At 63.4% G+C, this 57,671-nt stretch carries 48 protein-coding genes and 1 pseudogene (1 of these 49 cut by a window edge); 14 read left to right on the top strand and 35 right to left on the bottom strand.

Translation table 11 applies throughout. The features are described from left to right. The first annotated feature begins 96 nt into the window (after positions 1–96). The 5 genes from AABE10_RS03705 to AABE10_RS03685 all read left to right on the top strand — a co-directional run bounded on the left by AABE10_RS03705 (position 97) and on the right by AABE10_RS03685 (position 7,197). On the top strand, positions 97–2,883 hold the full coding sequence (locus AABE10_RS03705; protein WP_342931913.1) for a bifunctional YncE family protein/alkaline phosphatase family protein: 2,787 nt from the start codon (positions 97–99) through the stop codon (positions 2,881–2,883). A gap of 211 nt (positions 2,884–3,094) precedes the next feature. After that, the gene (locus AABE10_RS03700) at positions 3,095–5,275 is read left to right on the top strand and encodes a TonB-dependent receptor (RefSeq protein ID WP_342931912.1); all 2,181 of its coding nucleotides are present in this window, start codon (positions 3,095–3,097) and stop codon (positions 5,273–5,275) included. A gap of 12 nt (positions 5,276–5,287) precedes the next feature. Further along, a complete protein-coding gene (locus AABE10_RS03695) occupies positions 5,288–5,986 on the top strand; it encodes a MotA/TolQ/ExbB proton channel family protein (protein ID WP_342931911.1) in 699 nt (232 codons plus the stop codon). A gap of 1 nt (position 5,987) precedes the next feature. Next, the gene (locus AABE10_RS03690; RefSeq protein WP_342931910.1) at positions 5,988–6,389 is read left to right on the top strand and encodes a biopolymer transporter ExbD; all 402 of its coding nucleotides are present in this window, start codon (positions 5,988–5,990) and stop codon (positions 6,387–6,389) included. Between the two features lies 1 nt (position 6,390). Further along, complete coding sequence (locus AABE10_RS03685; RefSeq protein WP_342931909.1) at positions 6,391–7,197, top strand: TonB family protein; 807 nt, start codon at positions 6,391–6,393, stop codon at positions 7,195–7,197. Positions 7,198–7,543: 346 nt separating this feature from the next. Here AABE10_RS03685 and AABE10_RS03680 read toward each other — a convergent pair whose 3' ends face one another. Beyond that, positions 7,544–7,954 carry a type II secretion system protein N gene (locus tag AABE10_RS03680; protein ID WP_342931908.1) on the bottom strand — a complete coding sequence of 137 codons (411 nt, stop codon included), beginning with the start codon at positions 7,952–7,954 and terminating at the stop codon, positions 7,544–7,546. A 379-nt stretch (positions 7,955–8,333) separates the two neighbouring features. Here AABE10_RS03680 and AABE10_RS03675 point away from each other — a divergent pair, with 379 nt between their 5' ends. After that, positions 8,334–8,627: a muconolactone Delta-isomerase family protein gene (locus tag AABE10_RS03675; protein ID WP_342931907.1), complete on the top strand. Its 294-nt coding sequence runs from the start codon at positions 8,334–8,336 to the stop codon at positions 8,625–8,627. A 109-nt stretch (positions 8,628–8,736) separates the two neighbouring features. Further along, positions 8,737–9,453: a GNAT family N-acetyltransferase gene (locus tag AABE10_RS03670; RefSeq protein ID WP_342931906.1), complete on the top strand. Its 717-nt coding sequence runs from the start codon at positions 8,737–8,739 to the stop codon at positions 9,451–9,453. Positions 9,454–9,476: 23 nt separating this feature from the next. Here the strand turns inward: AABE10_RS03670 and AABE10_RS03665 are convergent, their stop codons facing one another. Next, positions 9,477–10,322: a helix-turn-helix transcriptional regulator gene (locus AABE10_RS03665; RefSeq protein ID WP_342931905.1), complete on the bottom strand. Its 846-nt coding sequence runs from the start codon at positions 10,320–10,322 to the stop codon at positions 9,477–9,479. A gap of 37 nt (positions 10,323–10,359) precedes the next feature. After that, positions 10,360–10,920 carry a carboxymuconolactone decarboxylase family protein gene (locus AABE10_RS03660; RefSeq protein ID WP_342931904.1) on the bottom strand — a complete coding sequence of 187 codons (561 nt, stop codon included), beginning with the start codon at positions 10,918–10,920 and terminating at the stop codon, positions 10,360–10,362. 263 nt (positions 10,921–11,183) lie between these two features. Between AABE10_RS03660 and tauA the strand changes: the two genes are divergently transcribed. The 3 genes from tauA to AABE10_RS03645 are packed head-to-tail and all read left to right on the top strand — an operon-like array spanning position 11,184 to position 13,901. Continuing rightward, positions 11,184–12,194, top strand: coding sequence for a taurine ABC transporter substrate-binding protein (gene tauA, locus AABE10_RS03655; protein WP_342931903.1), 1,011 nt, complete (start codon positions 11,184–11,186; stop codon positions 12,192–12,194). A 50-nt stretch (positions 12,195–12,244) separates the two neighbouring features. Then, positions 12,245–13,039, top strand: coding sequence for a taurine ABC transporter ATP-binding protein (locus AABE10_RS03650; RefSeq protein WP_342931902.1), 795 nt, complete (start codon positions 12,245–12,247; stop codon positions 13,037–13,039). A gap of 1 nt (position 13,040) precedes the next feature. Then, a complete protein-coding gene (locus AABE10_RS03645; protein WP_342931901.1) occupies positions 13,041–13,901 on the top strand; it encodes an ABC transporter permease subunit in 861 nt (286 codons plus the stop codon). Between the two features lie 32 nt (positions 13,902–13,933). Here AABE10_RS03645 and AABE10_RS03640 read toward each other — a convergent pair whose 3' ends face one another. Continuing rightward, positions 13,934–14,962, bottom strand: coding sequence for a Gfo/Idh/MocA family oxidoreductase (locus tag AABE10_RS03640; RefSeq protein ID WP_342931900.1), 1,029 nt, complete (start codon positions 14,960–14,962; stop codon positions 13,934–13,936). Between the two features lie 88 nt (positions 14,963–15,050). On the opposite strand from AABE10_RS03640, the gene AABE10_RS03635 reads away from it, so the two are divergent. Next, positions 15,051–15,566, top strand: coding sequence for a hypothetical protein (locus AABE10_RS03635; RefSeq protein ID WP_342931899.1), 516 nt, complete (start codon positions 15,051–15,053; stop codon positions 15,564–15,566). A 27-nt stretch (positions 15,567–15,593) separates the two neighbouring features. Here AABE10_RS03635 and AABE10_RS03630 read toward each other — a convergent pair whose 3' ends face one another. The 15 genes from AABE10_RS03630 to AABE10_RS03560 all read right to left on the bottom strand — a co-directional run bounded on the left by AABE10_RS03630 (position 15,594) and on the right by AABE10_RS03560 (position 30,709). Continuing rightward, on the bottom strand, positions 15,594–16,637 hold the full coding sequence (locus AABE10_RS03630) for a glycosyltransferase family 2 protein (protein WP_342931898.1): 1,044 nt from the start codon (positions 16,635–16,637) through the stop codon (positions 15,594–15,596). Positions 16,638–17,560: 923 nt separating this feature from the next. Further along, a complete protein-coding gene (locus tag AABE10_RS03625) occupies positions 17,561–18,946 on the bottom strand; it encodes a sigma-54 dependent transcriptional regulator (protein WP_342931897.1) in 1,386 nt (461 codons plus the stop codon). A gap of 280 nt (positions 18,947–19,226) precedes the next feature. Beyond that, a complete protein-coding gene (locus AABE10_RS03620; RefSeq protein ID WP_342931896.1) occupies positions 19,227–19,850 on the bottom strand; it encodes a type II secretion system protein in 624 nt (207 codons plus the stop codon). Continuing rightward, positions 19,847–20,239, bottom strand: a complete 393-nt coding sequence (locus AABE10_RS03615) for a type II secretion system protein (RefSeq protein WP_342931895.1) — start codon at positions 20,237–20,239, stop codon at positions 19,847–19,849. Before AABE10_RS03615 ends, AABE10_RS03620 begins: the two co-directional genes overlap by 4 nt. Before the next feature lie 22 nt (positions 20,240–20,261). Further along, positions 20,262–20,807: a type II secretion system protein gene (locus AABE10_RS03610; protein ID WP_342931894.1), complete on the bottom strand. Its 546-nt coding sequence runs from the start codon at positions 20,805–20,807 to the stop codon at positions 20,262–20,264. A 3-nt stretch (positions 20,808–20,810) separates the two neighbouring features. Then, positions 20,811–23,042, bottom strand: a complete 2,232-nt coding sequence (locus tag AABE10_RS03605) for a type IV pilus secretin PilQ (protein ID WP_342932253.1) — start codon at positions 23,040–23,042, stop codon at positions 20,811–20,813. Positions 23,043–23,140: 98 nt separating this feature from the next. Beyond that, positions 23,141–23,743, bottom strand: coding sequence for a hypothetical protein (locus tag AABE10_RS03600; protein WP_342931893.1), 603 nt, complete (start codon positions 23,741–23,743; stop codon positions 23,141–23,143). Then, a complete protein-coding gene (locus tag AABE10_RS03595) occupies positions 23,740–24,306 on the bottom strand; it encodes a hypothetical protein (protein ID WP_342932252.1) in 567 nt (188 codons plus the stop codon). The genes AABE10_RS03600 and AABE10_RS03595 overlap by 4 nt, the downstream gene beginning before the upstream one ends. 11 nt (positions 24,307–24,317) lie before the next feature. Further along, positions 24,318–24,848, bottom strand: coding sequence for a hypothetical protein (locus AABE10_RS03590; protein WP_342931892.1), 531 nt, complete (start codon positions 24,846–24,848; stop codon positions 24,318–24,320). Then, positions 24,845–25,798: a hypothetical protein gene (locus AABE10_RS03585; RefSeq protein ID WP_342931891.1), complete on the bottom strand. Its 954-nt coding sequence runs from the start codon at positions 25,796–25,798 to the stop codon at positions 24,845–24,847. The genes AABE10_RS03590 and AABE10_RS03585 overlap by 4 nt, the downstream gene beginning before the upstream one ends. After that, the gene (locus AABE10_RS03580; RefSeq protein ID WP_342931890.1) at positions 25,779–27,515 is read right to left on the bottom strand and encodes a GspE/PulE family protein; all 1,737 of its coding nucleotides are present in this window, start codon (positions 27,513–27,515) and stop codon (positions 25,779–25,781) included. Before AABE10_RS03580 ends, AABE10_RS03585 begins: the two co-directional genes overlap by 20 nt. A 14-nt stretch (positions 27,516–27,529) precedes the next feature. Continuing rightward, positions 27,530–28,732: a type II secretion system F family protein gene (locus tag AABE10_RS03575; RefSeq protein ID WP_342931889.1), complete on the bottom strand. Its 1,203-nt coding sequence runs from the start codon at positions 28,730–28,732 to the stop codon at positions 27,530–27,532. A 50-nt stretch (positions 28,733–28,782) separates the two neighbouring features. Beyond that, complete coding sequence (gene gspG / locus AABE10_RS03570; protein WP_342931888.1) at positions 28,783–29,268, bottom strand: type II secretion system major pseudopilin GspG; 486 nt, start codon at positions 29,266–29,268, stop codon at positions 28,783–28,785. Between the two features lie 135 nt (positions 29,269–29,403). Beyond that, positions 29,404–30,096 carry a response regulator transcription factor gene (locus AABE10_RS03565; protein WP_342931887.1) on the bottom strand — a complete coding sequence of 231 codons (693 nt, stop codon included), beginning with the start codon at positions 30,094–30,096 and terminating at the stop codon, positions 29,404–29,406. Positions 30,097–30,118: 22 nt separating this feature from the next. Continuing rightward, positions 30,119–30,709, bottom strand: coding sequence for an SCO family protein (locus tag AABE10_RS03560; protein WP_428983263.1), 591 nt, complete (start codon positions 30,707–30,709; stop codon positions 30,119–30,121). 690 nt (positions 30,710–31,399) lie between these two features. Between AABE10_RS03560 and AABE10_RS03555 the strand changes: the two genes are divergently transcribed. Further along, the gene (locus AABE10_RS03555; protein ID WP_342931886.1) at positions 31,400–32,542 is read left to right on the top strand and encodes an ATP-binding protein; all 1,143 of its coding nucleotides are present in this window, start codon (positions 31,400–31,402) and stop codon (positions 32,540–32,542) included. Positions 32,543–32,600: 58 nt separating this feature from the next. Here the strand turns inward: AABE10_RS03555 and AABE10_RS03550 are convergent, their stop codons facing one another. Beyond that, complete coding sequence (locus tag AABE10_RS03550; protein WP_342931885.1) at positions 32,601–33,392, bottom strand: response regulator transcription factor; 792 nt, start codon at positions 33,390–33,392, stop codon at positions 32,601–32,603. 556 nt (positions 33,393–33,948) lie between these two features. Between AABE10_RS03550 and AABE10_RS03545 the strand changes: the two genes are divergently transcribed. Continuing rightward, positions 33,949–34,590 carry a lytic transglycosylase domain-containing protein gene (locus AABE10_RS03545; protein WP_342931884.1) on the top strand — a complete coding sequence of 214 codons (642 nt, stop codon included), beginning with the start codon at positions 33,949–33,951 and terminating at the stop codon, positions 34,588–34,590. A gap of 34 nt (positions 34,591–34,624) precedes the next feature. Here AABE10_RS03545 and AABE10_RS03540 read toward each other — a convergent pair whose 3' ends face one another. The 7 genes from AABE10_RS03540 to AABE10_RS03510 form a co-directional block, all read right to left on the bottom strand. Next, positions 34,625–36,295, bottom strand: coding sequence for a c-type cytochrome (locus tag AABE10_RS03540; protein WP_428983255.1), 1,671 nt, complete (start codon positions 36,293–36,295; stop codon positions 34,625–34,627). 2 nt (positions 36,296–36,297) lie between these two features. Continuing rightward, positions 36,298–37,119, bottom strand: a complete 822-nt coding sequence (locus AABE10_RS03535) for a hypothetical protein (protein WP_342931883.1) — start codon at positions 37,117–37,119, stop codon at positions 36,298–36,300. 26 nt (positions 37,120–37,145) lie between these two features. Further along, a complete protein-coding gene (locus AABE10_RS03530) occupies positions 37,146–37,955 on the bottom strand; it encodes an outer membrane lipoprotein-sorting protein (protein ID WP_342931882.1) in 810 nt (269 codons plus the stop codon). Between the two features lie 38 nt (positions 37,956–37,993). Beyond that, positions 37,994–38,548, bottom strand: coding sequence for a hypothetical protein (locus tag AABE10_RS03525; RefSeq protein ID WP_342931881.1), 555 nt, complete (start codon positions 38,546–38,548; stop codon positions 37,994–37,996). After that, positions 38,545–46,728 carry an Ig-like domain-containing protein gene (locus tag AABE10_RS03520; RefSeq protein ID WP_342931880.1) on the bottom strand — a complete coding sequence of 2,728 codons (8,184 nt, stop codon included), beginning with the start codon at positions 46,726–46,728 and terminating at the stop codon, positions 38,545–38,547. The genes AABE10_RS03525 and AABE10_RS03520 overlap by 4 nt, the downstream gene beginning before the upstream one ends. Positions 46,729–46,747: 19 nt before the next feature. Beyond that, complete coding sequence (locus AABE10_RS03515; protein WP_342932250.1) at positions 46,748–48,292, bottom strand: multicopper oxidase family protein; 1,545 nt, start codon at positions 48,290–48,292, stop codon at positions 46,748–46,750. A 112-nt stretch (positions 48,293–48,404) separates the two neighbouring features. Further along, a complete protein-coding gene (locus AABE10_RS03510; protein WP_342931879.1) occupies positions 48,405–49,967 on the bottom strand; it encodes a multicopper oxidase family protein in 1,563 nt (520 codons plus the stop codon). 271 nt (positions 49,968–50,238) lie between these two features. On the opposite strand from AABE10_RS03510, the pseudogene AABE10_RS03505 reads away from it, so the two are divergent. Then, positions 50,239–50,925: pseudogene (locus AABE10_RS03505) on the top strand (DNA alkylation repair protein). 123 nt (positions 50,926–51,048) lie between these two features. Here the strand turns inward: AABE10_RS03505 and AABE10_RS03500 are convergent. From AABE10_RS03500 to AABE10_RS03465, 8 genes are all read right to left on the bottom strand, one after another. Next, on the bottom strand, positions 51,049–51,534 hold the full coding sequence (locus AABE10_RS03500; protein ID WP_342931878.1) for a MarR family winged helix-turn-helix transcriptional regulator: 486 nt from the start codon (positions 51,532–51,534) through the stop codon (positions 51,049–51,051). A gap of 14 nt (positions 51,535–51,548) precedes the next feature. After that, positions 51,549–52,532, bottom strand: a complete 984-nt coding sequence (locus AABE10_RS03495; protein ID WP_342932249.1) for a type II secretion system F family protein — start codon at positions 52,530–52,532, stop codon at positions 51,549–51,551. Between the two features lie 43 nt (positions 52,533–52,575). Further along, the gene (locus tag AABE10_RS03490; RefSeq protein WP_342931877.1) at positions 52,576–53,553 is read right to left on the bottom strand and encodes a type II secretion system F family protein; all 978 of its coding nucleotides are present in this window, start codon (positions 53,551–53,553) and stop codon (positions 52,576–52,578) included. A gap of 75 nt (positions 53,554–53,628) precedes the next feature. Then, positions 53,629–54,996, bottom strand: coding sequence for a CpaF family protein (locus AABE10_RS03485; RefSeq protein ID WP_428983254.1), 1,368 nt, complete (start codon positions 54,994–54,996; stop codon positions 53,629–53,631). A gap of 17 nt (positions 54,997–55,013) precedes the next feature. Beyond that, entirely contained in the window at positions 55,014–56,087 is a 1,074-nt protein-coding gene (locus AABE10_RS03480) for an AAA family ATPase (protein WP_342931876.1), read from the bottom strand. Positions 56,088–56,222: 135 nt separating this feature from the next. Further along, positions 56,223–56,687 carry a TadE/TadG family type IV pilus assembly protein gene (locus AABE10_RS03475; RefSeq protein ID WP_342931875.1) on the bottom strand — a complete coding sequence of 155 codons (465 nt, stop codon included), beginning with the start codon at positions 56,685–56,687 and terminating at the stop codon, positions 56,223–56,225. Continuing rightward, positions 56,684–57,151 carry a TadE/TadG family type IV pilus assembly protein gene (locus AABE10_RS03470; protein ID WP_342931874.1) on the bottom strand — a complete coding sequence of 156 codons (468 nt, stop codon included), beginning with the start codon at positions 57,149–57,151 and terminating at the stop codon, positions 56,684–56,686. Before AABE10_RS03470 ends, AABE10_RS03475 begins: the two co-directional genes overlap by 4 nt. Before the next feature lie 31 nt (positions 57,152–57,182). Beyond that, positions 57,183–57,671: the 3' portion of a pilus assembly protein TadG-related protein gene (locus AABE10_RS03465; protein WP_342931873.1), read on the bottom strand. Its footprint extends 768 nt past the window's final position; only the last 489 of its 1,257 coding nucleotides appear in the window; its start codon lies beyond the right edge, outside the window; it ends in the stop codon at positions 57,183–57,185.

Raw genomic sequence — 57,671 nt, 5'->3', positions numbered from 1 at the left:
AAACGTAGCCTGATTCAGTCTGGCATTACATTAGGATTACTGACTGGCTCAATACTCTTCCCCACCCTTCATGCAGTAGCAGCACCTCAAAGCAACATGGAACTGCTGCCGACCGGGCAGTTCATCTCCCCGAAAGCAATTCCGGGCGCAGTCCAGCAGTTGTTGAACCCGCAACTTTCGGCCAAGCCGAGCCAGGTGGTCAGCGGCGCCATCAAGTCGCAACTCAGCCCGGACGGCAACACGCTGGCAGTGATCACCGCCGGCTACAACACGGTCTACACGGGCGCTAACAACAGCACGTTGGACAAGCCTGACTCCACGCAGTACATCTTCATCTACGACGTGTCGGGCGCGAACAAGGCGACCCCGAAGCTGGTGCAAGCAATTCACCAGAACAACGCGTTCGATGGTCTCGCGTGGAACGGCAACCAGACCCTGTACGGCACGGGTGGTGCTGACGACAAGGTCTACGTGTACAGCCGCGCTTCCGCTGCGCCTTCGGCTCAATGGGCTCAGTCCGCGGCCATCGCGCTGAACCACTCGAAGGGTATCGGTTCGGGCGTGAAGCCGAACGCCGGCGGCCTCGCAGTTTCCGCCGACGGCCGGACGCTCGTCGTAGCCAACAACTACAACGATTCGATCTCCATCATCGACACGGCCTCGAACACGCTCACGTCGGAATACGACCTGCGTCCATTCAACACGTCAGGCCAGCAGGGCGCCGCCGGTGGCGAATATCCATGGGCAGTTTCGCTGAAGGCAGACGGCACCGCGTTCATCTCGTCGGTGCGTGACCGTGAAGTCGTGGTGCTGAACCTGTCGAACCCGGCCTCGCCGCAATTCGTCACGCGCATCCCGGTCAAGGGCAACGCTTACGGCATGACGCTCTCGCCCGATCAGTCGAAGCTCTATGTCGCCGTGTCGAACGCCGACCAGGTCGCCGTCATCGATACCGCCAGCCACCGGGTGGAGAAGACGATCGATATCGCCAGCCAGAACGGCGACGGCAACGACCAGGGCAGCGGCAACAACAAGAAGTACAGCGGCCGCGACACCGTCAACGTGACCGTTTCGAAGGACGGCAAGACGCTGTATGCCGTCAACAACGGCGACAACTCGATTGCCGTGATCTCGCTCGATGGCAACAACGGCTATCACGTCAGCGGCCTGATCCCGACCGCCTATGCGCCGAAGGACATCACGCTGAGCGCCGATGGTTCGCAGATGTACATCATCAACGGCAAGTCGAACACAGGCCCGAACCCGCTCTATACGTCCGGCACGACGGCCCAGTACCAGTTCGGCCTCGAGCAGAGCAGCCTCGTCAGCGCGCCGGTTCCGTCGGGTGATTCGCTCGACCGTCTGACCAGCCAGGTCAACGAAAACAATCACTATTCGGTGAAGATGTCGAATAGCGATCGTGAGACGATGAACTTCCTGCGCTCGCACATCAGGCACGTGATCTACGTCGTGAAGGAAAACCGCACGTTCGACCAGATTCTCGGCGATATCGGCAACGGCGCGAACGGCGATCCGTCGCTGACGATGTACGGCAAGGCCACGACGCCGAACTTCCACAACCTCTCGAACAACTTCGTCACGATCGACAACTTCACCGATCCGGGCGACGGTTCGATGGACGGCTGGTCGTGGGTGCAGCACGCGCACGTCACGCCGACCGAGGAAGTCTCGCAGCAGGAGAACTACGCAGGCGTCAGCCGTGGCATGTCGTATGAATCCGAAGGCAGCAACCGTGGCGTGCCCGTCGGTCTCGCGACGACCGCGATGCGCGATGCGGCGGTGAACGGTGGCTTCACCAGCGCGACGTCGTCGCTGCCGGGCGGCACGGCCAACGCGCTGCCGGGCATCGCCGATGTGACCGTGCCGGACGCGCCGTTCGGCTATCAGAAGGCGAGCATCTACGACGCGGTGCTGCAAGCAGGTGGCTCGGTCCGCAACTACGGCGGCATGGTCAACAACGTCGGCACGATCGGCACGATCGCCAACCCGCTGCTCAACCCGGCCGGTGCCAACAACGTCCAGGCTCACCCGCTCAAGCCGTCGCTCGTGAACCTGACGGACCAGTACTACCGCGGCTTCGATCAGGCCTATCCGGACACGTTCCGCGAGCTCGAATGGAACCGCGAGTTCCAGCAGTACGTCGCGAACGGCCAGCTCCCGTCGTTCGAGTTCGTGCGCATGGGCTCCGACCATACGGGCAGCTTTGCGCAGAACGTCGGCCAGATGGGTTCGGCCGAGCAGCAGGAAGCGGATAACGACTTCGCAGTCGGCAAGCTGGTCGAGACGGTCGCGCACAGCCCGTACGCGAAGGACACGGTGATCGTCGTGGTCGAGGACGACTCGCAAGCCGGTTCCGATCACGTCGACTCGCACCGCTCGACGGCTTACGTCGTCGGCGCGTACGTGAAGAAGCACGCCATCGTCAGCACCGCCTACAGCCAGGTCAACGCGCTTCGTACCATGGAAGATCTGCTCGGTACGCAGCACATGGACCTGAATACGGCGTACGCCAGGCCGATGGCCGACCTCTTCGACACGAAGTCGGACGGTTCGTGGACGTACACGGCCGTTGCTTCGACGATCCTGAAGGGCACGAACGTGGGCAACGTGGCCAGCAGCAACGGCAGCCAGTTTGCTCAGGGCGAGGACATTCATCCGCTGCATGACGCAACGTACTGGGCGAACGCGACGAAGGACTTCGACTTCTCCAAGGAAGATCGTATTGATCCGATGCTGTTCAACCACGTGCAGTGGAAGGGTGTGATGGGTGACAAGCCCTATCCCGTGCCGCACTCGATCTACTCGAAGGTCGCGGCCGACGGCACGAAGACCGTCGCCGCTGCCGACGACGACGACGATTGAGCAACTAGTCGCGTCGTTCCGTTCGGGCGCATTGGGTAGGCCATTGCCTGATGCGCGCGATCCGCAGTAGCCAGTCCCGGCGGGTCGCTGTTCCTCAGAGGACGGCTGCCCGCCGGGATTATCCGCACACGACAATAACCAGCACAGCGTGATGCCAATAAACGTCCCCCGATCGAGAACCGCAATTGCCGTATCGGCGCTATTTGCCGCCTTGTCGTTCGCCCATCTGGCGAAAGCTCAACAAGGGCAGCTTCCGCAAACACAAGCTCAACAGACACAGACTCAACAGACACAGCCTGCGGGCACGCTCGGCGAGATCTCCGTCAACGCCGCGACGACCGCGAGCGCGCCAGACCACAACGTCAACAACCCGTATCAGGTCCCGGGGATCAGCAAGACGGGCACTGCGCTCGGCGACCTGCCGATGAGCGTGGAGGTGATTCCGCGCGGCATTCTCGACGAACAAGGCGTCACGTCGTTGCAGGAAGCGATCCGCAAAGGCAACGTGTCCGGTGTGAACTATGGCGGCACCGATTCGAAAGGCTTCACCGACCACTTCATGATCCGGGGCCTTCAGGCGCAGACCTATGACGACGGCTTCTCGGACGGCGATCAGGTCAACGGCCCGACGCATTCGTTGCTGGGCGTCGAGCGCATCGAAGTGCTCAAGGGACCGGGGTCGGCGCTGCTCGGCAGCGGCCCTCCGGGTGGCTCGATCAACCTGATCCACTACACGCCGTCGGCGCAATTTCACTGGGGCGGCGATATCCAGGCCGGCTCGTTCGGCACCGTCAACGCCAGTGGCTACGTCACCGGTCCTACCGGTATCGACGGACTGAACTATCGCGTGGACGCAGCCGCCGGCCGCTCCGACGGCTATCGCGACCTGGCATCGTGGAACAAGGAAATCCGTCCCGATCTGCAGTGGAAGATCGGCGACCACAAGATCGAATTTTCGATCGACGCGCAAGACTACATGGCGACGCCCGACTCATACGGGATCATCTATCGCAATGGCGCGCCGATCCACAATGTTCCGTTCGACGCCAAATATTCGACGCCATTCGCGAACGCGCACGGCAACTACGTGCGCGCGACGCTCTCGGACGAATGGCGCATCAGCGATTACCTGACGATCAACAATCGTCTGTCGTACATGCATCACACGCTGGACTTCTACAGCAACGGCGACAGCACGCACGCGAAGATCAAGGGCAACACGTTTACCGGCCGCCAGTTGCGCGATGAAAACGACTCGCTCAACACGCTCGACTATCAGCTGGAGCCAGTCTGGAAATTCTCGACAGGCAGCGTCCACCATACGCTGCTGACGGGCTTCGAATACCTGCATCAGGATCTCAACACCGACAAGACGACGGCGGACCTTCCGGATATCGCTAACATCTTCGCGCCCGTGCCGCTGGAAACCTCCATCGCGAGTCTCCACTTTCAGTGCGCGCCCTCTCACTCGTGCCAGAACGATCATGTGACCGCGAACTTCTACAGCCTTTACGCGACCGATCAGGTGGACGTGACGGACAGGTTCAAGATTCGCGCCGGCGTGCGCAAGGACTGGTTCGGTACGTCACTGGCCCTGAACCCGCGGCCCGGCGAGCCGAACCGTACCGCCAACGACGGCATCACGCTGGTTCAGGGCAACACGTATACGCGCAACGACGCGCCGACCAGCTGGAACGCCGGCGTGCTGTACAAGGTCACGCCCTGGATGACGCCGTATTTCGGCGTATCGCGCAGCTACCTCGCGAATTTCAACTCCGAGAACGACGCGTTCTCCATCGGCCCGCCGGAATCGGCGCTGCAATACGAGGCAGGCGTCAAATGGTCGCTCGACGACGGGCGCTACGTGCTCAACACCGCGCTGTTCGACGTGAAGCGGGAACACGTGGCGACCCCGTTCGGCGACGACCAGATCGCATTCGATTCGCAACGCACGCGCGGCGCCGAGGCCTCGCTCGACGCGGATCTCATGCCGAACTGGCACGTGTACGCAAACTTCACCGCGCAGCACGCGCGTGTCACGGATAGCCGGGACACGCCTGGCGCAGTCGGCACGGCCCCGCAGGGCGTGCCCGCTTATATGGCGAACCTGTGGACGACGTATCGCTTCAGGCTCTTCGGAAAGGCGGGCTTTCATGCGGGCGCGGGCATTAACTACATGAGCCGGATGTCGAACGGCTTCGCCAACGGCTACGACTGGGCGCCTGCCTCCCTGATCGAGAACCTGCAGTTCGGTTATGCCGAGCGTCACTGGGGCATCGATCTGAACATCGACAACGTCACGAACCAGCGCTACTACGTCGCGAGCAACGTGGTCGGCGCGTATCTCGGCGCGCCCGTGGCCGCCTACGTCACCCTTCGTGCGGATTTTTGAGGAGGATCGATCATGTCGACGGACATCCTGTTACGCGTCGCCCATCATTCGGGCGGCGTGCTGTATGTGATCGCCGCGCTGCTGTTCGTCTCGCTGACGGTCGTCATCGAACGGCTCTGGTTCCTGCATCGGGTCGCGCGCGACGCGCATGCGGCGCTGGCCGAACTCGACCATCACAAGGCGCTGAACGCGAGCGCGCTCGCGGCTTGGGCCGAACGGCACGACGGCCTGCCGACGGGCAGCGTGATCGCAGCCGCAAGCCGGCTCGCCGGACGCGCCGATCGCGACACGCTCGCTGCGAGCATGGAGGAAGCCGTGATGCGCGAAGCTCCGCGCATCGACCGCTTTCTGTGGGTGCTCGATACCGCCGTCACACTGGCGCCGCTGCTCGGGCTGTTCGGGACGATCATCGGCATGTTCGACGCGTTTCAGGTGCTGTCGAATCCGGGCAACGCGTCAACCCAGGTGACGGGCGGAGTCGCCGAGGCGCTGATCGCCACAGCGTCGGGCCTCTTCGTCGCGATGATCGGGCTCGTGTTCTTCAACGGCCTGCACAACCGCGTGCGAGTCGTCGTTCATCAACTCGATACGCTGAAGACCGCGCTCGTCAATCGGCTGACGAGCGATGTCGCCGAAACCCACATCGCGCGGGAAACAGAAACCGAAATCCGGCGCGGAGTGGTCGGCGCGCTCGCGCGGCAGGGAGCGTGACGTGAAGTACTTTGAGGCGCGCAAGGCGCGCATCGAGATCATTCCGATGATCGACATCATGTTCTTCATGCTGGTGTTTTTCATCATGATCACGCTGCACATGATTCCGAACGCGGGCCTGCGCACGCAGTTGCCGTCGAGCGCGAGCGCGCAGAGCCTGCCGCCGCCGAAGGTCACGGTGACGCTCGCCGCCGACGGCAGCGTGTCGGTCGACGGCCGCACGCTCAGCGCAGCGGATCTGACCGCGCTGCTCGCAAAGCGCCCCGAGCCGACGCATACGGTCGTGACCATTGCGGGCGCGAAGGACGTGCAGTTGCAGAAGCTCATGCGCGTGATGGACGCGTGCCGCGCAGCAGGCGTTACGCAAGTGTCGCTCGCCGCACAGCCGGAAACGGCGGACTGACATGTCGTCGACGCCGACCACCGCGCAGCGCGTGTTGCATGCCGGCTCGCGCAAGCCGCTCTATACGTCGGCTGCGCTCGCGCTCGCCGTCGAGACGCTGCTGCTCGCGGGCGTCGGCGTGTGGCTGATTCGTCCGCACGTCGCCGAGCCGAAACGGCCTGAGCCGATGACGATTACATTGGCACCGCCTGCCGTCGCGGCGCCGAAGCCAGCGCCCATTCCTGCGCCTGTCCCGGCGCCTGTCGCGGCGCCCGTCCCGGTGCCCATCGCCGCGCGAGAAGCGTCCAAGCCGATGCAGAAACCGGCCGTGCAGCCGCCTCGCGTCCCAGTGGCGCATCAGGCGCACGTCGCGCAAGCGACGCCTCCTAAGCTGCAACCGCAGCCGCAGCCAGTTGCGCCACCGCCCGCGCCCACGCCCGTGCCTGTTCCCGCGCCGAACACCGGGCCCGCGCAAAGCGCTGCGCCAACGGAACCCGCGCCCGCGCCGCGTCCAGCGCCCGCCCCCGCTCCCGCCCGCCCCGATGCGAGCTTCGAGGCCGCGCTGCGCGCAGCGATCCAGGCGGCGCTGCGCTATCCGGAATCGGCGCGCATGGAAGGCACAACGGGGCGCACGCTCGTCGCGTTCGTCTATCGCGACGGTGCGGTGTCCGACCTACACGTCGTCACATCCAGCGGCATGGGATTGCTCGACCATGCCGCGCTCGCGGCTGTGCGCGACGCGGCGTGCCCGCCTCCGCCACATGGGCTCGAAGGCAAGAGCCTGCGCGAACAGCTATGGGTCGACTTCACGCTCGACGGCAACGGATAGCGCGTTTCCAGCCGATTGAACCGATAACGCTGCAGCCTTCGTGGAGTCGGTGGATCACACCGTCGGCTTCGAAAGCCTGTCCATGAGAAGAAATCGTATGGCAGTGCGTCGCTTGGCGACACGCTGACGAACCTTATCGAGCCAGTGCCGATTTTGCTGGCGATGCGTGGCCGTGGTGCCGGTGATCGTGCTACCCATGATGCCGCGATGATCGAGCTGAACAACCCGGTGCAGCGACAGCGTGTGTCATGCGGCCATTGCATCGAAGAGATCGCGCCATCGCGTTGATGACCGCACGACGCGGTGTATCGGAGCGAGCGTCACGCCATCACGGCAATGGATGAAATCAGCGCACGTAAATCGTCGGACCGGGCGCGTTCGCGGGCAGGAACACTTCAGTGCGCGCGCCGTTGCGATCGATGACGATCGAGCGCGCACGCACTTCGGCGAGCTTCGCGCCCTGCATGATCGTGCTGCCGAGCGAGACGGCATGCGGCGGCTCGCCGCCCGTGGTGATGATCGCCGCGGCGCCCTCGCCCAGCGCGAGAATGCCGGACAGGTGGATGTCCTGATTCGCGGTGCGCGTAAGCTGGCCGCCGAACAGCGTCGCCGCCTGCTCCGTCGAAACGGGCGCGCGCACGGCGGCCGCGGGCACGGGCGGCGCATGCGACGTGAGCGTGACGACCCAGTAAGTGAGCGTCGCGCAGAACACCGCGAACAGCGCGAGCGATATGAGGCGGATCTGGAGTGCGTTCATGCGTGTCATTGTACGGACTCTCGCGAATGTTGCGGCGTGTCGAAGGCGTTCAGCAGCGTGACATTAAAATGACCGGCCGGACGTGCACGCCCGGCACCTACTACCTGGCATGCGCGCTCGTCAGTTCCAGGTCGCCGCAACTGATGGCGTTCGAAGCATGGCTGATGGAGGAAGCGGAGGCGTATGAGCGAAGCCTGGCTGTGGCGATCGCGGTCAGTGAATCATCTATCGATCGTCTTTTCCGTGCGCGTCTTTTCCGTCAGCCCAGCATGGCGCGAATGCCCCCAAAGTTGTCATTTACGACGATATTGTTTTCCACGCGCGAAAGCTACAGTGATCACCGTTGCATATCGCAACGGAACATTGTAAGGAGATCACCGTGAAGGTTTTTGCTGTCGGAACGATCACGACCCCGCCCACTCCCGAACAACAGCCGCAGCTCATGGCGAAGGAAGTCCCGCATACGCTCCAGCTCTATCTCGACGGAAAGATCGAGCAGTTCTGGTTTCGTCAGGACCGTCCCGGCGTGTTCTTTCTGATGAACGTCGAGTCGATCGATGAAGCAAAGGCGACAGTGAGCGAACTGCCGCTGACGGAAGCCGGCTTCATGACGTTCGAACTGACGCCCGTCGGACCGCTCGCGCCGCTGGGCCGCCTGATTCAGAAGCATTGAGTGCTCGGGGCAGCGTCGACGTCATCAAACGCCAGGCGATCAGCGCCGCGACGATCGAACGCCTGAAAGAGCAACGAAAGCGCTGCCCCACATCTCGATGGAGAAAACGATGCCTGAAACCGAAGCAAAAAGGAACGCGAACGGAATGCATCGTCTCGACGATGTGGTGCGAAACGCGCTCGTCTCGACGCATCAACGCTTCGCACTCGGCGATGGCCCGGCGATCCGTTATCCCGCCGACGTCGCGCCGTTTGCTGCGATCGCCGACTCCGGCACGGATTCGTTCGCGGCATTGCGTACGCTCATCGAGCCGCAGCGGCCCGTTGCGTTGGTCACGACAGACGAGCTCGCTCCTCCGCCCGGCTTTTCCGTCACAAGGCGTGCCGTCGTGCTGCAAATGATCTGGCAAGGCACGCGCGATCGACACGACGAATTGCAGCACGTGAGGCTCACTGAAGCCGATGTTGCCGAGATGCTCGCGCTGACGGCCGCGACGGAGCCGGGCCCGTTTGGTCCGCGCACCATCGAACTCGGTTCGTATTTTGGCGTTCGCAGTCAGGCCAAGCTGGTCGCGATGGCGGGCGAACGCATGAGGCTCGACGGGTTCACGGAGATCAGCGCTGTCTGTGTGGATGCGGCGTTTCGTGGGCGCGGCCATGCTGCCGGTTTGATGAGGCTGTTGATCTCAACCATCACCGCGCGCGGCGAGACGCCTTTTCTGCACGTCTTCACATCGAACCGCACCGCGATTTCGCTCTACCGCACGCTGGGCTTTATCGACAGGCGTGAGATGCATCTCACTGTGCTGGATCGCGCGCAAAGCTAGCAGAGCGGGCCTCTGCAATGCGCTCAGCGTTTCCATGAATGCGCCGCGAGCATCGCATGATGGCGTGCTTCCGTTGCATCGTCGACAGGGAACATGCATTCGAGGCGTAGTTCCTGCGCGGCAACGTTTTGCGGCGCGCCGACGCTCGTGACCATCGAGAAATAGCGAAGCACGGCTCCGTCCTTGACGAAACCGAGCGGGATCATCGGCATCGCGGACGCGGCGGCAGGCGCATGCCAGTTCTTCCAGTCGCGCGGCACATCGGGATACGCGAGCAGTTCGTCGAGCAGATGCGCGGTATCGCCGTCGATCACGCGTCCCACCGATTCCCTATATACCCGCTGCAACAGGCTGCGCGAAACGGTGTCCCAATCGGCGAGGAACGGACGCATCCCCTGCGGATCGAACATCAGATGCAACATGTTGCGCGGGCCTTCGCGCGACGCCATGTCGATGAAGCAGTTGAAAAAGCGTGGCGCTGCGTCGTTGGTCATCAGGACGTTCCAGTGCCGGTCCATCACGATCGCGGGAAACGGTTCGTGCTGGCGAACGACCCGTTCGAGCGCGCGGACGACGCTGTGCATCTCCTGCGCGTTCCACGGCGCCTCCGAATACATGGGCGCATAGCCAGCCGCGAGCAGTAGTGCATTGCGCTCGCGCAGCGGCACGTCGAGCGTTTGCGCGAGCGTCAGCAAGGTCTCCCGGCCCGGCATGCTGCGCCCGCTTTCAATGAAGCTGATCTGCCGCTGCGAGACACCTGCATCGAGCGACAGATCGAGCTGACTCACGCCACGCACGTCGCGCCAATAGCGCAACAAGCTGCCGAGTTCGCCCGGCGGCGCTTTACGATCGCGACTGGTGACGTTCATTGGATTTCCCCGATCAACGCGAACGACTATAACGGACTCACGCGATGGGCGCACGCCAGATGAACTCTTCGAACGGTGCTTCGAGTGCCGGCCGTGTCACGCTGGCAACATAGTTCGTGATAGTCGATGCCGCAACCACCGCAATCACTTCGAGCAGTTGCTCGGCGCTGAACCCGGCTTCGAAGAAACGCCGCTGATCCGCATCGGCGAGGCGGCCACGTTTTTCGATCAGCGTGCGCGCCAGCATCGACAGCGCGGCGAGTTTGGCGTCATCGGGCAACTCGCGATGCCGGATGGCATCGACATCGGCGCGGCGTACGCCTTGCTTCAATGCGAGTGCGGTGTGAAATGCGGCGGGCCACTCGCTGGCGTTCGTTACAGCGTTGGTCAGCAGCAATGTCTGGATTTGCGGCTCGGTCAAACTGCTCGCGTGCACGCGCTCGAACACGCCGATAAAGCCATTGATCAAGACCGGCGATGTGGCCATTGCGGCCGCGATGTTCGGAATCACACCAAAAGCTTCTTGCAATTGCCGGAGCACCGGCTTCGATTGCGCAGGGGCCGATTCGATCGTGTGAACGGGATAGCTGGTGGACATGGTCTCTCCTTGACGGTGAGCGTCACCGGATCGGTGACGCGACAGCCAAAGAGTAGAGAACGCCGTGCTGCATGCCAATTACATCGGATGTAATCGCCGCGCGTCGTTTGCAAAGAAGTGATCGCGGAATACAGCCTCCGCACGCGTCGGACGTCTACGCGCGGCAATGCTTCAGGCCGCATATGCAAACGATGATTCATTGGTTAGCAGCCGGCTCTCCACGCGCTAATCTGCTTGCGTCTCCAACTGAGCAGAAATCTTCCATGAACATTAAACGTTTCGTCCAGGCTATCGCTGCGAATGCAGTGCTGGCAACGCTGCTCATTCACGGCTCCGCGGCGCGCGCGGACACCGTCAATATCGCCTACCAGTACGGCGCCGATCCTGCGAAGCTCGCCCAGGCCAGCGCAGCGTATGAGAAAGCAACGGGCTGGACGATCAACTGGCGGCGCTTCGATACGGGCGCGGACATCGTCGCCGCGCTCGCATCCGGCGATATCCAGATCGGTGATGTCGGCTCAAGTCCCTTCTCCGCCGCCGTGAGCCGTGGCGTGCCGATTGAAGCGGTCGTGCTGAACGCGTTGACAGGCGGCTCGGAAGCACTCGTCGTGCGCAATGGCGCGCATATCGACAAGCCGAGGGATCTCGTCGGCAAGACGATTGCAACGCCCTTTGTATCGACCAGCCATTACAGCCTGCTCGCGGCGTTGAAGCACTGGGGCATCAAGCCCGATCAGGTGCGCATCGTCAATCTCGGGCCCACTGAAATCATCGCGGCGTGGGCGCGTGGCGACATCGACGCCGCCTATACGTGGGACCCCGCGCTCGGCAAGGCCAAGGAATCGGGCCACGTCCTCGTCGATTCGACTCAAGTCGGAAAGTGGGGCGCGCCGACGTTCGATCTTTGGGCCGTGCGCAGGGATTTCGCGCAGGCACATCCCGATTTCGTCGCGAAGTTTGTGTCCGTGACGTTGAACGCCATTTCGGACTATCGGGAAAACGGCAAGACATGGACTTCGGACTCGAAGCAGATCGCAGCCATTTCAAAGCTTAGCGGCGCAAATGCATCGGATGTACCGCAACTGCTCGCGGGCAACGTCTATCCGACGGCATCCGAACAGGCGGCGCCGACGCTGCTTGGCGGAGGCACCGCAACAGCCGTGGCAGCGACAGCGCGCTTTCTCCAGGAGCAAAAGAAAATCGACCAGATACTGCCTGACTACAACGCAGCCGTCACGACGCGCTTCGTGACGACGGCTGCTGCGTCGAAGTAACGGTATCGAAATGCCCAGGCTCTTTGACACGATAGGACAGCACGCAAATCATGGCTGAACTGAGCGCACATCACGCCACCGTTGTCTATGAAACGGCGCGCGGTCCGCTGACCGCGTTGCAGGATGCATCCGTATCGGTGCGCAGCGGAGAAATCGTCGTCGCGCTCGGCGCATCCGGTTGCGGCAAGAGCACGCTGCTGTCGTTGCTCGCCGGCTTCCAGGCGCCGACGTCCGGCCGCGTCACGAGTGACGGCAAACCGGTGTGCGGGCCCGACGCGAATCGCGGCGTCGTGTTCCAGGACGACGCATTGATGCCATGGCTGAATGTGCTCGACAACGTCGGCTTCGGATTGCGCATGCGCGGCGTCGGTCGCACAGCGCGTAATGCGCGCGCGGCGGAAGTGTTGCGGCTCGTGAAGCTCGACGGGTTCGAGCATCACAGGATCAGCGAGATTTCGGGCGGCATGCGTCAACGCGTGGGACTGGCGCGCGCGCTCGCCGCCGATCCGTCGTTCCTGCTCATGGACGAGCCTCTCGGCGCACTCGACGCGTTGACGCGCGAACACATGCAGACACTGCTGCTCGACGTATGGCAGGCGACCGGCAAGGGCGTGTTTCTGATCACTCACAGCATCGAGGAGGCCGTATTGCTCGCCACCGAGCTGCTGATTCTCTCGCCGCGTCCGGGACGCGTCGTGCAGCGGCATCGGCTTGATTTCGCGCGGCGTTACGCGGCCGGCGAGTCGATCCGTTCCATCCGCATGGACCCGCAGTTCACGGCGATCCATATGCAATTGCTCGATCAGCTCGTGCGCGAGACACAAGAGGAAACGCAGGATGCCTGAGATGTCATCGCTCAAGAACACTCACGCAGGCTCACCGTCGAACATTGCCGGCGACTCCGCACTCACGTCCACACATGCGCGAACCCGCATCGTTCAAATCGATCGCGGGCATACTGCAACCTTGATTACCGTGCTGGCGCTTCTCTCGGCATGGTGGCTTGCGAGTCACCTCCAATGGTTTCCTCCTGTGCTGCTGCCGACGCCCGAGGCAATCATCCGCAAGCTTGGCCAGTTGTGGACCGACGGCTTCGATGACGCGACACTCACGCAGCATCTGGCGGCCAGCCTGTCGCGCATCGCGCTGGCGTTCGTACTCGCGCTGGTTACGGCCATCCCCGCAGGACTTGCAATCGCGACCAGCAAGGTAGCGCGCGGCGCGCTCGACCCGGTGATCGAGTTCTATCGCCCGGTTCCGCCGCTCGCGTATCTGCCGTTGATGGTAATCTGGTTTGGCATCGGCGAGTTATCGAAGGTACTGCTCATCTATCTGACCATCTTCGCACCGCTGACGATCGCGACCGCGTCGGGCGCCACCCGCGTCGCAAAGAGCCGGTTGCTCGCCGCCGCATCGCTCGGTGCTACACGGTTCAAGCTGCTCGTCCACGTAGTGTTGCCAAGCGCGTTGCCCGAAATACTGACGGGCTTGCGAATCGCGCTAGGCGCCGGATGGTCGACGCTCGTGGCCGCTGAACTGATTGCCGCAACGCGCGGACTCGGCTTCATGGTCTATTCTGCTTCCCGCTTTCTCGTCACCGATGTCGTGATTGCCGGGATTCTCGTGATCGGCGCCATTGCTTTGGTCCTGGAACTAGGATTGCGATGGCTGCAACGCAAGCTCACTCCGTGGCATACGGAGAACTGAGAAGCACAAAGCAGCATTGTCGGGGACCGCGTTTATTCAAGCGAGCGTTGACTGTCCTCGATGCTCACCCAACCGCCCGACTGGGCGGAGCGGAAAACGGCATCGATCACTCGCATATTGGAGCGTGCGTCTTCAAGCGGAATAGCCTGTGGACCTCCGCTCAATATCGCTTCTGCGAACGCGGCAGCTGCCACGCCATATTGATCGCACACCGGCAGCTCCAGCCAGCGCTCCGTATTGACTCCTGCGTCTGATCGTTCGCTCAGTAACAGACGCGTCGGCCGGTCGTTCGGTGCGTTGAACGGAATCTCGACCTCAATCCGGCCCGTCGTGCCGTGAAACTGCATGCGCTGGTAATTGTGGATCTGCGTCGCGTAAAAGAAGCTTGCCTGCACGCCGTCGAAATCCATCAACACAGAGCCAAGCCGGTCCACCTTGAACATCGGATCTCGCTCCATCAGCGCAACCACCTGCTTTGGCTCACGCCCAATGACGAAGCGTGAAGTCGTGATGGGATAACACCCGATATCCAGAAGACCGCCGCCGCCAAGTTGACTTTGATTGCGAATATTGTTCGGGTCGGCGTTGTAATAGGTAAAGCCTCCTGTCACCGCCCGCAATTCGCCTATGGCGCCCTCTTCGATCAAGGTTCGCACTTTTAGCCATTGCGGATGCGTGCGAACCATGAACGCTTCCTGTACGTATCGGCCGCTCTTGTCGCGCGCAGCGATAAGCCGCTCGGCTTGGCGAACGTCCAGCCCGATCGGCTTCTCACACAGAACGTGCTTGCCTGCCTCGACGGCCCTGATCGTCCATTCCATGTGAATGTGATTAGGCAATGGGATATATACCGCGTCGATTTCCGGGTCTTCCAGCAGTGCCTCGTAACTGTCATATGCGACAGCAAGCCCATATTTCGCCGCCGCTTCCCGGGCTTTCTGCGGATCTCTCGACGCAATGCCCTTTACACGACACTTCGGCGCCTTATGCATCGGCACAACGACCTTGTCGTTGATCTTTGCCGTACCCAGGATTCCCCAAACAACCGCATCGTTTGCCATGACATGTCCTTTCGAATTCGGTATGTGAGAATTGGACTAACGAACGCACCTACACGTCCATTTGCGTCAGTGTACGCTCAGCACTTATATGGGCGGCACTGTTGGCGAACGCCACGCCACCCGCGCCGCGCCTGTCCGTAATACACAGCTTACGAACACGATCGCGCTGTTAACTTCTACGCCCTCGTTGTCTAAACTTTTGCCCGGCAACGACAAATCTGTCGACTGCTCGGGACGGATGCTCAATGTCGAACACCGTCCCGGCAGTCAGATCGACACCTTCTGGGAGAGGACGAAAATGGATGTCTGCCACGCATGTCACGTCCTGAACGGAAGGCCGTCTAGCACACCGCCTCATCCGCTTTTGCGGCTTGCGGGCTCCGGCGTTTTCGGCTCACCGGCGCAACCCGTTACACGCTACCTGCAATACCGGTGCGATGATTGCGGCGCGTGGCTTCATCAGAACACGGATGCGGGCACGCCGGCTGAAAGATGGTCGGTACGGGACGCAGATGCGGGTCTTCGCAACGCTGATCGCATGGCCGCTCACAAGTCGGAATGGCCGTTTGCGGCGCGCATCTTCGCCTTCAACGAAAGCACGTGACGAGCATCGGGGGCGCGGACTCTCTACTCACAGCCCTAAAGTCTTAACACGGCGATTGCTTCTGAGTATCAGAGGATAGACGCGCTTCTTGACGAATTGCACCGCGCAACTCAAAACCCGGGGATGATCCATCGTGTGCCTAAGCGCTGTCGCGAAGCGCCTTTGACGAATCGCCTCGGTGACATCGAGCCAGCGGAGCGAGGTTTCGAGCGATCGATGCCGACGCGCACACGCGTCGGCTAATCTTCCGGACAGAGCGTGCGATGCGCGAAAGCGTGCATTCGCTTCGAGCATGCCCATGAGCGCCGGCCGGTCCGCGGACTTGTCAGTGGAGAGCGAGCCGTCACGTCGCCGATAGTGATAACCCATCGCCTGATAGACAACCATACGTGCATCGTGCTTCACCAGTACGCGCAATAGAAGATCGAAGTCCTCCGCGGAGCGAACCCGCGCGTCATAACGAAGATCGCCCAAAAGCTCGGCCTTGATCATCGGCTGGAGATAGCCGAGGTGCGGCGCGTTGACAAGCGCGACTGCATCGAAAGTCGTAGTGGTTTCAAGGCCGAGCAGCGAATGTCCAGTGAGCGAGCCGCTCTCGTCCATGATGAGCAAGTCGTCGGCTGCGATCCCCTCGCCATCCGCCTCCACCTTTGCAAGCAGCGACTCGAGCCGCCCTTCCGCGAAAACGTCGTCACTGTCGAGAATGGTGATCCAGCGTCCTCGCGCGCACGTCAGCGCACGATTGCGCGCGGCCGACGGCCCCGCATTGGACGACGAGGTCAGCAGAACAATACGTGGGTCGCGATCGGCAGCGGCGCGGACGATCTCCACGCTTGCGTCAGTCGATGCATCGTCCACGACGATGAGTTCCCAGTCCGCCAGACTCTGTCTCTGGACCGACTCAATGGCTTCTCCGATCCAGTTCTCTCCATTGAAGTTGGCCATGACGACCGTGACAGAAGGAAGAGGCACCGGCGCGGGAATGAATGCGCGCTTCGTGCCGCGTTCTTCGATGCGGTCGGATTCGCGCGGAGGGCTCCTTGAAGTCGTGTGTTCACCCGTTAAGCTCATGGTCTCGGTCCTGAAGCAAGGTTCAAAGATGTGGCGGTAGCGTAAAGCGGCGCAACGTTAGCGGCCGCCTTGCGGGAACAAGCCCGCTGCGAATGCCAGATGCGTAAAGGAACGTTCATCGAGCGAAACGGCAATTGAGAGCCATATATGTCCGCTCGAGTGCCTCCGATGTGGCGCGTCTACCGGACCGAGGTAGCACGGGACATCTCATATGTCCCCCTTGCGCGCGGGCAGGGAGCAGCCGCCAACGACCCGCAAGCCGATCGGAAGCGCGTGAGTCATAGCCTCTGAAGATTAGCATCTGGCCTTACGGCAAGCTATCGAGAACCTCAACGTTTTGCGACTTCGTGTCAGACATTTGCGCCTGTCCTGGTGCATCGCTGAAAATGAGCGCCCTATACGGGGATGACATTGCACATATATTGGGGAAATAGACAAAGTGCGCGCGGCGCATAGCGCCTTGCGGTGCAATTTGCGTCGAAACGCATTGCGCTACCTGGCACCTTTTTCGTGCAGGAGTGTTGCTTGCTATGTTGCGGTGGCGTCCTTTTCGCGTTGCGTCGAGAACCTGAATGGCATTTTCCGTCTCTCGGCAGTGAATTCGTTATCCCGCTACCGTTGCTTGATGCGCGAACGTCTAGCGTTTCCACATTGCAGCACTTGAACGAGAATGTTCATGTCACGGTTACGCGCGCAGAAATGCGGGCTCAATCTGTTCGGGCGGAGAAAGACGGCATACTCCCGTCCAGCAAGCTCGACTATCCGCCATCCGATGAAACCATCGCGCGCAACAAGGAGCTTTGCGATATCCGTCATGAGCGCGTCGATAGCGACGCGACCAGCGGTCACGCGACAGGACGCGAGCGGAGTCAGCAGGACCTTCGACGAGCGAGAGGGAATACGCGGTCCGCTTGCAATTGCGCCTACCGCACCGTTGTCAGCGGAACATCGGCGCGTATGACGCTCAGAAAGGCCGCAATATCGAACCCGTACGACTCCAGCAGCCGGTACAGCGTGACGCGCGAAATATCGAGTTCGCGCGCTGCGTCCGCGACTCTTCCGCGATGGCGCATCAGAGCCCTTTCGACCGCGTGCTGTTCGGCGCGGCGCCGCACCTGATCGAGCGATACCGTGCGCGTGCCGACATGATGCGCAAGGCCGAGGTCGCTCGCCGTAATCACTGCATTGTCGAACAGCACGACAGCGCGCCACACGCGATTGCGCAGTTCACGGACATTGCCAGGCCAATCGTGCGCGCGCATCGCGCGGATCGCATCGTCGGAGAAGCCGCGAATCCGGCGACACGAATCTGAGCGCAACTGATCGAGCAGATGCCGCGCCAATAGCTCGACGTCGGCGCCCCGCGCGCGCAGCGGCGGCTCGTCGATTTGCAGCACGCTCAGCCGGTGATAAAGATCTTCGCGGAAGCGGCCTTCCAACGTCGCCTGCTTCAGGTCCACATGCGTCGCGCAGACGATTCTCACGTCGACATCGATCGAGCCGTTACAGCCCAACCGCTCGATGCTGTGTTCCTGCAAAAAGCGCAGCAGGCTCGCCTGGCTTTTCATCGGCAGATCGGCGATCTCGTCGAGAAGGACGGTACCGCCGCTCGCCGCCTCGATGCGTCCCGTCTTACGCTCGTTCGCGCCAGTGAACGCACCGCGCTCGTAGCCGAACAGTTCGGACATGACGAGATGCTCAGGTATTGCGCCGCAATTGATCGCGACAAACGGCGCATGCCGCCGCGCCGAATAGCGGTGAATGGATAGTGCCGTCAGTTCCTTGCCTGTCCCCGACTCGCCCTGGATGAGCACCGGCGCGTTGCATATCGCGACCTTGCGGATCGTGCGAAAGAGCTGGAGCATCGCCTCGGACGCACCGACCATCTCGCCGTCCATCACCGTCCATGGATGCGCGGCGACGGGTTCCGCAAGAGAGCACATGCCGCGCGCGTGCCCTACCGCATGTCCGAGTTCGTCGGCTGTCGTGGGTAACGTGATGTAGCTCATGCATCGGCCGCGCACGAGCGAGCGGATCGCCTTGTCTTCGAGCTGTTCGGGGCGCAACGCCGCAACCCAGCCCACATCGCGTGCGGCGGTCACGTCGATCAGCACTTCCATGTCACGCGGAAACTTCATCGACGCGAGATCGATCAGTCCTCCCGCTCCTGCTGCCAGCCGCGTCCGATGCTTCGTTCGCGCGCCGACGTCGATCCTGTCGATGTTCCATCCGCTGTGCGGCAATACCGCGTCCGGCAGCGCGCGGTTGCCACGGCAAACGTGATAGAGCTTTCTCGTCACCGCGTCCATATGATGCCTCTCCGGCCAGCCTGAACTAGAAAGGAAAACTGATCGCTTCGATAAGAAAGAGAAAATGCGCTGTAAAGGAAGTGTCGGCTAACGAAGCTGAAGAACGCCTTAAGATCTATTTCTTATTCCGTGAGAGAAGGTGTTTTCGCGTCTAAATCGCTAGCGAAGTGTGCGGTAGAGCACATAACAACGCGCGCGAAGCGAGTGAGGAATGAAACGTGGACGTCCATTCTAAAACGTTCGAATGCTTAAGGCCGCATTTCAATGAGCTTGATGCCGATCACCAGTTCGACGCGCCCATGCTACGCGGCGTGAAACGCGTCAGGCCATCGTTCATCGGATCGAATGGCGCGTCCAGCGAGCCCGGTCTCGGCTTCTTTGGATGCGTATCGAGGTTGGAGTTGGAGCGAGCCATCGGCGGCATATAGAAGAATTGCCAGCCCGCATAGGTCTGCTGTCCTTCGAAGTCTTCGAACTGGCGGGGAAAACGCGAGCGCTTGATCGGCGCGTCCGTCGAACTGCTGCGCAGGCCCGCTATCCGGCCGGCCTCGTACAGGTAGACCCAGTCGTTCTGCCCGCTGACAGGATCGGCGTATGCGCGCCGCAGATGATGCAGCGGCTCGGGAAAGCGCGTGTCGTTGAGCAGATCGTCGACGGATGCGGGCAGCGCGCGTCCCGCGCGGTAGTAGCGCAGTATCGCGATGCGGTACTGATTGCCGACGAACAGCAACTGCTGTTCTGTTTCCCGCTTGCGTTGAAGCGACCATACGTCGAGCGCGCCCATCAGCGCGATCGAAAGCAGCATCAACGCGATCAGCAGTGTCAGCATCACGAGGCCGCGTTCGCGTGCGACGCGCGCGCCCGGCGAACGTGCGCTACGGCCGCGCATCGCGACGAAGCTCATTGACCCGCTCCCGCTGCATCCGACGCTGCGCCCTGCGCGCTGCTTGCGGGCAGTATGTCGTAGACGCCCGGTTTGTTGTCGTCCGGCGAAGCGACGACCGCCCATTTGTCGTCGCCGTTCACGGGGTCGACGGGAATCGCGCGCAGATAGTGGCGTGTCACGAGTTCGTCGAGCGTGTCGGGATACGCGCCGTTGTCGCCGTAGTACTTGTCGATCGCATCGCGCATCACAGCGAGATTCTGCGCGCGCACCTGCTCTTTTCCGCGATCGATGCTATGCATGTAGCGCGGCAGCGCAATGGTCAGCAAGAGGCCGATGATCGCCATCACGACGACGAGTTCTATCAGCGTGAAGCCGGCGCGAAGCCGGCGCATGGCGTTGCCTTTCATGATCGCGCTCACCACTGTCCGCTCACCACTTTCGATAGGGAATGCCGTTGATGCCGACGCGATCCGACTTCGACGTGACATCGAACACGTCCTTGCCCGCCGTGCTGGCCGCGGACGGGTCCGCGTCATCGGCATGCGCAGGCGGCTCGCCGAACGCGCGCACGTTCCACGTGTCTTCCGGCGGCGTATCCGGTTCGCCCGTAAAAAAAGGATCGCGTGGCACGCGGCGCAGAAACATCAGCAGCCCGCCTTTGGGGTCTTTCACGTTCTTCACCCCATCGACCAGCACGGCGAGCGAAGGCGGATAGCCCGACGCATCCGCTTCGCGTTCGATGAGACCCGTATCGCTCGCTTCCTTGTATGCGTCGAGCGCCGTGCGGATCTCGCGCAATGCCGCGCTCAACTGCTGTTCCTTTTCGCGCTGCGCGATCAGTTGAGAAAACGGCACGATGGCAAGCGCAAGAATGCCGACAAGCGCGAGCGTGACCACGAGCTCGATCAGCGTGAAGCCGCGCGGCCCCGCTCGATGCGCGCGGCGCAAGCCGTCGGGACGCGTGACGCGAAGCATCGTCTAGTACCCGCCGTTCTCGATCGAGCGCAGCGGGTTGTCGCTGGGGATGTCGCCAGGCGGCATCACGAGCATCGGCGGAGGCGCTGGCGCGGCGGGCGCAGGCGGGGGCGGAGGCGCGCCTTGCACTGCGGGTGCGGCGTAGGCACTCGATGGCGCGGCGTAAGCGTTCGACGGCGCGCCTGCATTAGCGTTGCCGTTCTCGCTGCCCGCCGGCGCCTCGCCCGCGCCCTGCTCGGCAGGTGGCGCGGCTCCGTTGGCAGGCGGCGCGACTCCACCCGCCGGCGCTGGCGGCGGGGGTGGCAAAGTCGAATAGCGCCCGCCGTAGGGCTGCGGTGGCGGCGTCGTACGCGGCTGCACGGGCGGCTGGCCAAACGCGCTCGCGGGCGGCGACGTCCCGGAACGATTCTGCGTGCTGCTGTGCGGCGTAGCGGCCGCGCCTCCCGTCGTGCCTCCGCCCACGCTGCCCGGCTTGCGGACCACGGGGCCCGGCGCAGGCGGCTCCAGTTCCGCGACGACGGGATCGAGCCGCAACTGGTCCGCGTGCACGTTGACGTCGGTGCCCGACCACACTTCCTGCGTATCCGCATCGGCGGCTGTCTGCGGACGCACGATATGCGGCGTGATCTGCAGCACGATCTCGGTTTTCACGCGATCGCCGTTGTGATTGGAAAACAGCCGTCCGAGCACGGGCAACTGGCCGAGGCCCGGCACCTTGTCGGCTGTCTCGCGGTCCTGATCGGAAATCAGGCCGCCGAGAATCTGCGTTTCGCCGTCGCGCAGGCGCAGGCTCGTCGACGCATTGCGCGTGCCGATCTGATACGCGAGCGTCGTCAGCCCCGCCTGCGAGCTGTCGCTCTGAATGACCTTCGTGATGTTGCTCACTTCCAGGTTCAGCTTGATGCCGACATCGCCGTCACGATAGACCTGCGGCTCGACTTCGAGCTTGATGCCGACGTCGAGGTACTGGACCATCTGCGTATAGGACGGCCCGCTCGTGCTCGGCGTGCTCGAACTCGAAATCACGGGCACCTTGTCGCCGATCAGGATGCGTGCCTTTTCCTTGTTGCGCGCGCGGATGCGCGGACTGGCGAGCAGGTTGGCGTCGGTATCGCTGAGCTTGAAGTTGGCCGTCGCCGACAGCCCGCTCACGTTCAGCGCGTTGATCGGCAAGTGATGCAGCTCGCCCCACGTGTTGGCCGTCGCGGGGGTCGCCATCGTGAACGAATTCGGCCACTCGATGCCGAGGTCCGTCATGCGGTCGTGCGAGACTTCGAGCACCTGCACTTCCATCATCACCTCGGGCTCCGGGATATCCTGCGCGGCGATCATCTCCTCGGCCACGCGGATCGTATCGGGCGTGCCGCGTATCGTGACGGTATTCGCGCGCTCGTCGACGACGACTTCCTTGAGCTTGAGCAGACTCTTGAGCAAGCCCTGAATCTGCTTGGCGTCGACGTTCGACAGCTGGAACGTGCGCACCTTCAGCTCCTGATACTCGAGCTCTTTCGCGGGCGTCGCCGGATAGATGAAGAGGGTATTCGCGTTCAGCTGTTTTTTGTCGAGCTGGCTTTGCATCAGGATCATGTCGACGGTGTCCTGCAGCGTCGCGTTCGTCACGAAGATCGTCGTCTTCAGGTCGGCGCGCACGTCGCGGTCGAAAATCACGTTGAGGCCCGTCGTTTTCGACAGCGCTTCGAACACCATGCGCACGTTGGCATCGCGGAACTGCAGCGTGACGGGCGTACGCATGATCGACGACGCAGCGATCTTCTCCTCCTTCAGCGCGCGCTGCTGATTGCGCTTGTCCTGAATCTCCTTGAGCATCTGCTGCGCCATCGGATTGGTCGGGTTCTGCGCGAGCACGCGATGCACGCGTTGTTCCGCGAGCGCGTACGAGCCGCGCTGCATCATGCGGTCCGCTTCCTGCAACGTGGTGAGATCGCGCCGGTCGCGGTCGACCGCCGCGCCGATCTTGCGGCCGCGCTCGCTCGCCGGATCGATCTGGTACGCCTGGCCGAGTTTCTGCGCGGCGAGGTCGTACTGATAGCTCGCCCGGTACGCTTCCGCGTCGTCGAGCAGCGCATTCACGCGCCCATCTCGATCGTGCAGATAGTCGATCTGCAGTTGCGCGTTGGTGGGATCGTTCTCGCGCGTTACGGGCTGCGTCACGCAGCCGCCCAGCGCGAGCACGGCCAGCGCGATGCACGCGGCCTGCCGCTTCATGCGAGGCATGCCTCGCGGATGGCGCGCAGGGGACGCTGGATCGGGCGGATAGCGCGTCGGTGAGCCGCTGTCCCCGTTGCGGCTCTCATCGCGGCTGCGTGCGGCTGTCATTGTTTTCCTTCCCCTGGTATGGCGATGACCTGCTTCTGATTCAGCGGCAGATAAGTCAGCACGACATCGCCGTCGGAAATCGACTCGACGCGATACTGTCCATCGACGATTTCACCCTGCGACACGATCAGCAACTGGTCGCCGCTGCTCAGGAACACGCGCGGCTTGAGCGTCGATCCATCCAGCTTGCCGAGGTACACGTAGGGCATGGGCGGTGCCGTCGGCGGCGGTGGAGGCTCGGGCGGCGCCTGTACCACGGGAGGCGGCGGCGGCAACCACGACGATGCAGCAAACGGGTTGTTGCGCGATTCGAGCGACATGGGCTTGCGCAATGCCGCGAGCTTTTCGCTCGGCGTATCCGCTGCATGCGATGCGGACGGCGTGGACGCGCCTGCTTTTGCTGTTTTTCCGGGCGCTTTCGTTCGGCGCTCTTTCGCCGCGTCTCGCGCCAACGAAGGCAGCGTCGCCGCATGCCGCGCGGGATTCACGGCCGCCATCGCCGCCGAACCCTGCGACGCCCGCCACTCCTTCACCGAAAGCGCAATCGTTGCGATCAGGCACAGACCGAGCACGCTGCGGCGAACGAGATTGGGGTTCATGGCCGAGCCGTCCCGTAGACGAGTTCGAACCGGACCCGCGCGTCGAGCACGCTGCCGTCGACGGCGGGCCGCTCGACGTGTATCTCGCGCAAGGCCGCGTTCGGCAAGTTGTTCAGCACCGATGCAAGAAAACGCCGGATCGCGCCGTACTGATCCTTGACGGGCAGCAGCATCTGATAGCGGACATACCGTCCGCCCGAGTCGGCGACGAGGAGATATTCGGCGGACCCGACAGTCAGCTTGTTTTCGCCGGCACGCGCGAGTATCGCGGCAATGTCGTCCGCGCTGTGGGCAAAGCGCGGAAAGAGATCGGGCAAGGTTTCGAGCATCGCTGCATCGGTGGATGCGCGCGCATCGAGTGCAACGTCCGCTTTCTTCGCGGCTCGCGCGGGGCTCGCTTCAGTCGACAGATCGCGCGTGCCCGCCTGCATGCGCATTGCGCCATTCGCCATGACGGCCGCCGCGCACAGCAACACGACGCCCGCGAGTCCCGGCACGCCGAACCGGCGCGCGAGTTCGAAGCGCAACGTAAGAAGGCGCTCGCGCACGGAATCGGCGTTCATGAGCGGCGCGTTCATGAACGACTCCACACGGCAGTGATCTGAAACCGGACAGGCGTGCCGGGAACGTTGGCTTCGATCTCGTGATCGTTGAGCACGGCCTCGCGCAGCAGCTTGCTCGATTGCAGGTAGCGAAGATACGCGATCATCGCGTCAAAGTTTTTCGCTTCCGCCGTGATGCGTATCTGGCTCTGCACGGGATTGTGGTCGATGCCGATCAACGCGACGTCGTGATCCGGATAGTCTTCGAGGATAGACAGCAGGTCCTGCCACGGCACGGTCAGCTCGCGCAACACGGCAAGGCTCTGCTTTTCGGCATGCATCGCGGCGGGCGTGGGCTGCGCCCTGACGGGATGCGTCTTCGCGAACAGCCGATGCCGCGCTTCGTCGAGCCGCTCCTGCACGCGATCGTTGTCGTCATAGACCCGCCACAGCAGCATGCCGCTCGCGAGCAGCAGCACGACGGCAACGCCCAGCACGGCGAGCCCCGCAGGCGCGAGGCGCGGCCGGTTGCGAGCGAAGTCGATGTGAAGCGGCTCGATCATTTCGCGTACGCCAGCAGACGGTGCGCGAAGCGTGGGCTCGTCTTGTCGCCTGCTTCATTGCTTGCGTCCGCCTCATTGCCTGTATCGGCGGCAGACGACGCAAGCGCGGTTACGCTCGCAAAGCCTGCTTGCAGCGACGCGTGATCGACATCGAAGCCATACAGGCCGAGCGCGCAGTCCTGGCGTTTCGTCTTCGATCCTTCCGCGCAATGCTCGAACGCCTGCTCCGCGAGTGCGGCGATTCGCGCGGGATCGTTTGCGTCGCCATCGAAGAGGCGCTGCGCGTCGTAGCCGACCCAGTGGCCCGCTTCGATCAGCACGGCCTGCATCAACGCATCGGCTGCGAAAACGAGCATCGCGCTCGCTTGAGGCATGCGGTTCAGCGTGCGATTGAGCACTTCCGGCAGACACAGTTTCAGCGCTTCGACATCGACGCCCGCCGCCGTACCCGTCTCGCGGATGCCATCGACCAGCGTGCGCGGCAACGCGCTCGCGAACAGCGCGCGGCCGCCGCGCTGCACGCACGCGCGCACGACGATCGCTTCGGCATCGACGCCATACGTGTCGACGAAATGCGCGCGCGCGATCTCGTCGATCTCGCGGGTGCGCAGCGTACGGAAGTCGCCGCGCAATATCGCGTGATTGCCCCAGAAGTCGTCGAGCACAATGTGCGCGCGACGGTTTCGCGAAGGCGCCTGCTTTGCGGGCGGCGCGCCGTCATCGGATATCGGCGCGAGCGCGACGCGCAATGCGTCGAATACGCCGCCCTCGGTGAAGCGCTGCGCATCGGGCATCAGCACGCTGCGCGGTGGACTCGCCGGCGCTGTCTTGCGAACATGCGTCCAGCGCAACGAACGTGACGCGCGCGAGCTCACGGCAATCTCGCGCGTGCCGATGCCGACGCCGACGTTAGCGCTGCCGCCGGCCCAATCATTCGACCATGGTGACACGGTTGATCTCCTCGAGCGTCGTCTCGCCTTTCTGCACGAGCTTCACGGCCGCGCCGCGCAAAGTCTGCATGCCCTGGCGGAATGCGGCTGCCTTGATCTGCGTGAGCGGCGCGCGCTCCGATAGCAACTGGCGAAGTTCATCGTCCATGCGCAGCGCCTCCGCGACGGCGCGGCGCCCGCGATAACCGCTGCCGCGGCACGCGGCGCATCCCGTGCCGCGCCGGAACAGATAGCCGCCCGCCGAATCGGGATCGATGCCCGAGCGCGCGAGCGTGTCGGCGTCGACGGTATCGTCGGTCACGCAATCGGGGCAGCACTGCCGCAACAGCCGCTGCGCAATCACGCCGTTGAGCGCCGACACGAAGCTGTACGGATCGACGTCCATGTTCGTGAAGCGGCCGATCACGTCGAACACGTTGTTCGCGTGCACGGTCGTGAAGACCTGGTGGCCCGTCAACGCCGCCTGCACCGCGATCTGTGCGGTCTCTGGATCGCGGATTTCACCAACCATGATCTTGTCGGGATCGTGCCGCAGAATCGAGCGAAGGCCGCGCGCAAACGTCAGCCCTTTCGCCTCGTTGACGGGAATCTGCAGGATGTCGCCCAACTGGTATTCGACGGGGTCTTCGATGGTCACGATTTTTTCGAGGCCGTCGTTGATCTCCGTGAGGATCGCGTAGAGCGTCGTGGTCTTGCCGCTGCCCGTCGGCCCTGTCACGAGCAGCATGCCGTAAGGCATCGCGGCGACGGCGCGCATGAAGCGCGTGTCGTCCTGCTGAAATCCCAGCGCTTCGAGCGTGAGCCCGCCCGAGGCCTGCGATAGCTGATAGCGGTCCAGAATGCGCAACACCGCGTCCTCGCCGAACTGGTTCGGCATGATCGACACGCGGAAGTCGATTTCGCGGCCCGCGTAGACGGCCTTGAAGCGCCCGTCCTGCGGCACGCGCCGCTCGGCGATATCGAGTTCGGAGATGACCTTCACGCGCGACAGCACCTGATCCGCGACGTCTCTCCCTTCGACGCGGCCCACCACCGTCAGCACGCCATCGACGCGGCATTTGATCATCAGCCCGTTGGCGCGGCATTCGAGGTGAATGTCGCTCGCCATCATCTTCAGCGCGTCGTAGATCGTCGAATTGAGCAGGCGCACGACGGCGCTGTCGTCGCTGCTGATGCCTTGCAGCGTCAGCGCGAGCGACGCGGAGTCGGCGGCATGCTGGCTCGTCTGGTCGAGCGCAAGGGAGTCCATCGCGCGCACGTCTTTCTCGCGCACCGCGAGCCACGCGGTGATATCGCCGACGCTCGCGAGCGCCCATCGATAAGTCACCGTGGGCCGCGCGCGCATGCGCTGCTCGATGCTGCCGCGCGTGCGCCGGTCGAGCGGATCGGCGATCACGAACAGCAGGCCCCGTGCCGGTTCGGAATCGCCTGCTTCGGGATCGCGAAAGCAGATGCACAGACGCGTCGTCGCCTCGACGAACGGCACGATGTCGAAGTCCGGCTGCATGCCGTTCAGCGTTTGCATCATGACCGGCTGCATGTGACATTGCGCGGCGAGCCGCGCGAGCACTTCATCCGGGCTCGCCGGTGTTTGCGACAGCAGATCTTCGAGCGCGCGCAGGCCGGAACCGTGCCGTTCGGCGAGCACGCGCAACGCGTCGCGCAGATCGACGCTGCCTGTGCCGTCGATTCCGTTTGCGATGCTCGCCGTATCCATGACGCCCTCGCCTGCTATTGAACGCTCGACGCGATTTCGAAGATCGGCATGTACATCAGCACGACGATGCCGCCGATCACGACGCCGATGAAGATCATCATCGCGGGCTCGATCAGCCGCGAGATCAGATCGATTGCGCGTGCAACCTGTGCTTCCTGAAACGCGGCGATCCGGTCGAGCACGGGACCAAGGCCGCCCGTCTTTTCCGCGACGGTCAAAAGCCGATACGTGATCGCGTCCGCGAGCGACGCCTGCTGGAACGCGTCGGAAATCTTCGCGCCGTTGCGCACCTGGTCGAGCGCGCGACCGAGCGCCGCCTGATCGGAACGGCCAACGAGCCCTCTTGCCAGATCGAAAGCACGCACGGCGGGAATCCCGCCGTCGACGAGCATCGCCGTCGTGCGAAAGAACTGCGACTGGCGAAACACGCGGAAGTACTGACCGATGCCAGGCAACGCGAGCATCCGATCGGCGATCCAGTCTCGCGTGGACGGACGGCGAAGAACGATGGCGCCCGCGATCGTCAGTACGGCGAATGCGATCGCAAGCGCCTTGTCGTGCGCGTGAACCATGCTGCCCCACGCGATTAGCAGCTGCGAAAGAAGCGGCAGCTCGCGGCCGCTGTGTTCGAGCAGCGTCGCGAAGCGCGGGACGACGAAGCCCAGCAGAAAGAGCACGACGACGGCGCCCACCACCAGCAGCACCGTCGGATAGATCGCCGCCGATACCACGCGCGAGCGCAACTCGTGCAGCATCGCGCTGTTGCGCGAATAGCGCGTGAGACTGTCCGCGAGACCGCCCGTCTGCTCGCTCGCCTTCACGCATGCGACGAGCACGGCGGGAAACACATCGCCGGCCTGTTCGAGCGCCGCCGACAACGACTGCCCTTCTTCGAGACGCCGCAGCAATCCGCGATAGACGCCCGCCGAGCTTTCACGCCGCTCGTTGCTCGCGAGCGTGCGCAACGCGTCGACGACACCCACGCCCGCCGACAGCAGCGCCGCGAGTTCGCGCGCGAAGAGTTCGACGTTGAACTTGCCGCGCACGAGCGCAGGCGCGCGCATGCGCAACTTCGCGCCGCTGCGTTCGCCGCGCACCGACACGACACGCAATCCTCGTGCGCGCGCGAGCGCCGCCGCAGCCGCCGTCGAATCGCTTTCGACGCGTACTGTCTGCACCGCCCCGCTCGTATCGAAGACCCGCAGCACGTACTTCACGTCGCTTCTCCTTGCATCGCCCCGCTCAGGCGCGCCTTTCTTCTTTGCCGCTACCAGGACATCACGTCCGAGTTCTCACCCGAGCCGCCCGGCTGGCCGTCCTTGCCATACGAATACAGGTCGTAGTCGCCGTGTTCGCCGGGCGCGCGGTACTGATAGGGACGGTCCCACGGGTCGGGCGGCACGGCCTTCTGCAGATAGGGTCCGCTCCAGTGCGGCGCGTCCTGCGGCTTCGCCATCAGCGCCTGCAAGCCTTCTTCCGTGGTCGGATAGGCGCCGACGTCGAGCCGGTATTGGTCGAGCGCCTTGCCGAGCGATTCGATCTGCGCGCGCGCGATCTTCGTGTTCGACTTGCCGACCTGCTCGAAATAACGCGGAGCGACGAGGCCCGCCAGAAGGCCGATGATGACCATGACCACGAGAAGTTCGAGCAGCGTGAAGCCATTCTCGCGCGCGATCTGCGCGGCCTGTGCGGCCTTTCGTGCATGCGCAGCGCCACGTTTGCCGCATGGGGACATGAACCGGATGTCGCTCACGTTGTTGTCCTCCCTATGACTGCCGCGCTTCACGCGGCCAGGACGCCTGAGTGCATTCTTGTTCACGTCCGCAGGCGCGCTAAGTAGGGAGACTCGTGCAAACGGATGGGTAAAGACCCTCCAGTTTTTCGCCGCTCAGATGAAGTAGTTCAACCCATTGCCCGCTTCTTCGGGCAGCGCGAGCACGCCGAGTTCGAACGCCACGCGCACGAGTCCCGTCGCATTCGATACGCCGAGCTTGCGCATCAGACTCGCGCGATGTTTCTCGATGGTCTTGGGACTCAGGCGCAACTGCTCGCCCACTTCGCGATTGGTGCAGCCCTCCGCGACGAGACGCAGCACGGTGCGCTCGCGACTGGTCAGCGCGCTCCAGGTCTGCGCGTGCTGCACGTTCGACGCGAGGCCGCGCGGCTCGCCGTGCCGCGCGCCATATTCGTCGAGGGTCGCGTTGGGCAGGCCGAGCATCACGACGCGCATCGCTTCGACGAGTTCGTCGAACGATGTGTCCTTGAGCACATAGCCGTCGACGCCCGCCGCCAGCGCTTCGCGCATGTGCATGTCGCTCGCGTGGATGGTCAGCGCGATGATCCGTATCTGCGGCGCCTGCCGCTTGATCTGCGCGATCGCTTCGACGCCGCTCCTGCCGGGCATCGACAGATCCATCAGGATCAGGTCGGGCAGCAGCGACAGGGCAAGACTGCACGCCTCGACGCCGTCCCTCGCCTCGCCGGCGACGCTGTATTGCGGCAGCGCGCGGACCATCGAGCACAGTCCGCCGCGCAGCAGCGGCTGGTCTTCGGCAATCAGCACACGGCGGATCTTCTCCACGTTGCACCTCCGCACGACGGGTTCACGATCCGTTGCTGCCGACGACCTCGTGATACGCGCTCAACAGCTCGTCGGGTGTCGCGAGGCCGTCGAGCCGCAGCCACGGCTTGCCCGGCGCGGCGCGGAAGAATGCAACGGCCGTGTGGTTCATCTTGTCGCCGCGATAGACGTTGAACGCGCGTTGCGCCGCGATGCTCGCTTCCACCGTGCCCGTGTAGTACTGCCATTGCGGGCCCGCGCCGAAGCGCTCCGCATAGGCTTTGAGCCGCGCAGGCGTGTCCTCCTCGGGATCGATGGAAATCGACACGATGTGAACCTTGTCGCGCTCGCTGCCCAGTTCGTCCTGCAATTGCTCGAGGGTCTGGCTGATCATCGGGCAGATCGTCGTGCACGACGTGTAGATGAAAGTCAGCACGACGGGGCGCCCATCGTTCAGTTCGTCGACGAGCGACACGGCCTTGCCGTCGTCGCGCACGAGCGTGACGGGCGGCAACGTGTAGTCAACCGTCGTGCGCGTCGTTCCCGGCGCCATCTCGTGATGATGCGCGTGCATCTCGTGTTCGCCCGACATCGAATGAAGCTTGTCGTTCGACGGGTCGTCGTGAGTGGGCATCGCGTCAGGGGGTGCCGTCGCATCGTGCGCGGCGGGCATCGGCATGTCGTCCATCGGCATGTCGGCGGGCATCGCGTGCGCGTGAGGGGCTGCGGCTTCTTGCGTCGCGTCCTGTGCGGCCATGCGCGCGGACGCGGCCTCCTTCATCACCCGCTCTTTTGCCGTCAAGCCTTCCATCGCGGCATTTTTCGACGCGCTGTCCTGCAGCGTGTTTTCGCGTCTGTTCGCCACGGCATTTGCGATGGCATCATCGGCCTTGTCCTCGTCCATGTTCATCGAGGCGTCGCGATGTTGCGCTTCCATCTGCGCATCGGCCGTGGGCGTCTGTTGCGCGTCGGCGCTCAACGCGGCCTGCGCGGTCAGTCCCGCGCCCGTCAGGACGAGCGCGCCGATTACGAGCTTGTGAGTGTTCATCGCAACCTCCTCTTCATGAAGCAACGGGCTGCGAACCAGGGCCCGGCGCGCAATTCGCCCTTGCTCGTTCAGTCTCGTCAATCGGGTTGGGAGCGTCATTGGATGAAGCTACCCAAAGCACGGTAGGAGACTTCCACCTGCGGGATGACCCGCCGCATGAGGTACGGTATTCCCCATACGTATCGCAGCATGTGACCCGTTGCGGCGCGTGCGGCTTGCAGCCTACAATCCGCGAGCGGCTTCAGAGTTTTTCGGGTCAACCAGCCGGGAGCGCCCATGGATGCCATTACGCCGCCTGAACCGCCCATGAGGCTGCGCGATCTGATCGATGCGATGCGCAAGCTGGGCAAAGCCATGCGCGACACGGAACCGCAAGCGGCTCACGTCAGCGATGCGCGCGGCGCGGCGCTCGCCGTGACGACATCGGACGGCGCGATCGTCAGCATGAATCGCAGCGCAACTGCGCTGCTCGGCTACACGGGCGCCGAACTCGCCGGCAAGCGCCTCGCCGACCTCGCGCACGAAGAGGACCGCGCGGACGTCGAACGACAGCTATACGCCGCCGAGGCAAGCGAGCCCTTTCGCTCATTCCGTTCGTTCGACGTGACGCTCGCAGGCCGAACCGGCCATCGAATGCCCTTGCATGTGTATGAGCAGACGTTTGCGTCGAACGATGCGGATGCGCCTCTGCGTCTTCTGCTGTTCGTCGAGCCGCTGCCCGCGTATGGCGAAACGACGGCGCACGAAGCGGCACACAAGGATGCATACAGCCGGTCTGTCTGGCTCACGCGGGGCCAGCAGCGCGAACGAGAACGCCTCGCCGCCGAGCTTCACGACGGCATGGGCCAGGCGCTGACGCTGATCAAGCTGATGGTCGAAGATGCGCGCATGCGTCTGCGACGCGGCCAGGCCGACGATGCCGCGCACCTGCTCGATGCAGCGGTACTGCAGATACGCGACACGATCGGCGAAATGCGGCAGATATGCGGGGAACTGCGGCCGCTCGCGCTGGAGCGCCTGGGTTTGCCGGCAGCGCTGAGCACGCTTTGCCGACGCGTCGAGCAAAGCGTCGAGACATTGCGCGTCGCGCTGTCGTGCGGTGTCGAGGATAGCGAAATCCCCGAGCATCTGAAGGCGGACATCTTTCGCATCGTCCAGGAAGCGCTCAACAACATCGTCAAGCATGCCACCGCTTCGGAGATTCGCATCGAGCTGCAGCGCGACGCCGCGCATCTGCATCTGTCGATACGCGACGACGGCGCAGGCTACGACACGCATCCGCTTCGCCCCGACGACGCCAGTTCGAATGGGCTCGGCCTGATCGGCATGCAGCATCGCGTGGAAGCGCAAGGCGGCGCGTTCGCGATGAGCACATGCGATGACGGCGGCACCGAAGTGTCCGCGCGCTGGCGTCTCTAGCGCTTCGTTCTCAGTGGCTGCCACACCCGTTGCTCGACGCGCAGCAGCGCGAACATCACTAGCCCGCCGCCGTGCCGCTCAGGCGCGGCATCGCGCCGTTTTGCGCATCGCCCGTTTCGTTCTCGGCCTGCGCGCCGGCAACGGGCAGGCGATACAGCTTGTCTTCCGTTTCCGGCTCCGCGCATTTCGATGCAAGCGACGTCAGCAGTCCCATGCTGATCGCCGCGAGCACCAGTTCCGTGACGTTCTCGATAGCGAGCTTGTGCATCACGCTCGCGCGATACTTCTCGATCGTCTTCGGACTCAGATTCAGATACTGGCCCACCTGCCGGTTGGTCCGGCCTTCCGCAATCAGCTTCAACACGCTGCGCTCGCGCGCCGTCAGCAGGTCCCACGCTTTCTTCGGCGAGGCGATCTCCCGTCCCGTCACGAGCGAGTCGACCATGAACCCATAGACGTCGGCGCTCAAATGCTTTTTGCCGTGCATCACGGTACGCATCGCGAAGAGCAATTCATCGAACGACACGTCCTTCAGCACATATCCGTCGACGCCCGCGCGCAACGCTTCGCGCACGTACTCCTCGCTCTGATGCACCGTCAACGCGATGATGCGCACGAGCGGCGAACGCCGTTTGATGGCGGCCGTCGCGTCGATGCCGTTCATGCCGCGCATCGACAGATCCATCAGAATCAGGTCGGGCGCAAGCGTCATGGCGAGCTGACACGCTTCCTTCCCGTCGCGCGCTTCGCCGATCACTTCGTATTCGCCCTGCGCCGATAGCATCGAACGCAGTCCATTGCGCAGCAGGTCGTGGTCCTCTGCGATGATCACCCGATGTTTGATATTCACGTTCGGCTCCTCGTTTCCGAAGTGTGCGGGCTATAAGCAGCGAGCACAAAATTCTTCTTCTTTCTATTGTTACTTTCTTTCGCATTACGCCTATATTTCGCTTACCTAACAACTCGCGCTCAAGCTCGGTCCTGCTGCGTGTTTAGCCCAGCAACAGCAAGCTTCTTGCCAACTTCGCGCAGCCTGTCCCAATGTCAGCCTGTTTAAGAAACGTCAAGTTTCGGTAAAAAATGCACTCGAAAACGTTTCATTTCTGATTCGTTCGTACCGGATTCACCGCTCCGTAATAATCGGCCCAAAGAGAGAATCGACGCGAAAGCGTGAGTCGATCGGCAGATTCCACCCAAGCCGGCTCAAGCCGCCCGATTTGCTTTCCGTGCTCGCGTCCACTCGTCGATACGCCGGCAAAGCACGCCGTCCGCCAAATCCGGCCCACCTGTAACGTTTCTGTACAGTGGGTGAAAGCCCTCCGCCTTCGCGTCGGAAAACGGGGGACTCGCCCCATTGCTGCCCGCTGGACCGCGCAACACAATCAGAGCACCAGCGGAGAACGATCATGCGCGGGCATGCAGCGACACGACCAGCTCATCCGGCGTCCGCGCCATCCGTCGCACTGGCGGTTGTGTTCTTCGCGCTCGCGCAGCATGCGCACGCCGACATCTTCGGCAAGGTCGACAAGACGGGCGCCGTCGTGCTGACGGATACGCCTGGCAAGGCAGGCATGTCGCTGATCGTCGCCGCGCCTGCACCGGCGAGCCGCGCGAAAGAGCGAGGCAACACGCCATCCGTTCGCGTCGACGGCGCGCAGTTCGAAACCGTGATCGCGGAGGCGAGCGAGACCTTCCACGTGCAGCCCGAACTGTTGCGCGCCGTGATAGACGTGGAGTCGCGCTACAACCCGCGCGCCGTTTCCGATAAAGGCGCGCTGGGCCTCATGCAGCTGATGCCCGATACCGCGCGCCGCTTTTCCGATGGCGACATGTTCAATCCGCGCGACAACGTGCTCGCGGGCGCACGTTATCTGCGCTTCCTGCTCGATCTGTTCAAGGACGACATGGAGCTGGCGCTCGCCGCGTACAACGCCGGGGAAAACGCGGTGATACGCGCCGGTTATCGGATTCCGTTGATTCCGGAAACACGCGCCTACGTGCCGCGCGTGCTCGAAAAATACCGGCGGATGCTGCCCGCCAGCAGTTGAGCGCAGACCTCAACGGCGGCCTGCAACGCGAACGCTATGGCACGATCCAGTCGCTATCCGCGACGACACGCAGCGGGCCGGCTTGCGCGAAGCGCACGATATACCCGCCCTTCGATGCGAAGCGCTGACCGGGCGCGAGCGTCAGGCGCGGATAGTAGCCCGTGAGAATGCGATGCTCGAGCATGTCGTCGATGCGTTCGACGAGATAGTCCCGCACGAACGCATCGACCATATGGCTCAACGTTTCCGCGAGAAGCCCGCACGCGAGATAGGTGTCGGCCTGCACGCGTTCATCGACGACGGGAATGTGCCGGATCGCGAACCAGCCGAACGCGTAGTCGACGCGCACACGCCGTCCTTGCGGCAGATCGACGGGATACGCGACACGCACGCTGTCTCGCCAGCGCGAAGGCAACGGCGCGCGGTCCAGGCCGCCCATCAGCCCGGACAGATACACGGCCGTCGAAGCGGGCGGCGCATTGCCGAGCGCGGCGATGTCGGGTGGTCTGAGCCATAGCACGAGCGCGTCCGCATGCGCCACGCCGTGCAGCGCCGTCGTGACGCGCGCATTGGCGGGCAGCGCGCGATTGTCGACGGCCATGCCTTGCTTCCTGAGATCCGCTGCGAGCGCCAGGGCTGCCGCCTCGCCGCTGTCGCCCGCCCGATAGACCTGGATCACCGTCCTGACGGGACGCCCGGATGCAGAACCTGTCGGCTCGCGTATTCGCCTCGCGATCAGTTCCGCTTCGAGCAGCACGCCGCGCGAGAAATACATCGAGTAGAAGTCATGCTCGCCTTCGACGGGCACTTCGACGTTCGGAAACAGGCACGGCACCTGTTCGCGCTCGCAGAAGTCGTGAACGGGCGCCCAGTTCCTGCCGCCCAGACCCGACAGCACGGCGAACACCGGCTGCCGCGCGAGATATTCGTGCAACTGCGCCTGCCATGTATCCGGCGCGCCATGCAGTTCCCACACGTGCAGTTCCCAGCGCCGGTTGACCATGAACATCATCTTGCGCGACGAGCGCAACGCGGGTGTCGCGCCCAGCGGCGCCGCGTTCTTGTCGGCGAAATAGTGCTCGAGGACATCGAGCATCCCGCGACGCTTCACAGGATCGGCGTCGGGCGTGACGATCGTCGCGAAGTGCAGCACGGTGTCCGTGACACCGGGCGCTCTGCGCCTGTCGAGTGTCTTCAGGTAATCGATCAGCGCATGCATGTCCGCGTCGTTGAGCGCGAATTGCGGCATCAGATAACCGAGCGGCTTGCCTTCGGAATCGATGCCCTCGCGGATCGCGCGCGCGAGCGTCGCTTCCGTATAGGGCTCGCGGCTGGTGCGCATGCCGTCGATGAACGGTATCGTCAGTTCGTCCGCGCTCTGCGCGGGCGGATGAAACAGATACTGCGCGGCGATGGGCGGGATCGTCGTGTTGCCCTCCTTCGAACCAAGTCCGCTGCGCCGATGGCAGTTCACGCAGGCCGCCGTCGCGCCCCGCATCGCAACTTGCCCTTGATGCGTCGCCTCGACGGGTTGGCCATCGCCTGCGATGCCGTCGCGAAAGATCGCCCCGCCAATGTCGACGGGCGGCGCGCTGCGAGCGTGATGCGCGCACATCAGCAGGCCGGCGGCGAGCGCGCCCGATAGCAGCAACCGCAGCAAGCGCAGCGGCAGCGCTTCCGCTCTCGCGATAAGACCGCGCGTCATGGCTAAGGCACGGGACGCAGCGCCGGCATGCCGCTCACGCCCACGGCCACCGATGCGCGCCGCCCCGGCAACGCGGGCTTGATGAACATCGCGTCTTCGAGCGGCGGATTCATCGAGACCCGCTCCAGCACGAGCCTGTCTTTTTTCGCCGCGCCCGTCACGCCGCTTTCGATCACGAACGGCACCTGCAAGCCGTCCACTGCGCGATAGTCGCGATACGTCACTTCGATCGTGACAGGCGCGCGCGACAGGCCCGGTGCTTCGCGATCGTATTTGATATCGAGAAACGATGCGGCATCGACCCACACATGCCGATGCGCGCCCGAAGGCAAGGTCACGACAAGCCGGTAAGCGTTCTTCCCTTCGACGGCATCCATGCCGTCAAGCGCGACCGCTATGCCCTTCGCCGTATGATCGAGCAACGGCCCGTCGATCACCTGTTCGTCGCGTGCATAGCGGATTTCGACCGGCGTATAAGGCTGCACATCCGGCGCGCCGCCCGATGACGGCCGTATCTTCCAGCCTTCCTTGCCGTCGAATATGCGCACGATGCGCTGGTTCATCGCCGTGATCTCGAAGCGCGTGCTGCTCGGCCGCCGCATCGCGAGCATGAACGGCGCGTTCGGATTCGGCGCATTGGCGCTTTCGACGTGTCCCATCCAGATCATCGTGCGAACCTTGCGCCAGGCTTCGTCGCCGCCACGCGCGGCCGCGTTCTTCGCGATGATCTCGTCGACCGTGAGCATCTGCTCGGCGGCGGGCATCTGCGCCCATGCGAGCGCGGACACACAGCCCGCCAGCAGCCATGACGTGAAGCGTTTCATGATCGTGCCCCCTCGAATGCGCGACGTCATCTGCCTGCGACCTTCGCGGGCGCGGACTGCGGCTGCGCGGGCAATTGCGGCTTCGCGAAGAGCGCATCGTCGGCGGGCTGGTTCACGGTGACACGCTCGATCGTCATCTGATGCTTCTGCTTTACGCCCGTCACCTGCGTCTCCAGCAGATGCGGCACCATCAGTCCGTTCTCGCGACGGTAGTCGCGATAGTAGACGGCAACGGCGTGCATCCGGCCGTCGAGCTTGCGCGGATCGCCATCGATCTTCAGCTCCAGATAGCTCGACGCGTCGATCCACACATGCCGTTGCGCGTGATCTTTCGTCGTCAGCAGCAGCTTGTAGGCGCGGTGTCCTTCGATCGTGTCCATGCCCTGCAACGTGACCTGGCTGCCCTTCGCCGCATAGTCGATCAACGGGCCGTCGAGGTCCGCCGTCTCCGTCGCCGATTTCGCTTCGGCAGCCGTATACGGCTCCGCGACATTGCGGCCGAGGAACGGCCGCACCTTCCAGCCCTGCATGCCGTCGTAGACCTGGAACGCGATCTGATTGTCGAAGTTCAGTTCGAAGCGGCTCTTGTGAGGCCGCTTCATCGTCATGACGAACGGCAGCTTGACCGGCTTCTTGCCGCCGACGTCGATCTGTCCGCTCATCGTCATCGTGCTGACGGCACGCCAAGCCTGCAATCCGCCGCGCGCGGCCACATTGCGCTCGACGACCTGCGCGGCGCTCATGCCGCCGCCACCCGCCGCCAGCGCGACGTGCGAGACCGCGCTCGCCGCTATCGCGCCCGTCGTGCAAACCGCCATCAGAATGCCCCGAGTCATGTCGATCTCCTCAATGTCGTGCCGCGCCCGCGCCGTGCCTATTCGACGACCAGCCCGTCGATATGAAACGAACCGATCAGCACGTGAACGCGGTCCCCCGCCTTCACCAGATTGCCCTTGTTCGAAAACACCATCCAGTATTCCTGGCCGATCTGAAGCGTGCCCGTCTGCCGCAACTGGCCGATGTTGTCCATCACGGGGACTTCGAGCAGCACATGATTGGCCTCGCCGTAGAGATAAGGCGTCGAGCCCTTGTCGCCGAGCAGCTTCGCGAGCGCCGGGTCCGTCACGCGATAGCTGAAGCGCAGCAGATTGCCCGACGCCGTGCGCCGCACGCTCATGTTGTCGATCCCGCGCACCGATTGATAGAACGCGCGCGCGTGACCCGGCAGCTTCATTGGCACGTAGTGCGACGCGTGCTGGCCGCCGCCACCGTGCATGGCCACCTGCTGCACCCGCTGCGCCGCCGCTTGCACCGGCTGAGCTGGTTGCGCCGGTTGCACTGGCTGAGTCTGCTGCGCCGCTGCCGGCATCCCCGGCAATGCGGCACAGCAGAGCCACGCGGCCGCGGCCGTTCTCGCCGCGCGTCTCATTGCACGACTCCCGTGGTCGCGTTCGCCTGCGGCCCGCCCGTTCCCGTCGCGCCGCCGCCCAGGACCTGGTTGAGCAGATCGAGCAGCGCGCCCGGCGCGAACGGCAGGTTGCCGCCTGCGAAGAGCCCCGTGCGTGGCAGCTCCACCGCGCCGATGTCGTAGCCGCCGCTCTGCGGACGCTGCGTGCCGAAGAAGTCGTGATTCGGCGCACCGGCGTTCGTGCCCGCATTGACGGCGGGCGACCCCGTCTTGATCGAGTAGTTGCCGAGCGGCACGCCATAGCCCGTGCTGCCTGAACCCAACGTCATGTTGAAGAGCGACAGCGGCCCGTATGACATGTTGATCCACTGGTTGCCTTCATCCGGCGTCGCCGACGGCAGCAGGCCGAACAGCGGATTGGGCAGCACGGTGTCGGCAATGCCGGGCGGCACCGCGAAGCCGTTGCCTCCGCCTTCGGGCGGCACGCGTGCGCCGTTGCAGTACATGCTCACGACGTTCGGGTCCGCTCCGCTGTTGTGCGCGCCCGAATAGTCGCCTGCGTCCGTGATGATCGAGTACTGCGGCGCGAGCTTCACGCCCGACGAGTGATCCGCCGGCTTCGTATCGCCATAGGCTCCGATATCCCAGTACACGGCATTCGGATCGCAGTAGCCCGTCTGATGTCCCGCCTGGTTCAGCGTCGGGTTCAGCGTGACGATGTTCTGCAAGCCCGGGATGTTCGGATTCAGCCCGCCCACGGTGATGTAGAACGTGCGGTTCTTCCAGAACACATCGTTGTTCAGCACGGGAATCGAGAAGTGGCTGCAGTCCTGCACGCCCGGACAGCCCGCATTGCCCGCCGAGAACGCCGTCAGGAAGTTCTGCGTGTGCTTCGCGGTCTCGAGGCCGGACGGCTGCATCGTCGACGTGGTGATCGGGCTGCACGTCGTTTCCGAGCCGACCGTCGTGCAGTTCGGCGGCGGGATGTTCGCCTGCGCGGCCAGCGAAGTGTTGAACAGCACGCCGGCGGAAGCCGTCGAGTCGTTCGACATCACCGTGTTGTTGATGAAGTTCACCCGCACGGCGTCCTGCAACGACACGCCGCCGCCCGACCAGCCCGCCACGTTGTTGGCGATGATGTTGTTGATCACGCTCACTTCGTACCAGCGGTTGCGGTTGCGCGGGCTGCGCTGCACGTCCGTGCCGTTGATGCTCTGCAGCCGCAGGCCGCCGCCCTTGCCGCTTTCGGCCGTGTTGCCGACGATCAGGTTGCCGTCGATCACGAGCCCCGGCCCGACGCCGTCCGAAAGCTGCGGCGCGCAGTCGATATCGACCGGGTTGTTCTCGCAGAACGTGCCGTCGGGCGGCACGCCCTGGGCGATCACGCCGCCGCCGTAAGTCGGCAGTGTCGGGTTGTTGCTCTGGTTGAACAGGATCCAGTTGTGCGACAGGTCGCCGTTGTAGCTGAAGCCGAAGTGCGCGACACCGCCGCCATCGCCGCTGCTCATGTTGCCGCAGACCCAGTTGTAGTTGAAGTGATAGTTGTCCGCGCCCGAGCAGAACGTGACGCCCGCAGCCGACGAAGGCGTCGTCGAGTTGATCTCGTCGCCGTACGACGCATTCGACGTCACCGAGTTATGGTGGACGTTGACATGCGTGTTGTACGCGAACGGCTCCTGCGTGAAGCCATCGCTGGCGATCGTGCCGTCGGGCACTTCGACCTGGCCGACCGTGATCCCGCCCGTCAGCGTGCCCGCATTGCTGAAGACGCGGTTGTTCGACACCTCCGTATAGTGGTTCCAGCCGTGCAGGAAGATGCCGCCGCCGCCCTGCGAGCTGTTGGTGAACGTGATGCCGTCCACGCGCGACGGATTGCACAGGAAGTTGCTCGAATACGTGTTGCAATCCGCGTTGCTGGCCGTGAGCGGCACGCAGACGCCGTTCGCCGTGCAGTTCGGATCGGCCTGCAACCGGCCGCCCACGCGCACGTCGCGCACGCCCTTCGCGAGCACCGTGATGCCCGCGCCTTCATACGCGCCCATCAGCGTCGGCTCCATCAGCAGCTCGCCGAGATTGCCGTTGAGCGTGTTGTCCCAGCCGACCGTCGGCTCCAGCGGAATCGCGTCCACCTGGCGTTGCATCGCGGCGGAGCACGAATACGTTCCCGACGGATCGTACGGATTGCTCGACGAGATCGTGCCGCCGTTGAGCGCCACGCCGAACAGGCAGTCGACCTGTCTGCGCCACGGATCGAGCTTGCCCGACGGATGCGTGTTCGCGTTCACGACCACGCTGGGCGCGCCGACGCCTTGCAGGCGCACCGGCTTCCACATCAGCAGCATCTCGTTGTAGTTGCCTGGACCGACGATGATGAGATCGCCGGGCGTCGCCTTGTCGATGGCCGTCTGGATCGCGTTGCTCGTGCCGTTCTCGCCGCCGACATAGGCCGGCGCCTTGCCGCCGATCGTGACCGTGACGGCATCGATCGACTTCTTGCCGTTGCCCGACGTGATGACCAGTTCGCCGCAGCGCGTCTGCGTGTTGATGCCGCGCTGCTGGATCGTGCAGCTCGACTGGTTCGCGGACAGCGTCGGTACCCTGACGACGATCTGCGTATCCGACCACGACGTCACAGGCGCATTCACGCCGCCGATCGTTACCGACCCAGTGCCCTGCTGCGTGCCGAAGCCATAGTGCCGCGTGACGAACTTCTGGTTGTACGGCGCCGTGGTGGCGGCGGGACCGCCATACGCGTGGTTCAGCACCTGCTGGTCGCCGAGCGCCTTGATCGTCAGCGTATGGTTGGCCGCGCTCACCCACGGACCGGCACCGCCGTTGCTCGTGTCACCCGTCACCGACGAGATCGCGGGCGTCGCATCGGGGTACGCGCAATCGGGCGGGTTGTAGCCGTCCGCGAACGCGGACACGGGCACGACGGGCGTATCCATGTATTGCGTCTGGCCTGGCATGAACGGTATCTCGTAGCAGAACTGGCTGTATGCGGGGTTGAACAGCGGATCGCGGATCGTCTGCCCCGGATGCGCGGGGTCCGGCATGTCGGGATCGTTCATGCAGGCGACCATCATCGTCGGCGCGTAGCCCGTCGGGTTCGGCGGGTTCACTTCCCACGTCGAGTAGTTCATCCCGTTGAAGATGCCCCACTGATCCGAGTACACGCGGCTCACTTCGTTGCCCGCGAAGTCCTTCAGCGAGACGGGCACGTTGGGCACCGCGAACTTCTCGCCGAATTGCGGCGAGTAGGGATCGAACTCCGACGAGAAGTCGTCGAGCATGAAGCCCGTGTAGTGCGCGGCCACGTGCGTCGAACTGAACACCCAGAACTTCGCGAGCACCGACATCTGGTCTGTCAGCACGACTTCCTTGCGGTCGCACAGGTGCCGCGATGCGCCCGCGAACGGCGCGACTTCCTGCGAGCCGGGGAACAGGCTGATGAAATCCGGCACGACGCGCAGCGCGCCGACGCACGGCCAGAACGTCTCGACGCTGCCCGTGTCGCCTTCATGACGCGGCGACGAGCCGAGATCGGTAGTCGGGTTCTGCGCGTTGTTGCGGTTGTACGCCGAGTTCACGGCCGCCTGGTCGGGCAGGATGAAGATGTTGCCCAGCCCGCCGAACTGCTGCGTGACGGGCGCGATATAGTTGTCGCCGATCAGGATGTTCTTGTCTTCTTCCTTCACGAGCTCGTAGCCCGGCGGGACGATGATCTCGACCACATACTTGCCGGGAGGCAGCATGTACGAGCCGTCGGCCTGCTTGCTGCAGATCGTGCAGTTCGAGCCCGTCGGCGTGCCTTTCGACACGTCGCGTCCCGTCACGCTCGGGAACTGGTACATCCCGTCATACGGCGCGGGCTGCAACTGGTTGAACGCGTGCATGCCGTCATAGCACTTGAACTGCGAGTTATAAGGCAGCGGGCGCTTCTGCGGATCGAGCCATTGCGGGCTGTTTTTGAGCGTGAAGAAGAACGGATCGGTGGTTTCCTGGCCCGGGCAGTTCATGTTCGGCTTGCCGTCCGAACGGAAGCCCTGAGCCCAGTCGTCCCAGCTGCTCGTCTTCGTCGTATCGACCAGCGTCAGGCTTTGCGTGCCGTCCGGCGCCGTGCCCTCCGCGTACAGATTGACGGTCACGTTCGGCACGTTGGGCGTCCAGCTCGTGTGCAGCAGCAGAGCGGGATCGTCGAACGGACGCGTCGATGCATAGATCACTTCGCCATGAATGCCGCCGTTCTCGTTCGCGCCGAACGGCGCCTTGCCGAACTCGATAAACGAATTCTGGCCCGAGAAGCCCTGCCAGCCCATCGTCGTGACCCACGGCGGATCGATGCGGCCCGTCGACGGGTTCGTGCCCGAGCGGTCGTTGCAGTCCGCGTCGTTGCAGTAGATCGCGCCCGGCACGCGCAGGTCAGACGGCAGATGCGACGTCGACGATTCCTGCGTGTTCGCGAAGTTCGCCGCGATCGACGAGCTGCCGCCGCCAGGCGTGCCGTCGGGCGGTCCGCCCGAGTCGTAGACGACATGCACGCCCGTCTGCTTGTAGCGCGTCGTGTCGGCCTCGGCGATGTACCAGTTGAAGAGCGGGAACACTTCGTTGAACGACGCGTAGCCGTTCAGATCCGTGTTGTTGAAGTTCGAATAGCTGCCGTCGCGGAAGCGGATGTTGGTCGGCACGAGCGCGAGGCCGGGCTCGCTATCCTGCGAAACGCCGTCGCCGTTCGTATCGATGAAGGTACGCGTATAGAGGTTCGTATGCCATTGCAGCACGGGCAGGTCGCCGACGTTCTGCACCTGTCCGCCCTTCAGTTGCACGGCCGTCGCGAGGCCATCGACGATCTGGTCGTTCCACTGGTCGAACACCGTGATGCGGAACAGACCGTCCGGCAGGCCATTGATGCTGAACGTGCCGTCCGCGTTGCACTTCGTGAACGCGACGTCTTCGAGATCGGGATCGCCGACGCTCACGTAGCACTGCGTGAAGCCCAGCGAATCGCGCGAGCCGCTGCTGTAGAGGTTTTCGTTGGGCGGACGGCTGTAGTGCAGATTCGTGATCTTGCCCTTGATGCCGTTGTTGCACGCCACGCCGTTGCAGATACCCGGCAGCCGCGCGTTGATGATCTTCGGATTGGCAAAGCCGATCGTCACGTGGAAGCCCGCCGGACCGAACTCCTGGAAGTACGCGGGACCGCCCACCTTGATGAACGCGTCGTGCGCCTTCTGGCCGTCGAGCGTATTGGTCTGCAGCCACTCCTCGCCCTTCGCGATGCGATCGGCAGCCGGCGTCGCGACGACGCCATAGCGTCCCGGCATCAGGTTCGCGATGACCGCCTGGCCCACGAGCGGCGACATCGTCTTGCCATCCGATTCGAACTTCGGGCAGGTCGGGATCATGCCGACGAGGCCGTCGCTCGCAGCCTTCGTGATCGGACAGGCGTCGAGGCCCGTGCTCGGATCGATCGTGCCTTGCAGCGAATTCGACAGCGGCATGTTGAACATGTCGTAGGTCATCTGGCCCGTCGAATCGCCCGTGCCGCCCGCGTCGTCGAAGAGCTTGATTTCGAAGCCGCCGAGGCCCGGCTCGCGCGCGGTGCCGAATGCATCGGTGCCGCCGCTCACGTCGACTTCGCCATTCACGGGCGCATCGTCTTCGAATACGAACACCGAGATCTTCGCGGTCTGCAACGGCGTCTGCTGCAACAGCACGTTGACGGCATGCTGCGCGGGCGCGATCTGCGCGCCGCCCATCGCGTGTCCGCAGGTGCCCGTGCCGGGCGCGAAGTCTGCGCCGCCCGGACCCGACGGGCAATCCTTCGCGATATCGAACTGCCGCTGCGGGCCGTCGGGATTCTTCGGGTTCACGGGCTGCGGCGCGCCCGCGCCGGCCGTGAAGGTGTTGCCGGCGTCGCCGGGCAGGATCGACAGGTAGTAGTGCTTCGTCGGATCGAGCGCGACCTGCGACGGATCGACAGGCGTCTGCTGGGCGGCATCCGTGCGGCACACGCCGTTGCCGACGTCGCATACGGCTGGCACGTGCTGGTTCGTCTGCGGATCGAGCACGGTCTGTCCCGACTCGCACGACACCGTTCCCACGCATCCCGCCGCGACCACGGGCATATAGCTCGTGTGGAAGCTCATGCCGAGGCTCGGAACAGGCAGCGGCGGGCACGACGCGGGCCGCGTCGTCGACGAGTTCACCTGGCACGCGGGATCGATCTGGAACGTGCGGTCTTCCTCGATGATCCAGCGGTAGTCGTTGATCGGCGTGCCCATCTTCGCGTCCTTGACCGCGACGACGAGACCGCTGCCGCCCTTGAAGGTCACGGTGACGGTCGCCGCGGCGCTCGGCGTGTTCTGCGAATTGACGGCCTTGTACTGGAACGTGACCGTCGACGTCGCATTGCCGACGGGCGCGACCGCCGGCGCGACGTTGAACGAGCCGTCCTTGTTCAGCGTCACGGTGCCGCCCGACGCGCTGCCGGCAATCGTCGCCGTGAGCGGCAGACCTGCCGGGTCGCGGTCGTTGCCCAGCACGCCCGGCGCGCCGACATGCAGCTGCGACGCGATATTGCTGCTGAACGCGTCATCCGATGCAACAGGCGGCCCCGACTGGCAGCTCTGGCTCCCCGAGCACGCGTTGAGCGTCACGGTGGCCGTCAATGCAGGATTGCCGTTGGCCTGATAGACGAAGCTGTCCGAAGTCGTGTTCGTGTTCGGCACGTAGGTAAACGTGCCGTTGGGGTTCAGCGTCAGCGTGCCGCCCGTCGGCTGCGTCTTGATCTGCACGCCGTAGACGCCCACGTCGTTTGCGATCAGGCCTTTCCCAGGATCGGAGACGGTCAGCGTATTGCCCGCGACGAGGTAGTACGAGTCCGGGTTCGCCTTCGCGTTCGCATTGCCCGCCGCCGATGTCGGCACCGCGCCGCCGTTCACGCTGATATAGCCCTGCATGCCGCCGTCGCGCTGGTTGTTGGTCGACAGGCTCAACTGCCGGTCGAATACGGGCAGCGCCAGCGCGCCCGTCGCGGGCGAGTTCATCATGATGTCGTAGGTCTTGCCGGCGGGTATGAACACCGCGCTCTGCACGCGCGCGTTGCCCGGCAGCACGTTGCCGTCTTCCGCGATCAGCGAGAAGCCGGACACGGGCGGCGTGCCCGTTTGCGCGCCGACGACGGACGGCACGTGCATGCGCAGGCCGGCGTTCACGAAGCGCAGCAGGATCTGGCCTGTCGTCGTGCTAGTCGACGCGGGTGCCGTGACCGGAAACGCGGAGCCATTCGCATTCGACCGGTCGAACGCGACGCCGTTGATCAGGTAGTAGCGCGGATCGTAGTTCACGGCAGGCGGATAGCACGTGCCGTAAGTCGACGACGCGGGATCGCCGCAGCCGCCCGACAGCCCGGACCACACGCGCGTCTCGCTGAAGCCCGGCGTGGCGACGGCCGTCGCCACGGCCTGGTTCTGCACGGGGTCGATCTCGCTCAGCACGAGCGGCAGGTCCGCATCGTATTTGATGTTCGGATAGGCCGTTCCCTGTGACGAGCCCGCCGTGGGCGGCGTCGTGACGACGAGCACGCCATAGAGACCCATCGGCCCCTGGATCGACGGGTGCGTGCCCGATTCGATCAGATAGGTGCCGGGGCGCAGGTTGTTCCAGGTCAGCGCCGTCGCACTGCCTACGGCCGTAGGCGACTGCTTCACTTCAGTCGCGAAGGACTGCACGCGCGGCGCTTGCGCGGGCGGCGTGAAGCTCGCTCCGCTGGCCGTGCCGGCAATGGGCCAGGTCGTGGCCGTCTGCGTCGGGTGAACGGGGCTCGGCGTCGACGTGGCCGTGGTGCCGAGACCGCCGCCCAGCTGGCCGACGATCACAAGCGAAGTCGGCACCTTGCCCGGCAGAGCGTTCACGAGGTTGATCGTGAGCGAGCCGGGCGGCGTCGTGATCACGACGGGCGACCAGTTCGCGCCCGCGCCCGGATTCGTCGCCGCGCAGGTTGCAGGCGCAACGGCCGGCATCGAGCAGCCGTAGCCCCACATCGGCACGACCTGTCCATCGGGAAGCGCAATCGTCTGGGACTTTGCCGTGAGGGTCACGCTTTGCGCGCAGACCATCGCGCTCGCCGTCATCAGCGCTGCCGCCGCGGCACACTTCACGAGGCCGGCAAGCGTTCTGTTGAAATCGCTGGATCTCATCGCGATTCTCCCCGTCTCTCTAATTGCCTTCGTTGATCGTGAACGCCTGCGGATCGACGAGCATCATCATCATCATTCCGCCAGGGAAGATGTTGTTCGTGGTGATCTCGCGCTCATTGTGCGAATGCCACATGTAGGCGAATCCGGCTTCTGACGTGGGCGGATTCGCGATCGTGCCGCTCGGCGGCGTCGTGCCCGTGAACGACGTCGCGCGGATCGTCGCGTCGGGGCCGAGATACGGACTGCCGCCGTACCACGGGCCGTTCGTCAGCACGCGCGCATCGGGCAACGTCACGGGGCCGCCGCTGCCGACATTGCCGAACGGATGCGCTTCGAGGGGCTTGTCGTGATCGGCGCACCACTCGTAGTAGTTCGGCGCATTCGCCGGCGCGGGCGGATTGCTGTTGACGGTGTAGTAGCCGTTCGCATCGGGAACGCAGACGCTGCCGTCGCCCGCCGTATGGCCGTAGACGTCCCAGTTCAGCCCCTTGCCCGTCCAGTAAAAGATGCCGTCCAATGCGAGACCGGGCGTCGTGGTCGTCGTGAAGAGCAGCGGCCCCGCGAGCTTCGTCGCGTCCGTCTTGCTCAGCAGCAGATTGCCGTCGCGCGCGAGCACGCGCACGTGGTTGCCGTGCTCGTGGAACGGATGCTGCCAGCGGCCCGAGCCGATCACGCGCAACAGCACGAGTTCGCCCGGATGCATGTGCGGATTGCCGTTGTACGGCTGATGCGGATACTGCTGCGCGTAGTTGGGGTCCATGTCGTCGGGCATCGAGCGGCCGTTGATCATGAAATACGCGGGGTGATACGGCTCGGTCTCGACGGACATGCAGCCCGTCGGCAGCGAGCACGTCTTGCTCGCTTCCTGTTCCGCCTGCGTATGGATGCGCAGGTCCATCTCCGAGAACTGGAACAGGTACTCGCGGTCGTAGCAGGTCGACGGATGGTTGTATGCGGCAGCCGCATTGCGGAAGTCGGGCTGGCCGTCGGGCAGCGTCGCCTGCACGGCGCGGCAGCCCGCCGGCACGGCAAGCGCGCCGGGTGCCGAAGTAGGCAGCACGATGATCGCGCCCGACAGGCCCATCTCCACCTGCAGATCGCCTTGCGTGCCGCTGTAATACGCATGCGTGCCCGGAGTCGAAGCGATGAAGCTGTACGTCACGCTGTTGCCGTGCGTCGCTTCGCGCGTGAGCAGGCCGGGCACGCCCGTGAGCGCCGTCGGACACGTGCCGTCCGTGTTGAGCGCGGCGGCGCAGACCTGGAAGCCGGGAAACAGGATCGACGTGTTGCCCGCTGCTTCGGGCAGATTGTTCGTCAGCGTGACGGTGACGACGTCGCCCTGCTTCACGATCAGCGTCGGCCCTGGCACCTGCATGCTCGGACAGGTTGCGCCGGGAATGCTGGCAGGAGAAAAGCCCGACGGCGCAGTGCGGCAGCCGTAGCCCCACGCGTAGACGCTCGTTCCGTCAGGCTGGCTGATGCGGCTGGCCTCGGCGCTGAGATCGAAGCTCGTCCCCGTGATGCCCGGCGCGGCCGCGTGCGCATTCAGACCGTACAGCAGCATGACGAGAGCCGCGCAGAAGAGCGCGTGGGCGAGCGTGAAACGCAGCGCCGGGCCGCGGCGCGCGTGTCTTGCGCGCCATAGGTTGTCGATGATGTTGCCCACGGCTCATCTCCTAGTTGCAGGACTTCGTGGTCGGGTCCACCGAATTGCAGATGTGGACCTCGGTCATCAATCCGCCGAAGTTCTCGGCATCGTTCGACAGGTGATCGAGGTTCGGCGTGTACAGATAGAACACGGCGCCCGCCGCGTAGCGCGTCGTATCGCTCGCGTCGAGAATCACGTCGATCGACTCGCCGCCGCCGAGCGTGATCGAGTTGGTCATATAGGTCATGTCGTTGCCCGCCAGGTCGCGCAGCAGGCGCGCGTTGACACCGATCACGTGCATCGGAATTCCCAGCGACGCGAGCGTCTGGAATTCGCTCGTGTCGAGATCCGAGATCCGCAAGAGCGCCTTGCCGCCCGCCGGAATGTTGATGAGCGCGGGCAGCGGCTGCGAGAAGTGCTGCGAGCCGTCGGCGACGGGCGTCTGTATCGGACCTTGCGCAATGGTGTCGGGATAGCTGCGGCCGTTGAGCAGGAAGTACTTGTCCTTCTCGTCGGTGAATGGCTCCGGATTGAACGTCATGCCCACGAAGTGGAAGTTCGGATCGAAGCCGTGAATCTGCAGCGGGTACTCGACGTCATAGGCCGTGCTGCCGTCGCCGTCGTTGTATGCGTAGAGCGTCGGCGTGCCGCTCTTGTTATTCGCGTGCATGTACCCGTTCGGCTGCGGCAGCGGCGTCGAGCAGAGAATGTCGTTGCCGCACGCAGTACGCGGATCTTGCTGTTGTTGCAGCAGCGCGTCGTAGAGCTTCGCGCCGCCCGCGACGCGGTTCTGGCGGGGCCTCACGAAAATCTGCCCGACCATGCCCATTTGCAAATGCTCAGGCGGCGTGATGTGGCAGTGCCAGAAGTAGGTGCCGGCGTCGGGCGCGAGATAGTAGTAGGTGAAGCTCGCGCCGATATTGATCGCGACCGACGCGTCGGGCACGCCGTCGAAGAACGACGACGCGTTCGGATAGCCGTGGAAGTGCACCGTATGCTGCTCGAACAGGTCGGGCCGCATGATCATGCCGACGTTGGTCAGCGTGAGGAAGAACTCGTCGTCCTCGTCGATGGCCATCGTCGGCGCGGGCATGTTGCCGTTCATCACGCCGACGTCCATGATCTGGCGCGGATCGACGTGGCCCGTCAGCTGTCCCGGCGGCGTCGAGTCGGGATCGGGCACGAGGCCGATCGCGCCGTTGTAGTTGGGATCGGCGGCCGTGCCGATCACGTTGAACACCGACGCGAACTCGGTGCCCGGCAATCCCTTCTTGATATCGGCGAGACCCGACAGCGGGCCGAATGCGAACAGATAGGTTTGCGTGCCGTCGGCCATCGTCGCGTAGCCGTCGCCGCCCGAGATCTGCTGGCATTTGATCGCGCCGTTCACGACGTTCGTCGGCTGAGAGGTCGGTCCCGAGAAGGACGGGCCCGTGTAGGCAGGTTCGCCCGCGCCGGACGGCAACGCGTTTGGATGCAGCGTGGTGGTGAGCGGACATTGCACCCGGAACGACTGCGCGAAGGACGGCAACGCGAACAACAGCAGCAACAGCGCCGCCACGCCGTTGCGATATGCGAGGGTACTGAACATAGGACCTCCGCTGAGGTGTCAGTCAGCGCGGGGGCGCGCTGCCGTCGGGCTCTGCGATCGCGGGACGATGCGCATCGTCGCACCTTCCCGTATCTGGATTTTGCAGATGGGCAACGGACGGCGGGATGGGGCACCTCCCTACACTTGCGGTAGGGTTGACCCAACAGGAACGGGGGATACGCGGCAACGTACGCGCGTCGCCGGTAACGCGCGCGCCGGACGGGTGTGATAGCGTCCGTCGTATGAATGCGGCAAGCCGAACGAGGGACGCGTGAGCACGACACCAACGCAATTCGCAGATGCGATCGAAGCGGCATTCCGGCCGCTCGCAAATCCTGAGCAGGCGGCGAAAATGGAGCGGTACATGTTGAACCGCTATGCGTTTCTCGGGCTGCCTGCGCCCGTTCGGCGCAGCGCGGTGAAGGCACTGATCGCGCAACAGTGGCAGTCGTCGCATGCGCTGCTCGACGCGGCTCAATTGCTATGGAACAAGGCGGAGCGCGAATACTGCTACACGGCCATCGATCTGCTGATGCGACACCGTCGTTTGTTATCGGCCGACGACATGTCGACACTGCGCGAATTGCTCGAACAGGAATCGTGGTGGGAAACCGTTGACGGATTAACTTCGGTGATCAGTGCCGTGCTGCTCGCGAGCGATCGTGCCTCGGGCAAGGGGCAGTAGTCGATGGACGAATGGATACAGGACGCAAACTTCTGGGTTCGCCGCGCGGCCATGCTGCATCAGCGCGGATGGCGACTGAACACCGACAGTCAGCGACTGTTCTGCTACGCGAAGCAATTGGCGGGCGAAAAGGAATTTTTCATTCGCAAGGCCATCGGCTGGGCGTTGCGCGATTACGCCAGATGGAATGACGAATCCGTGCGTGAGTTCGTGCGCGTCAATATGCAGACGCTATCTCTGCTGACCGTGCGAGAAGCGTTAAAACGGATCTGATAGCGATTGGGTGAAGGCATTGACGCGGAACGGTGATACGCGATTGCTGCATCGGTATGCGCGCGAAAAACCAGTGCGGCGAATCCGAATCGCGGTTTGCCAGCGCGCCAGAGCCGCGACGGCTCACAATCGCCGCAGCGTGACGCAAACGGGCTGGTTATCGGCCATGTAGTCATCGATGATTTTCAACAGCCCCAAAAAATACTTCTTGATATTGGCTAGCTCTTCACTATCGAGCGTTCCGTCGAGATCGGCCAGGTTGCGGTTGACAGGTTCGAACCACGCATTGATCGTTGCGCGGCTGCCTGGAATGAAGCGCAACAGAATGCGCCGTCCATCCGTCGGGTCGGGCTCGCGTCTTATCAGTCCGGCATTTTCGAGGTTCTTCAGGGACGTCGTGATACTGCCCGGCGATAGCCCCATCAGTTTCGACAGCCGCCCCGGCGTAACGGGCTGCACTTCGTCGTAGTAGGCGACTTCAAGGCATTCCAGGTCGGTCACGCTCAGTCCCAGTTGCCTCGCCACAAACTGGTTGAAGGCTGCTAGCTTGACGCCTAGCAGGAACCGGAGCCTGACGACATCGACGCGTTCTTCAGTGGCATGTTTCATGGTTTCTCCAACCGTCACTGCAATGGCGCGCCGCTACCTGCCTGGCCAGCCATCGTCGGCAACAGCACGCGAAGGATCTGAATAAAAGCCGGGCCCAGCAATATCAGCATCAGCGTCGGGAATATGCAGAATATCAACGGAAACAGCAGTTTGACCGCGATCTTGCCAGCCGCCTCTTCCGCCTTCAGCCGTCGCTTGAGCCGCAGGTTCTCCGAGTGCACGCGCAACGAATCGCCCATGCTGGTGCCGAAGCGCTCGGCCTGAATCAGCATGGCGACCAGCACGTCGATTTCCTCGACACCCGTGCGCATTGCCAGATTCTTGAGCGCCGTTTCCTTGCTTAAGCCCGCTCGCAGTTCGAGCAACAAAAGCTGGAGTTCATCGCTCAGCGTCCGGCTCTTGACGTCCATTTCATCGGCCACTTTCATCAACGCCGCATCCAGCCCGAGGCCTGCTTCCACGCAGACCGTGAGCAGATCCAGCGCGTCGGGAAAGTCCTCGAAGATGGTCTGCTGGCGCTGCTGTACCCGGCGGGCGAGCACCATATTCGGCAGGTAGTAGCCGATTCCGGCAAGCGCGAGCAGCAACAGTAGAAGCAGATGGTTTTTTTCGTTCGAGAGGTACGGGCCGGCCAGTACGAGGCAGATAAGCGGCAGCCCGATCACGAGGACGGTCTTGGCGGCAAAGTAGATTCCGGGAGCGGACTCGCCGCGCCAGCCTGCATGCATGAATTTCGTGCGCAGCGCCGAATGCTCCCAACCTTCTTTGGGGATCGAAAGTTTCGCAATCGGCTTCGATGCCTCCGCGATCTTCCTTACCCATACAGCCTCCTCTCCGTCCGCAGCTTCTGGCGAACTCTGCTCGTTGCCCGAGAGCTTGCTGAGGCGGCGGTGGATCGAGTTCGGCATCAGCAGTGCCATCACGCCGAATGAGCAAAGGGCGACAATTGCGAATACGGCGGCCAGCAATATGAGTTGTTCTGTTTTCATCGCGGGTATGGGATCGACCCATCCTCAAAAAAATGGAAATGGCACACTTTCCTTAAACATGGATACGGATGACTTTGCGCATCCAGATCATGCCGAACAGCATCATGACGAGCGCCGCGCCAACCAGCTTGGTACCGGCCGGATCGGTCCACAGAATCCGAAGGAAGCCCGGATTGATGATCGAGATTACGAACGCCACCACAAACGGCAAGGCGCCCAGGACCCACGCCGACAGCCTCCCTTCGGCCGACAGCACCCTGACCTTGCCGAGCAGCGCCAGCCGTGCCCGGATGATCTGGCTGATGTTGCCGAGTATTTCGGCCAGGTTGCCGCCGCTCTCACGCTGGATCAGCACTGCGATCACGAAATAGCGCAGGTCGCTGATTGGTATGCGATTGGCAAGGCCGCTCAGTGCGTCATTGAGCGATACGCCAAAATTGATCTGACCGAACGTCGTGCGAAACTCGCTGCCGATCGGCTCGGGCATTTCATCGCCCACCATGCCGAGCGCCGTCGAGAACGAATGTCCCGCCCGAAGCGACCGGCCGATCATGTCGGCAGCCTCAGGCAGCTGTTGCTCGATCTGCTTCATCCGCTTCGACTTCGCGCGGTTGACTCTGAATGGCGCGATCATGCCGGCAAGCAGGATTACGGCAAGACGCGGCAACAGCGGCACGTAGACCACGCTGCCCGCGATCCAGACCACGAGCGGCGGCAACAAAGTGTAGGTGAGGAGCTTCCCCACCGACCAGTCCAGACCGGATTGAACCAGCCAGCGGTCCACCGTCTGGACGCGCGGCACACACAGCAGTATCCTGGTCAACAGCGGCGATGTACTCAATTCGCGCTGCTTGAGAATCGACATCGCCTTGTCATTGCTGTGTCCGCCGGCAGACATCATCCGAATGCGGTTTTCCAGACGCTTCGCCTCGCTGCTGTGCCGGCTCTGCCACCACAGGTAGCCAGATTCGATCAACAGGATGATCGCGAAGAAAACCAGAATGACAAATCCATAGAATAGATAGTTCATTTCGAGACACCTCGCGGGCGCATAGCCGTGGCCGCCGTCCGTTTTTGTTTCCCTGCTGCGTTCGTCATGCGGGGCTCATACCGGGTAATGCTTCGACGGGTCGTACAGCGTATCGGGCACGGCCACGCCAAAAGCCTGGAGCCGGTCGGAAAATTTCGGACGCACACCAGTCGCGCAGAAATGCCCGCACACCTTCCCGTCCTTGTCGACTCCGGAGCGCTTGAACGTGAAGATCTCTTGCATGTTGACGACGTCGCCTTCCATCCCGGTGATTTCCGAGATGCTGGTGATCTTGCGGCGCCCATCCGTCAGACGGGCGGCCTGGACGATGACACCGATCGCCGAGCTGATCTGGTGGCGAGCGGACTTTTGCGGCAGATTCAGCCCCGCCATGCCGATCATGTTTTCGAGTCGCGTCAGCGCATCGCGCGGCGTGTTCGCGTGTATCGTCGCGAGCGAGCCTTCGTGGCCGGTGTTCATGGCCTGCAGCATGTCCAGCGCCTCCGCGCCGCGCACTTCGCCGAGGATGATGCGGTCAGGACGCATCCGCAGTGCATTGCGCACCAGCGAGCGCTGCGTGATCTCGCCCTTGCCTTCGATGTTGGGCGGGCGCGTTTCGAGCCGCAGCACGTGCGCCTGACGCAATTGAAGCTCGGCCGCGTCCTCGATCGTGACGATCCGCTCATCGGATGGAATGAAGCCCGACAGCACGTTGAGCATCGTCGTCTTTCCGCTGCCCGTGCCGCCCGAAATCAACACGTTCACCTTGGCGGCGGACAGCGCTTCAAGCACCTGCATCATGGGCGGCGTGATGCTTTGATACTCGATCAGGTCTTTCACGCTCAGCGGATTGACAGCGAACCGGCGAATCGACATCAAGGGCCCGTCGATGGCCGATGGCGGAATGATTGCGTTCATGCGCGAGCCGTCAGGCAGGCGCGCATCGACCATCGGGTTCGATTCGTCAACGCGGCGGCCCACACGCGACACGATCTTTTCGATCACTTTCAACAGATGGGCATCGTCGTAGAACGTCACGTCGGTCAGTTCCAGCTTGCCGCGCCGTTCAACGTAGACATGTTTGTACGTGTTGACGAGAATGTCGGAGACAGTCGGATCGGCCAGTAGCGCTTCGAGCGGGCCGAAGCCGAGCATTTCGTCGCGCACGTCGCGCACGAGATGCCGCCGCTCGACCTCGTTGATCGGCACGTTGTCTTCTTCAACGATGCGCTCGACCAGTTGTGCCAGTTCATGCTGAATCTGCTCGGTCGAAAGACGCTGAAGCTTTTCCAGTTCGACGCGATCGATGATGGCCTGGTGAACGTTTCTCTTGAGTTCCTGATATGCGCGCCTCGCCATCCGGTTGCGGTTGAGGTTCTCATCCTGAGCGGATGCGCCGCCCTGGTCCGAGAATTGTTCGCGCAGCGTCAATACGTTTTCCATTTTTTCTCTCCTCTATCTCATGCCCGGCTCAACGCCGGCCTGCCGAAGAATTTATGCAGGATGCCGCCCTGTTCGGTCGCGGGTTGCGGCGGCGACAGCGAGCGCATCAGTTCACAGAGGCCTTTGGCCACGCCGCTCGATCTGGCGAGCCGCAGGATCGGCACGCCCTGATTGATCGACGCCGACACCGACGCGCCGTCTTCCGGAATCACGCTGGCCACCCGCAGGCCCAATGCCTTTTCCAGTTCCTGCAATCCCACCGGCCCTTTCTTTTCATAGCGATTGACCAGCACACGCACCTTGTCGCCGCGATAGCCGAGCGAGCGGAAGATATCGAGCAGACGCCGTCCGCCACGCAAATACGGCAGGCTTAGTTGCAGCACCGGGAAAATGCAGTCGCTCTGGTCGAGCGCCGCGATGGACACATTGCTGATGCTCTGGCCGATATCGAAGATGACGAGATCGTACTGATGCCTCACCAGATTCAGGATGCGCTGCAAATGGTCGGGCTTGATTTCTTTCGCTTTGGCCGGATCTGGCGCTCCCGCCAGCACATCGAAACCGTCGCTGACATGGGTCAGGCAGGCATCGAGAAACGCGGGATCGAGCCGTTCGATCTGTGCACTCACGTCGGCCAGCGTCGCGGGCGGCGTGACTTCCGACACAAGGAATGCCGCTTCGCCGAACTGCTGGTTGAGATCGATCAGCAGTGCGCGCTTACCTGCCGTCGACGCCGCAAACGCCAGATTCGCGGCGAGAAACGAAGTGCCGCTTCCGCCCTTGCAGGAAATGAATGAAATTACCCTGCCGTCGCGTCGCGTTCCGTTCGACTTCATCGCGATGCGTTCGACGGCATGCCGCAAATCCTGAGGGTCGGCCGGCCACGGCTGGACGTCCCGCACCCCTGCACGCATCGCGCGAATGAGCAGGTCGGCGGAGGGCGACGGCGTCAGCAACATGCAGGCCAGATCGGCATGCTTCATCGCAATAGCCGACAGTGCGTCGAAGTCCTGTTGCGCCAGTTGCGCGCCATCGAACATCAGCAGGTCGACACCATCGAGCACTTCCATGTTCGTGGAGAGATCAGGCAATCTTGCGGTCGACGTCCTGACGCGATGGTGGGATTCTCCCGCCTCTACAATCCGCGCAATCGCTCCAGCATGCGCTGGATCGGGTGAAATTATGAGGATATCGATCATTTCATTCTTCCTGTCACGGGCGATGGCTTAGCTACAGGTGGGATTGGTCCCGCCCACGCTGTTCAGACTTTCTCGTGGCAACCTCGTCGAGAATGGCGGCATGGTCAGGTTGAATGGTACGAAGGGCACGACCGTATTGACCGCAACGTTGGCGATGGAAACCGTGACCGAAGTGCATGACGTGGCGTCACAGCCCGCTGGCGCATACGTCACGGTTACGTTGGCAGGCTGAAGAATCGGCAATAGCTGCCGCATATTCTTGATCACCGGATTGCTTGCCGACTGGCTGCTGTTGATGTCGCAAACCACCGCCACTCGCGCACCCATCCGCGTGGCCTCCCCTGCCGTGTTCCAGTAGAACAGCACGCGTCCCATCTCCATGACGCCGATCAACAGCGTGAAGAACACCGTAGATATCAAGGCGAACTCGAGCGCGGCGACGCCACGCTGGCGACGGGCGCCGGGTAGACGATGAATGTTGAGCCTGTTCATAACACCTGCCTCATGACGCAACTGATGTCCCCGAAGATCAGGCCACCCAGATTGAAGAATCCGGTGATCTGCGAGTACGGGTAACCGGTGACCTTCACTTGTACCAGGTTGATCGTCTCGGCGGCCGGGTTGGTCGGTACGTTCTTGAACGATCCAGTGCACCCGCCGGTGTTGACCTGATCGCACACCACGACCATGCTCGTCTTCAGGCCATCGACAAGCGGCGAACCCGAACAGTCTGTCGTGCCATAGACGGCAAGGCACTGGGCTTGTGCGAGCGGATAGTCGGCGGCGTCGGTCGGGTCATACGCCGACAGCAGACGCGTCGAATCCCGCACTGACTTCACGATCGTGTTGTACTGATAGAACGCGTGGCCAAACTCGGCGATGCCAAGCAGCAGCGTAATCAGCGGGACTGCCACAAGCGCGAACTCGACAGCCACCGCGCCCCGCATCCTGCGCATCGATTTTCTTTGCGAGTGCATGACGGTCCCCCTATTGGACCAGCACCGGCACCATCGGCCCGATGCCAGCAGACGTGCTTCCCGGGATACCCTGTGTTGCGCAAGGCGTGGACGGATCGGTTGCGTCGCCGCGGTACTCCAGGTAAATCGCGCCATTAAGCCCGCTCTTGCTGCCGCCCTTCTCCATCGGGTGCAGCATAAGCACGCAGGCCCACGACAGGATCGATGACGTCTGACTGCTTTGTAATGCAGAACAGTCTGTCATTGGCACAAGTGCCAGCCGCCGGTCGGCGCCACTCGAGTAGTAGGAGCTCGACTGGGGCGTGCCCTGAACGTCCAGGAGATTTGTCGTCTTGTCGTAGCCCTGATAAGGCGTGTGATTCGGCCGCTGGTTGTCGCGGAAATCCGGAAAGACATTCCTCGTCGGATACGATCCGTTGAGCTGTGTCACGGGCGAATAAGCAAAGCCCGTGAAATCGGATATCCCGGTGGGATCCGGCGGCGGATTGTATGAGCCATG

This window comes from Paraburkholderia diazotrophica (genome assembly GCF_038900755.1).
Taxonomy (GTDB): Bacteria; Pseudomonadota; Gammaproteobacteria; order Burkholderiales; family Burkholderiaceae; genus Paraburkholderia; species Paraburkholderia diazotrophica_A.
Note: the sequence above shows the minus strand (reverse complement) of the source record. Positions and strands in the feature narration are given on the sequence as shown.

Excerpts from the sequence above, each read along its gene's own strand:
- AABE10_RS03520 (WP_342931880.1), bottom strand. The coding sequence starts at position 46,728 with ATGAGATCCAGCGATTTCAACAGAACGCTTGCCGGCCTCGTGAAGTGT.
- AABE10_RS03605 (WP_342932253.1), bottom strand. The coding sequence starts at position 23,042 with ATGCCTCGCATGAAGCGGCAGGCCGCGTGCATCGCGCTGGCCGTGCTC.
- AABE10_RS03680 (WP_342931908.1), bottom strand. The coding sequence starts at position 7,954 with ATGAACGCACTCCAGATCCGCCTCATATCGCTCGCGCTGTTCGCGGTG.
- AABE10_RS03470 (WP_342931874.1), bottom strand. The coding sequence starts at position 57,151 with ATGCGCAGGATGCGGGGCGCGGTGGCTGTCGAGTTCGCGCTTGTGGCA.
- AABE10_RS03555 (WP_342931886.1), top strand. The coding sequence starts at position 31,400 with ATGGATGCCATTACGCCGCCTGAACCGCCCATGAGGCTGCGCGATCTG.
- AABE10_RS03625 (WP_342931897.1), bottom strand. The coding sequence starts at position 18,946 with ATGGACGCGGTGACGAGAAAGCTCTATCACGTTTGCCGTGGCAACCGC.
- AABE10_RS03620 (WP_342931896.1), bottom strand. The coding sequence starts at position 19,850 with ATGAGCTTCGTCGCGATGCGCGGCCGTAGCGCACGTTCGCCGGGCGCG.
- AABE10_RS03525 (WP_342931881.1), bottom strand. The coding sequence starts at position 38,548 with ATGAGACGCGCGGCGAGAACGGCCGCGGCCGCGTGGCTCTGCTGTGCC.
- AABE10_RS03665 (WP_342931905.1), bottom strand. The coding sequence starts at position 10,322 with ATGAACGTCACCAGTCGCGATCGTAAAGCGCCGCCGGGCGAACTCGGC.
- AABE10_RS03615 (WP_342931895.1), bottom strand. The coding sequence starts at position 20,239 with ATGAAAGGCAACGCCATGCGCCGGCTTCGCGCCGGCTTCACGCTGATA.
- AABE10_RS03630 (WP_342931898.1), bottom strand. The coding sequence starts at position 16,637 with ATGAGCTTAACGGGTGAACACACGACTTCAAGGAGCCCTCCGCGCGAA.
- AABE10_RS03580 (WP_342931890.1), bottom strand. The coding sequence starts at position 27,515 with ATGGATACGGCGAGCATCGCAAACGGAATCGACGGCACAGGCAGCGTC.
- AABE10_RS03510 (WP_342931879.1), bottom strand. The coding sequence starts at position 49,967 with ATGTTCAGTACCCTCGCATATCGCAACGGCGTGGCGGCGCTGTTGCTG.
- AABE10_RS03590 (WP_342931892.1), bottom strand. The coding sequence starts at position 24,848 with ATGATCGAGCCGCTTCACATCGACTTCGCTCGCAACCGGCCGCGCCTC.
- AABE10_RS03635 (WP_342931899.1), top strand. The coding sequence starts at position 15,051 with ATGGGCGGCACTGTTGGCGAACGCCACGCCACCCGCGCCGCGCCTGTC.
- tauA (WP_342931903.1), top strand. The coding sequence starts at position 11,184 with ATGAACATTAAACGTTTCGTCCAGGCTATCGCTGCGAATGCAGTGCTG.
- AABE10_RS03610 (WP_342931894.1), bottom strand. The coding sequence starts at position 20,807 with ATGCTTCGCGTCACGCGTCCCGACGGCTTGCGCCGCGCGCATCGAGCG.
- AABE10_RS03645 (WP_342931901.1), top strand. The coding sequence starts at position 13,041 with ATGTCATCGCTCAAGAACACTCACGCAGGCTCACCGTCGAACATTGCC.
- AABE10_RS03475 (WP_342931875.1), bottom strand. The coding sequence starts at position 56,687 with ATGAACAGGCTCAACATTCATCGTCTACCCGGCGCCCGTCGCCAGCGT.
- AABE10_RS03490 (WP_342931877.1), bottom strand. The coding sequence starts at position 53,553 with ATGAACTATCTATTCTATGGATTTGTCATTCTGGTTTTCTTCGCGATC.
- AABE10_RS03560 (WP_428983263.1), bottom strand. The coding sequence starts at position 30,709 with ATGCCCACTCACGACGACCCGTCGAACGACAAGCTTCATTCGATGTCG.
- AABE10_RS03535 (WP_342931883.1), bottom strand. The coding sequence starts at position 37,119 with ATGAAACGCTTCACGTCATGGCTGCTGGCGGGCTGTGTGTCCGCGCTC.
- AABE10_RS03705 (WP_342931913.1), top strand. The coding sequence starts at position 97 with ATGGAACTGCTGCCGACCGGGCAGTTCATCTCCCCGAAAGCAATTCCG.
- AABE10_RS03670 (WP_342931906.1), top strand. The coding sequence starts at position 8,737 with ATGCCTGAAACCGAAGCAAAAAGGAACGCGAACGGAATGCATCGTCTC.
- AABE10_RS03600 (WP_342931893.1), bottom strand. The coding sequence starts at position 23,743 with ATGAACCCCAATCTCGTTCGCCGCAGCGTGCTCGGTCTGTGCCTGATC.
- AABE10_RS03530 (WP_342931882.1), bottom strand. The coding sequence starts at position 37,955 with ATGACTCGGGGCATTCTGATGGCGGTTTGCACGACGGGCGCGATAGCG.
- AABE10_RS03660 (WP_342931904.1), bottom strand. The coding sequence starts at position 10,920 with ATGTCCACCAGCTATCCCGTTCACACGATCGAATCGGCCCCTGCGCAA.
- AABE10_RS03595 (WP_342932252.1), bottom strand. The coding sequence starts at position 24,306 with ATGAACGCCGATTCCGTGCGCGAGCGCCTTCTTACGTTGCGCTTCGAA.
- AABE10_RS03515 (WP_342932250.1), bottom strand. The coding sequence starts at position 48,292 with ATGCTGCTGTACGGTCTGAATGCGCACGCGGCCGCGCCGGGCATCACG.
- AABE10_RS03540 (WP_428983255.1), bottom strand. The coding sequence starts at position 36,295 with ATGACGCGCGGTCTTATCGCGAGAGCGGAAGCGCTGCCGCTGCGCTTG.
- AABE10_RS03485 (WP_428983254.1), bottom strand. The coding sequence starts at position 54,996 with ATGGAAAACGTATTGACGCTGCGCGAACAATTCTCGGACCAGGGCGGC.
- AABE10_RS03650 (WP_342931902.1), top strand. The coding sequence starts at position 12,245 with ATGGCTGAACTGAGCGCACATCACGCCACCGTTGTCTATGAAACGGCG.
- AABE10_RS03500 (WP_342931878.1), bottom strand. The coding sequence starts at position 51,534 with ATGAAACATGCCACTGAAGAACGCGTCGATGTCGTCAGGCTCCGGTTC.
- AABE10_RS03640 (WP_342931900.1), bottom strand. The coding sequence starts at position 14,962 with ATGGCAAACGATGCGGTTGTTTGGGGAATCCTGGGTACGGCAAAGATC.
- AABE10_RS03545 (WP_342931884.1), top strand. The coding sequence starts at position 33,949 with ATGCGCGGGCATGCAGCGACACGACCAGCTCATCCGGCGTCCGCGCCA.
- AABE10_RS03695 (WP_342931911.1), top strand. The coding sequence starts at position 5,288 with ATGTCGACGGACATCCTGTTACGCGTCGCCCATCATTCGGGCGGCGTG.
- AABE10_RS03685 (WP_342931909.1), top strand. The coding sequence starts at position 6,391 with ATGTCGTCGACGCCGACCACCGCGCAGCGCGTGTTGCATGCCGGCTCG.